The organism is Streptomyces sp. NPDC058326 (genome assembly GCF_042879855.1).
In the GTDB taxonomy this organism is placed as follows: domain Bacteria; phylum Actinomycetota; class Actinomycetes; order Streptomycetales; family Streptomycetaceae; genus Streptomyces.
The window spans coordinates 112,965-170,635 of the sequence record NZ_JBHVZO010000011.1; the positions used below are offsets into that span (position 1 = coordinate 112,965).

General features: G+C 72.0%; 48 protein-coding genes (1 of these 48 only partly in view). 17 read left to right on the top strand and 31 right to left on the bottom strand.

Going from position 1 to position 57,671, the window contains the following annotated elements; genetic code table 11:
- Positions 1–50: 50 nt before the first annotated feature.
- From ACFVYX_RS21225 to ybaK, 4 genes are all read left to right on the top strand, one after another.
- Entirely contained in the window at positions 51–1,655 is a 1,605-nt protein-coding gene (locus ACFVYX_RS21225) for an oxidoreductase (protein ID WP_389682958.1), read from the top strand.
- Positions 1,656–1,832: 177 nt separating this feature from the next.
- On the top strand, positions 1,833–2,885 hold the full coding sequence (locus tag ACFVYX_RS21230; RefSeq protein ID WP_389682959.1) for a hypothetical protein: 1,053 nt from the start codon (positions 1,833–1,835) through the stop codon (positions 2,883–2,885).
- Between the two features lie 10 nt (positions 2,886–2,895).
- Positions 2,896–3,633 (top strand): LON peptidase substrate-binding domain-containing protein, encoded by a 738-nt coding sequence (locus tag ACFVYX_RS21235; RefSeq protein WP_389682960.1) that lies wholly within the window; start codon positions 2,896–2,898, stop codon positions 3,631–3,633.
- Between the two features lie 103 nt (positions 3,634–3,736).
- Positions 3,737–4,234: a Cys-tRNA(Pro) deacylase gene (gene ybaK / locus ACFVYX_RS21240; RefSeq protein ID WP_389682961.1), complete on the top strand. Its 498-nt coding sequence runs from the start codon at positions 3,737–3,739 to the stop codon at positions 4,232–4,234.
- 34 nt (positions 4,235–4,268) lie between these two features.
- On the opposite strand, the gene ACFVYX_RS21245 is transcribed toward ybaK, so the two are convergent.
- From ACFVYX_RS21245 to ACFVYX_RS21260, 4 genes are all read right to left on the bottom strand, one after another.
- Positions 4,269–4,910: a DUF2567 domain-containing protein gene (locus tag ACFVYX_RS21245; RefSeq protein WP_389682962.1), complete on the bottom strand. Its 642-nt coding sequence runs from the start codon at positions 4,908–4,910 to the stop codon at positions 4,269–4,271.
- Between the two features lie 34 nt (positions 4,911–4,944).
- Entirely contained in the window at positions 4,945–5,772 is an 828-nt protein-coding gene (locus ACFVYX_RS21250; RefSeq protein WP_389682963.1) for an ABC transporter permease, read from the bottom strand.
- A gap of 160 nt (positions 5,773–5,932) precedes the next feature.
- Positions 5,933–6,904 carry an ABC transporter ATP-binding protein gene (locus ACFVYX_RS21255; RefSeq protein ID WP_389683083.1) on the bottom strand — a complete coding sequence of 324 codons (972 nt, stop codon included), beginning with the start codon at positions 6,902–6,904 and terminating at the stop codon, positions 5,933–5,935.
- 20 nt (positions 6,905–6,924) lie between these two features.
- Positions 6,925–8,280 carry an NYN domain-containing protein gene (locus tag ACFVYX_RS21260; RefSeq protein WP_389682964.1) on the bottom strand — a complete coding sequence of 452 codons (1,356 nt, stop codon included), beginning with the start codon at positions 8,278–8,280 and terminating at the stop codon, positions 6,925–6,927.
- 215 nt (positions 8,281–8,495) lie between these two features.
- Here ACFVYX_RS21260 and ACFVYX_RS21265 point away from each other — a divergent pair, with 215 nt between their 5' ends.
- Positions 8,496–8,669 (top strand): hypothetical protein, encoded by a 174-nt coding sequence (locus ACFVYX_RS21265; protein WP_389682965.1) that lies wholly within the window; start codon positions 8,496–8,498, stop codon positions 8,667–8,669.
- Between the two features lie 156 nt (positions 8,670–8,825).
- Here ACFVYX_RS21265 and dnaE read toward each other — a convergent pair whose 3' ends face one another.
- Positions 8,826–12,365, bottom strand: a complete 3,540-nt coding sequence (gene dnaE, locus ACFVYX_RS21270; protein WP_389682966.1) for a DNA polymerase III subunit alpha — start codon at positions 12,363–12,365, stop codon at positions 8,826–8,828.
- 177 nt (positions 12,366–12,542) lie between these two features.
- Here dnaE and ACFVYX_RS21275 point away from each other — a divergent pair, with 177 nt between their 5' ends.
- From ACFVYX_RS21275 to ACFVYX_RS21285, 3 genes are all read left to right on the top strand, one after another.
- A complete protein-coding gene (locus ACFVYX_RS21275; protein WP_389682967.1) occupies positions 12,543–13,901 on the top strand; it encodes a DUF2252 domain-containing protein in 1,359 nt (452 codons plus the stop codon).
- A gap of 93 nt (positions 13,902–13,994) precedes the next feature.
- Positions 13,995–14,681: a hypothetical protein gene (locus ACFVYX_RS21280; protein ID WP_389683084.1), complete on the top strand. Its 687-nt coding sequence runs from the start codon at positions 13,995–13,997 to the stop codon at positions 14,679–14,681.
- 78 nt (positions 14,682–14,759) lie between these two features.
- The gene (locus ACFVYX_RS21285) at positions 14,760–15,575 is read left to right on the top strand and encodes a DsbA family protein (protein ID WP_389682968.1); all 816 of its coding nucleotides are present in this window, start codon (positions 14,760–14,762) and stop codon (positions 15,573–15,575) included.
- Positions 15,576–15,621: 46 nt separating this feature from the next.
- Here ACFVYX_RS21285 and ACFVYX_RS21290 read toward each other — a convergent pair whose 3' ends face one another.
- The gene (locus ACFVYX_RS21290; RefSeq protein WP_389682969.1) at positions 15,622–17,094 is read right to left on the bottom strand and encodes a PQQ-binding-like beta-propeller repeat protein; all 1,473 of its coding nucleotides are present in this window, start codon (positions 17,092–17,094) and stop codon (positions 15,622–15,624) included.
- Between the two features lie 244 nt (positions 17,095–17,338).
- Between ACFVYX_RS21290 and ACFVYX_RS21295 the strand changes: the two genes are divergently transcribed.
- Together ACFVYX_RS21295 and ACFVYX_RS21300 are read left to right on the top strand one after the other, a co-directional pair.
- On the top strand, positions 17,339–18,985 hold the full coding sequence (locus tag ACFVYX_RS21295; RefSeq protein WP_389682970.1) for an alkaline phosphatase D family protein: 1,647 nt from the start codon (positions 17,339–17,341) through the stop codon (positions 18,983–18,985).
- Positions 18,986–19,332: 347 nt separating this feature from the next.
- The gene (locus tag ACFVYX_RS21300) at positions 19,333–20,316 is read left to right on the top strand and encodes a zinc metalloprotease (RefSeq protein ID WP_389682971.1); all 984 of its coding nucleotides are present in this window, start codon (positions 19,333–19,335) and stop codon (positions 20,314–20,316) included.
- A gap of 68 nt (positions 20,317–20,384) precedes the next feature.
- Here ACFVYX_RS21300 and ACFVYX_RS21305 read toward each other — a convergent pair whose 3' ends face one another.
- From ACFVYX_RS21305 to ACFVYX_RS21330, 6 genes are all read right to left on the bottom strand, one after another.
- Positions 20,385–20,963, bottom strand: coding sequence for a dienelactone hydrolase family protein (locus tag ACFVYX_RS21305; protein WP_389682972.1), 579 nt, complete (start codon positions 20,961–20,963; stop codon positions 20,385–20,387).
- 29 nt (positions 20,964–20,992) lie between these two features.
- Positions 20,993–22,579, bottom strand: coding sequence for a Na+/H+ antiporter (locus ACFVYX_RS21310; protein ID WP_389682973.1), 1,587 nt, complete (start codon positions 22,577–22,579; stop codon positions 20,993–20,995).
- Positions 22,580–22,679: 100 nt separating this feature from the next.
- The gene (locus ACFVYX_RS21315) at positions 22,680–23,147 is read right to left on the bottom strand and encodes a GNAT family N-acetyltransferase (RefSeq protein ID WP_389682974.1); all 468 of its coding nucleotides are present in this window, start codon (positions 23,145–23,147) and stop codon (positions 22,680–22,682) included.
- A complete protein-coding gene (locus ACFVYX_RS21320) occupies positions 23,144–24,085 on the bottom strand; it encodes an RluA family pseudouridine synthase (RefSeq protein ID WP_389682975.1) in 942 nt (313 codons plus the stop codon). The genes ACFVYX_RS21315 and ACFVYX_RS21320 overlap by 4 nt, the downstream gene beginning before the upstream one ends.
- 40 nt (positions 24,086–24,125) lie before the next feature.
- On the bottom strand, positions 24,126–24,746 hold the full coding sequence (gene lspA / locus ACFVYX_RS21325) for a signal peptidase II (RefSeq protein ID WP_389682976.1): 621 nt from the start codon (positions 24,744–24,746) through the stop codon (positions 24,126–24,128).
- 80 nt (positions 24,747–24,826) lie between these two features.
- Positions 24,827–25,696, bottom strand: a complete 870-nt coding sequence (locus ACFVYX_RS21330) for a TraR/DksA C4-type zinc finger protein (protein ID WP_389682977.1) — start codon at positions 25,694–25,696, stop codon at positions 24,827–24,829.
- A 542-nt stretch (positions 25,697–26,238) separates the two neighbouring features.
- On the opposite strand from ACFVYX_RS21330, the gene ileS reads away from it, so the two are divergent.
- Positions 26,239–29,376 carry an isoleucine--tRNA ligase gene (gene ileS, locus ACFVYX_RS21335; protein WP_389682978.1) on the top strand — a complete coding sequence of 1,046 codons (3,138 nt, stop codon included), beginning with the start codon at positions 26,239–26,241 and terminating at the stop codon, positions 29,374–29,376.
- A gap of 192 nt (positions 29,377–29,568) precedes the next feature.
- Here the strand turns inward: ileS and ACFVYX_RS21340 are convergent, their stop codons facing one another.
- The 16 genes from ACFVYX_RS21340 to rsmH form a co-directional block, all read right to left on the bottom strand.
- Positions 29,569–30,690, bottom strand: a complete 1,122-nt coding sequence (locus ACFVYX_RS21340; RefSeq protein WP_389682979.1) for a DivIVA domain-containing protein — start codon at positions 30,688–30,690, stop codon at positions 29,569–29,571.
- Positions 30,691–30,745: 55 nt separating this feature from the next.
- Positions 30,746–31,036: a YggT family protein gene (locus ACFVYX_RS21345; protein ID WP_017238790.1), complete on the bottom strand. Its 291-nt coding sequence runs from the start codon at positions 31,034–31,036 to the stop codon at positions 30,746–30,748.
- 80 nt (positions 31,037–31,116) lie between these two features.
- Positions 31,117–31,737, bottom strand: a complete 621-nt coding sequence (locus ACFVYX_RS21350; RefSeq protein ID WP_389682980.1) for a cell division protein SepF — start codon at positions 31,735–31,737, stop codon at positions 31,117–31,119.
- A 138-nt stretch (positions 31,738–31,875) separates the two neighbouring features.
- Positions 31,876–32,595, bottom strand: a complete 720-nt coding sequence (locus tag ACFVYX_RS21355; protein WP_389682981.1) for a YggS family pyridoxal phosphate-dependent enzyme — start codon at positions 32,593–32,595, stop codon at positions 31,876–31,878.
- 8 nt (positions 32,596–32,603) lie between these two features.
- Complete coding sequence (pgeF, locus tag ACFVYX_RS21360; RefSeq protein ID WP_389682982.1) at positions 32,604–33,332, bottom strand: peptidoglycan editing factor PgeF; 729 nt, start codon at positions 33,330–33,332, stop codon at positions 32,604–32,606.
- A complete protein-coding gene (gene ftsZ / locus ACFVYX_RS21365; RefSeq protein WP_389682983.1) occupies positions 33,329–34,540 on the bottom strand; it encodes a cell division protein FtsZ in 1,212 nt (403 codons plus the stop codon). The genes pgeF and ftsZ overlap by 4 nt, the downstream gene beginning before the upstream one ends.
- A gap of 278 nt (positions 34,541–34,818) precedes the next feature.
- A complete protein-coding gene (locus tag ACFVYX_RS21370; protein ID WP_389682984.1) occupies positions 34,819–35,622 on the bottom strand; it encodes a cell division protein FtsQ/DivIB in 804 nt (267 codons plus the stop codon).
- A 28-nt stretch (positions 35,623–35,650) separates the two neighbouring features.
- Complete coding sequence (gene murG / locus ACFVYX_RS21375; RefSeq protein ID WP_389682985.1) at positions 35,651–36,745, bottom strand: undecaprenyldiphospho-muramoylpentapeptide beta-N-acetylglucosaminyltransferase; 1,095 nt, start codon at positions 36,743–36,745, stop codon at positions 35,651–35,653.
- Between the two features lie 6 nt (positions 36,746–36,751).
- Complete coding sequence (gene ftsW / locus ACFVYX_RS21380) at positions 36,752–38,092, bottom strand: putative lipid II flippase FtsW (RefSeq protein WP_389682986.1); 1,341 nt, start codon at positions 38,090–38,092, stop codon at positions 36,752–36,754.
- A gap of 51 nt (positions 38,093–38,143) precedes the next feature.
- Positions 38,144–39,583 carry a UDP-N-acetylmuramoyl-L-alanine--D-glutamate ligase gene (gene murD / locus ACFVYX_RS21385; protein ID WP_389682987.1) on the bottom strand — a complete coding sequence of 480 codons (1,440 nt, stop codon included), beginning with the start codon at positions 39,581–39,583 and terminating at the stop codon, positions 38,144–38,146.
- Positions 39,565–40,635, bottom strand: a complete 1,071-nt coding sequence (mraY, locus tag ACFVYX_RS21390) for a phospho-N-acetylmuramoyl-pentapeptide-transferase (protein ID WP_389682988.1) — start codon at positions 40,633–40,635, stop codon at positions 39,565–39,567. Before mraY ends, murD begins: the two co-directional genes overlap by 19 nt.
- On the bottom strand, positions 40,632–42,056 hold the full coding sequence (gene murF / locus ACFVYX_RS21395; protein WP_389682989.1) for a UDP-N-acetylmuramoyl-tripeptide--D-alanyl-D-alanine ligase: 1,425 nt from the start codon (positions 42,054–42,056) through the stop codon (positions 40,632–40,634). The genes mraY and murF overlap by 4 nt, the downstream gene beginning before the upstream one ends.
- 4 nt (positions 42,057–42,060) lie before the next feature.
- On the bottom strand, positions 42,061–43,752 hold the full coding sequence (locus tag ACFVYX_RS21400) for a UDP-N-acetylmuramoyl-L-alanyl-D-glutamate--2,6-diaminopimelate ligase (protein WP_389682990.1): 1,692 nt from the start codon (positions 43,750–43,752) through the stop codon (positions 42,061–42,063).
- A 16-nt stretch (positions 43,753–43,768) separates the two neighbouring features.
- Positions 43,769–45,748, bottom strand: a complete 1,980-nt coding sequence (locus ACFVYX_RS21405; RefSeq protein WP_389682991.1) for a peptidoglycan D,D-transpeptidase FtsI family protein — start codon at positions 45,746–45,748, stop codon at positions 43,769–43,771.
- A gap of 7 nt (positions 45,749–45,755) precedes the next feature.
- Positions 45,756–46,541: a hypothetical protein gene (locus ACFVYX_RS21410; protein WP_389682992.1), complete on the bottom strand. Its 786-nt coding sequence runs from the start codon at positions 46,539–46,541 to the stop codon at positions 45,756–45,758.
- Positions 46,538–47,494 carry a 16S rRNA (cytosine(1402)-N(4))-methyltransferase RsmH gene (rsmH, locus tag ACFVYX_RS21415; RefSeq protein WP_389682993.1) on the bottom strand — a complete coding sequence of 319 codons (957 nt, stop codon included), beginning with the start codon at positions 47,492–47,494 and terminating at the stop codon, positions 46,538–46,540. Before rsmH ends, ACFVYX_RS21410 begins: the two co-directional genes overlap by 4 nt.
- Positions 47,495–47,821: 327 nt before the next feature.
- Here rsmH and ACFVYX_RS21420 point away from each other — a divergent pair, with 327 nt between their 5' ends.
- From ACFVYX_RS21420 to ACFVYX_RS21435, 4 genes are all read left to right on the top strand, one after another.
- On the top strand, positions 47,822–48,394 hold the full coding sequence (locus ACFVYX_RS21420; protein ID WP_389682995.1) for a beta-class carbonic anhydrase: 573 nt from the start codon (positions 47,822–47,824) through the stop codon (positions 48,392–48,394).
- A 144-nt stretch (positions 48,395–48,538) separates the two neighbouring features.
- Positions 48,539–49,555 carry an AAA family ATPase gene (locus tag ACFVYX_RS21425; RefSeq protein ID WP_389682996.1) on the top strand — a complete coding sequence of 339 codons (1,017 nt, stop codon included), beginning with the start codon at positions 48,539–48,541 and terminating at the stop codon, positions 49,553–49,555.
- The gene (locus tag ACFVYX_RS21430; protein ID WP_389682997.1) at positions 49,555–50,910 is read left to right on the top strand and encodes a DUF58 domain-containing protein; all 1,356 of its coding nucleotides are present in this window, start codon (positions 49,555–49,557) and stop codon (positions 50,908–50,910) included. Before ACFVYX_RS21425 ends, ACFVYX_RS21430 begins: the two co-directional genes overlap by 1 nt.
- The gene (locus ACFVYX_RS21435; RefSeq protein WP_389682998.1) at positions 50,907–53,333 is read left to right on the top strand and encodes a DUF3488 and DUF4129 domain-containing transglutaminase family protein; all 2,427 of its coding nucleotides are present in this window, start codon (positions 50,907–50,909) and stop codon (positions 53,331–53,333) included. Before ACFVYX_RS21430 ends, ACFVYX_RS21435 begins: the two co-directional genes overlap by 4 nt.
- Positions 53,334–53,759: 426 nt before the next feature.
- Here the strand turns inward: ACFVYX_RS21435 and ACFVYX_RS21440 are convergent, their stop codons facing one another.
- The 3 genes from ACFVYX_RS21440 to ACFVYX_RS21450 form a co-directional block, all read right to left on the bottom strand.
- Positions 53,760–54,179: a DUF3040 domain-containing protein gene (locus ACFVYX_RS21440; protein WP_389682999.1), complete on the bottom strand. Its 420-nt coding sequence runs from the start codon at positions 54,177–54,179 to the stop codon at positions 53,760–53,762.
- A 271-nt stretch (positions 54,180–54,450) separates the two neighbouring features.
- Positions 54,451–55,239, bottom strand: a complete 789-nt coding sequence (locus ACFVYX_RS21445; RefSeq protein ID WP_389683000.1) for a class I SAM-dependent methyltransferase — start codon at positions 55,237–55,239, stop codon at positions 54,451–54,453.
- Between the two features lie 67 nt (positions 55,240–55,306).
- Positions 55,307–55,879, bottom strand: a complete 573-nt coding sequence (locus ACFVYX_RS21450) for an SAV_6107 family HEPN domain-containing protein (protein ID WP_389683001.1) — start codon at positions 55,877–55,879, stop codon at positions 55,307–55,309.
- Between the two features lie 163 nt (positions 55,880–56,042).
- Between ACFVYX_RS21450 and ACFVYX_RS21455 the strand changes: the two genes are divergently transcribed.
- Both ACFVYX_RS21455 and ACFVYX_RS21460 read left to right on the top strand, forming a co-directional pair.
- On the top strand, positions 56,043–56,969 hold the full coding sequence (locus tag ACFVYX_RS21455; protein ID WP_389683002.1) for an ATP-binding cassette domain-containing protein: 927 nt from the start codon (positions 56,043–56,045) through the stop codon (positions 56,967–56,969).
- Positions 56,941–57,671: the start of a YhgE/Pip family protein gene (locus ACFVYX_RS21460; RefSeq protein ID WP_389683003.1), read on the top strand. Its footprint extends 1,357 nt past the window's final position; the window shows 731 of its 2,088 coding nt (coding positions 1–731); it begins with the start codon at positions 56,941–56,943; the stop codon falls past the right edge of the window. The genes ACFVYX_RS21455 and ACFVYX_RS21460 overlap by 29 nt, the downstream gene beginning before the upstream one ends.

A 57,671-nucleotide genomic window follows, 5' to 3' on the forward strand; every position in this document is an offset into this window, starting at 1 on the left:
ACGGAATCGTGGATTCGGGGGAACGGATCGTGGAAAGCGAGGGGGCGGCAGTGACCGAGCCGCACGAGGACGGGATGCCGGACGGTCTCACGGGCCCGGAGCGGGCCGTGTGGCGGGCGTTCCGCGTCGGCAGGACGTGCGATCTGACGGAGGGGATCGCGGAGCTGGACGACCCTTTCGGGGGGCGGGAGTGGGGGGAGGAGCGGAGCGTCCGCGCCGACGTGGTGGCGCTGCTGCTGCTCGCCGGACCGCCGGCCAGGTCCGGGCGGGTGGCCGCGCTGAAGCTGCGCGGGGTCCGGATCACGGGCGTGCTCAACCTGGCGGGCGGGACGATAGGGCCGTACGTCGAGCTGCACGGCTGCCGGTTCGACGGCGAGGTGGTGCTGCCCGAGGCCCGCTTCGGCACCTTGCGGATGGTCGAGTGCGCGCTGCCGCGCCTGGAGGCCGCCCGGCTGCACACCGAGGGGGACCTGCACCTTCCGCGCTGCCGGGTGAGATGGGGGATCCGCCTCACCGACGCGCAGATCGGCACGGACCTGCTCGTCAACCAGATCCAGGTGTGGCCGGACCGGCGCGGACGGGCCATCGCCGCGGACGGTCTCGTGGTCGCCCAGGACCTCCAGGCCGAGCTGATCGAGACGCACGGGGAGCTGAGCCTGCGCGGGGCGAACATCGGCGTCTCGCTCAGCCTGCGGGGCAGCGTGCTGCGCGGCGCGCAGGGCCGCCGCGCGCTCAACGCACCGCAGCTGACGGTGGAGCGCTCGCTCTATCTGAACGCGGCCTGGGTGTACGAGGACGCGGGTTTCACGGGAAGCACCACGACCACCCCGCCGTACGGGGTGACGCCCGCCCAGGGCGCCCACCGCAAGCCGGTGGAGTTCCACGGCGGCGTGCGGCTCGACGACGGCCGGTTCGGTGACGCGGTGGACCTGCACCACGCCCGGTTCCTGCTGGACGGGGCCCGCCGGGAGGAGGTCTCGCTGCGCCGGATCGTCACCCCGGAGCTGAGGTTCAACGGGGAGCGCCCCGAGGAGGGCCGCGTCGTGCTCAACGGCGCCAAGGTCGTCACACTGATCGACCTGTCGACCAGCTGGCCGGGCCCCGGCGGGCTCGCCATGGGCGGGTTCGCCTACGAGAACCTCGTGCCGTACGGGCACTTCCCGCTCGCCCGGCGCCTGGAGTGGGTGGCGGCGGCGACCCCGGAGTACGCCCCCGAGCCGTACGAACGCCTCGCGACCGTCCTGCGCAACAGCGGGGAGGACGCCGACGCCCGCGAGGTGCTGCTTGCCAAGCAGCGGCGCAGACGGGAGACCCTGCCGGTGGCGGGCAAGCTCTGGGGATACCTCCAGGACCTGACCGTGGCGTACGGCTACCGGCCGGGGCGGGCGGCGCTGTGGATGGCGGTCCTGTGGGCGGCGGGCACGGTGGCCTTCTCCCGCTACCGCCCGATACCGCTGAAGGCGGACGAGGCGCCCGCCTGGAACGGCCCGCTGTACGCCCTGGACCTGCTGATCCCGGTGATCAACCTCGGCCAGGACGGCTACTGGCGGCTCGAAGGCGCCTGGCAGTGGGTGGCGGCGGTGCTGATCCTGCTGGGCTGGATCCTGGCGACGACGGTGGCGGCGGGCGCGACCCGGCTCCTGAGCCGGGGTTAGAGCCTGTCGTCAGCAGGGGCTCGGGGTGTCGTCAGCAGGAGCCATGGCTGTCGTCGGACTCCCGTCGTCGCCCGGAGGCGGGTGTTCGACGAGAGGGCCGGGGCGGCGGAGGTTTGGTGTACGGGCTGTGACGCAGGCTGCCGAGGCCGGAGGAGCCGGGACAGAATAGGGCGCACCATGTCCTTGCTCCGTGCCCTGATCGGCACCGTCCGCTCGGCCCGGCACACCCCGCGGCTCGCCGCCGGGTTCGTCCCGGACGACGACGTGCTGCTCGACGCCCCGGACGAGCGGCTCGCCCCCGCCCTGGTCGCCGCCGCCCTCGACGATCCGGAGCCCGCCGCGAAGCTGCTCGCCACCACCCGGGACGCCGGCGAGTGGGAGGACCGCGACCGGTACGTCACCCGGCTCGCCACCTTCGCGCACCGCAGGGACGACTGGCTGACCCACTGGCTCGCCGCCGCGCCCGGCGACCCCGACGCCGTGCTCGTCACGGCGCAGCTCTCCGTCCGCAGGGCCTGGGAGTCCCCCGCGCGGGCCGAGCGGCTGCGCGAGCTCGGCCCACTGATCACGGCGGTCGCCGAGGCGGCCTCGCACGACCCGGTGCCGTGGCGGCTCGCCCTGGACCACGCACGCGGGGCACACGCCGGGCACACCGTCTTCGAGTCGCTCTGGGAGCAGGCGGTGCGGCGCTCCCCGCACCACTACGGCTCCCATGTCGCGGCCCTCAAGTACCTCTCCGCGCAGTGGTACGGCTCACACCGGGCCGCCTTCGACTTCGCCGAGCAGGCGGCCGACGACGCCGCCGCCGACTCGCTCGTACGTGCGTTGCCGGTCCGCGCCGCCTACGACCGGCTGCGGATGCCCGCGCACCTGGACCCGTCCGTGGTGGAGGCCCGGATCGACCGGGCGGCGCACCGCGCCCTGGCCCTGTCGGCGTCCTTCCCGACGGGCGACCCCTGGCCCGCGGAGGTCCGCAACCTGCTCGCGTACGTGCTGGTCGAGCGCGCGCGGTGGGAGGAGGCGGCGGAGGAGTTCGGCCGGGTCGGGGCCCACGCGACCTCGTTCCCGTGGGGGGCCGCGCGGGGCGCCGGCCGGTCAGCCGTACGGGACGATCCGCTGCGCGGTTTCCTCACCGCGCGGGACCGGGTGCGGGGCGAGGTGGCCCGCCGGACGCCGCTGTGGGGCACCGGAGGCGGACGGGCCGGACGACATGGGCCCGGCGGCCATTAGGCTGACCGCTGTGACCACCGCTCGCCTGCCTCTCTTTCCGCTCAACACGGTGCTGTTCCCGGGCCTCGTGCTGCCGCTGAACGTCTTCGAGGCGCGTTATCGCGCCATGATGCGCGAGCTGCTCACGATCGACGACTCGGAGCCGCGCCGCTTCGCCGTCGTCGCCATCCGCGACGGCCGCGAGGTCGCGCCGACCGCGCCGGGCATGCCGGACCAGACGGCGCTGCCGGAGAAGGGCCCGGCGGCGGGCTTCGGCCCCGACCCCGTCCAGGCCTTCCACCGGGTCGGGTGCATCGCCGACGCGGCGTCGATCCGGGAGCGCGCCGACGGCAGCTTCGAGGTGATGGCCACCGGGACGACCCGGGTGAAGCTGCTGTCGGTCGACGCGAGCGGGCCGTTCCTCGTCGCCGAGGTCGAGGAGATCCCGGAGGAGCAGGGCGAGGAGGCCGGCCCCCTCTCCGAGGGGGTGCTGCGGGCCTTCCGCAGTTATCAGAAGCGGCTCGCGGGGGCGCGGGAGCGTTCGCTGACGACGAGTGAGCTGCCGGACGACCCCTCGGTGGTGTCGTACCTGGTCGCGGCCGCGGCGGTGCTCGACACCCCGTCGAAGCAGCGGCTGCTCCAGGCCCCGGACACGGCGACGCGGCTGCGCGAGGAGCTGACGCTGCTCCGCGCGGAGACGGCGGTGCTCCGGCATCTGCCGTCGCTGCCGGTGGTGGACCTGACGCAGACCCCGACGTACCCGAACTGACCCGGCCCCGGCCGACCCGAGCCGGTCGGTGACCAGCCGACCGGGCCGTTCCGGGCCAGGCCGACCCGGAACCAGCCGACCCGAGCCGAGGAAGAGCGAGCGCGTGGCGAAGAAGCAGAAGAAGAACAGTGGCGGCACGCCGGCGACGGTGGCCCTGACGGCGGCCGGTACCGACTTCACCCTCCACGCGTACGAGCACGACCCGGCCTCCCCCTCGTACGGCGAGGAGGCGGCGGAGGCCCTCGGCGTCTCCCCCGACCGGGTCTTCAAGACGCTGGTGGCGGACGTCGACGGCGAGCTGACGGTCGCCGTGGTCCCCGTGGCGGGCCAGCTCGACCTGAAGGCGCTGGCCTCCGCGGTCGGCGGCAAGCGGGCGGCGATGGCGGACCCGGCGGCGGCGGAGCGCACCACGGGCTACGTCCGCGGCGGCATCTCCCCGCTCGGCCAGCGCAAGCGGCTCCGTACGGTCATCGACGCCTCGGCGTCGGAGCACGTGTCCATCTGCGTCTCGGCGGGCCGGCGCGGCCTCGAGGTGGAGCTCTCGCCCGCGGACCTGGCCGCGCTCACCTCCGCGGTGGTGGCCCCGATCGGCCGCGTCTGACGGTCGTCGGCGCGCGGCCGCCGGACCGGTCCCGTCAGCTCGGGGTGGGACCGTGGCCGTACGCCTTCGGCTGGTCCCACGGCTCCGGTTCCGGGTCGCGGGGGCCGAAGAGGCCCATGAGCGCCAGGTACACGATCATCGCGGCGAGCGGCCAGGCCAGCATCGCCGCGGCCGCCAGGTTCAGTTCGAGCGGTGCCTCGAAGGGGACGCCGGAGCCGACCGCCTTCGCGTGGGCGACCACGTTCCGCGTGGGGCCGAAGTACGTCCCGAGGCCCCAGGCGAGCAGCGAGCCGAGCACACCGCCGAGCGCGAGTCCGAGGACCAGCGGGACACCGCCCTTGCGGCGCAGCAGGAAGACGACGAGCGCGGCGACCGCCCCGAAGGCCAGCGCGAGGAGCACGAACGTCCCGTCCGCGCCGATCGCCGCCTCCCCCTCGGAGTTGCGGAGGTAGACCCCCTTGCCGTCCGAGATGAGCAGGACACGCGGGGCCAGGTTCAGCCACAGCACCCCGAGCAGCGCCCCCGCGACCGCCGAGACGAGGGTCACCAGAACGCCCCGCACGACCTCGGCCGCCGTGATCGGGTCCCCTTCCGGGCCGGGCACCGGCGGGGGCGGCGGCGGCCAGTCGGGGTCGTGCGGCTGCGGCTGGTGAGGCGGAGTCAGAGGTGCGGTCACCCCGCCATCGTGCCAGGTGCTCCCGTGTCCCGCCTCAGCGGACGGCGGCCCGCCGGTACGCCCAGGTGGCGACCGCGAGGGAGACCACGCCGACCACCCCGCAGACGGCGAGGTCGAGGGCGACGGCCGCCCAGTCGGGGTGCGGGTCGAAGGTGCGGGCCAGGGCCTCCACGCCGTACGTCGACGGCAGCAGGTCCCGGGCCCAGCCGATGGGCCCGGGCAGCCGCTCCGGCGGGAGGACGCCGAGGAGCAGCGCCGCCGACATGCCGAGCTGGCCGAGGAGGGTGGCCATTTCCTGGCGGGGCGCGAGGAGCCCGAGAGCGGCGCCGAGCCCGGCGAGCGCCGCCCCGGCGAGCGGGACGACGGCGGCGAGGATCCAGAGGTGCCCCAGCGGCAGCCCGAAGAGCACGGACCCCGCGACGGCCGTGACGGCGGTGCCGGGCACGGTGAAGGAGGCGTACGCCCCGGCCGCGCCGAGCACGACGGCGGCGGGCGGCACGGGCAGGGTGGCGTAGTGGTCGAGGCCGCCGGTCGCCCGCAGCTGCCCGAAGTACTGGGCGAGCAGGTTGAGCGCGACGAAGGCGACGACGAGGACGGTGGAGCCGGCCACGACGGCGCGCGCCTCGGAGCCGCCGTCGACGACCCCACGCATCAGGACCATGATCCCGATGGACTGGAAAGTGGCCACGAAGAGAAGGGGGATGCGGGCGACCCGGGCCCGGGAGAGCTGCGCGCGGTAGACGGCGGCCATGGCCGGCAGCAACCGGGCGCGCGGGGCGAGGGGCGCCGCGGCGCCCTCGTCGTCGCGGGCCCGGACGGGAAGCGCGCCGGTCGGCAGGACCTCGGCGGACACGGTGCTCACTGCGTACAGCTCCTGACGGTCACGTACGGGACGCGGAGGCGTCGGGGTTGCGGGCGGGCACGGGGGCGTCGGGGACGCGCGTGGAGGTCCCGGGAGAACGGGCGGTCGTGCGGCCCTCGGGGACGCGGGCGCGCGAGGAGCGCCCGGGGGTCCGGAAAGGTCACGACTTCACCAGCCCCTCGGTCGCGCCGCCGAGCGCCAGGTACACGTCCTCCAGGCTGGGTGTCGCCAGGGTGAAGTCGTCGAGGGCGGCGAAGGCGGCGCCGCCGGTGACGGTGGCGACGGCCGCGCGGGCCGCGTCGGGGGCGAGCCGGAGGATCCAGCGCCGTCCCGTCTCCTGGGCGAGCCCGCGCAGCGCGGCGACCTCGGGCAGATGGAGGGGCGCCGACTCGCGCCACACCAGCTCCACGCGGACCTCGCCCGCGACGCGTTCCTTGAGTCCGGCGGGGGTGTCACAGGCGATGACCCTGCCGCGCTCCAGCACGGCGACCCGGTCGAGGACGGTCTCGGCCTCGATGACGTTGTGGGTGACGAGCAGCACGGTGGTGCCGTGTTCGGCGCGCCGCCGGTCGACGGCCGCCCAGACGGCGCGGCGGGCGACGGGGTCCATGCCGGTGGTGGGCTCGTCGAGGACGAGGACGGGGCGCCGGCCGACGAGCACGGCGGCGAAGCAGGCGAGCCGCCGCTGTCCGCCGGAGAGCTTCCTGAGGGGCCGGGAGGCCAGTTCCCCGAGGCCGAGCTCCGCCAGGACGGCGTCGCGCTCGGCGCGGGCGTCGTGGGCGGTGAGGCCGCGCAGCCGTCCGGTGGTCTCGGCGGCCAGGGCGACGGTCAGCTCGTCGAGGGCGGTGGACTCCTGGCCGAGGTACGCGAGGAGCCGGGCGGCCCGCTCGGGGTGGCGTACGAGGTCGTGGCCGAGGAGCCGGACGGAGCCGGAGTCGGGGCGCATGAGTCCGGTGAGCTGGCGCACGAGGGTGGACTTGCCGGCTCCGTTGGGGCCGAGCAGGCCGAAGATCTCGCCGCCGCGCACGTCGAGGCTGATCCCGTCGGTGGCCCGCACCTCGGGTGTCGCGGGCGCGCCGCGCCTGCCGCGCGTGGCGGGGTACGTCTTGACCAGATCCCGCACCGCGCACACCGTACTCACGGGGGAAGAGCCTACGGGGTCGCCGGGCCCGCTCCGGGCGCGGGGGCGGGTTCGGCGGCGGCCCGGACGTCGATCTCGCGCCAGAAGCCGGCCCGGATCGCGTACCGGTCGTGCTCGTCGATCTGGTCGTCCTTGTGGGCGAGCAGACCGAAACGTGCGGCGTAGCGGAGGAGTTCGCCGTCGATGCGGTGGGGGATGCGGGGGTAGAGGGTGGACAGCTTCTGGACGTGGCTCTGCTCGGGGAGCCGTTCCATCCACCTGCGGGCGAACACCTGTCCGACCTCGAACGGGTCTCCGCCGACGGTGGTGATGTCCTCCTCGCGGTCCGCCCAGCGCTGCTCGGCGCTGGTGAGGGTGGCGAGGGTGGGGAGGGAGGCGGTCTCGGCCGGTTCGCCGAGCGTGGGGGCGGGGCGTTCGACCCAGCCCCGGTCGGAGGACCAGCGGAGCGCGCTCGCGCCCTGCGGCGCGGGGGCGCCGCCGGCGGCCGCGCCCGGACCGCGGAGCCCGGCCAGGTCCTTGGGGGTGGGGACGACCTTGCCGGAGGCGGGGGCGGCCGCGCCGGCGCCGTGCCCGTCGTCGCGGACGTGTCCGTTGCCGTGGGAGTGGCCGTCCCCCCGGTGCGCGTGACCGTCACCGTGGGCGTGCCCGTTGCCGTCGGCGGTGGAGACCTCCCCGGCGGCCCGGGTGGCCGCCGCCTCGTCGGCGGCGCGTCCGGCGGAGGCGGCGAGGGCCGCCTCGGGCAGCGGCGCGGAGAGGATGGCGGCGATCTCGGGGCGCGGGGCGGGCGGCGGCGCGCAGATGCCGGTCAGGTCCTTGGCGCGGACGGCGCGGGTGATCCAGGCCCGGTCGAGGACCCGGCGTTCGTCGGCCTCGGCGACCAGGTCCTCGGACTGGTTGTAGTCGCCGTCGGCGGCCTGGACGGCCCAGAGGTGGACGGCGACGCCGTGCTCCTTGGCGGACATCAGGCCGGGCAGCAGGTCGCCGTCGCCGGTGACGAGCACGATGTCGGAGCAGGCCCTGTTCCTGGCGAGTTCGGTCAGCTCGGTGTGCATGGCCGCGTCGACGCCCTTCTGGGCCCAGCGTCCGTCGCTCCGGGTCAGGGCGCCGAGCCGGACGGTGACCCGGGGCATCACCCGCAGCCTGCGGTGCTCGGGCTGGGGCACCCGGTCGGGCGCGCCGTCGAACCAGTAGATCCGCAGCAGGGGAAGCGCGGTCTCGGCCTCGGCGCGCTGGCGCAGCTGCTGGATGAGCCCGGCGTGGTCGACGGTGATCCTGGAGCGGGCCGGTTCCCCGGCGAGGAGACTGGCGGCGGCGCCCAGCAGGTAGCCGGCGTCCACCAGGACGACGCAGCGGTCCACGTGTTCCACCCTCTTTCGGGAACCTCGGGATCGGAGTTGCTTCGGATTTCCTTCGAGTCTGCCCGAAGGGCGGGGGCTCGACGGTCGGAACTGGATCATCGGCGTGGCGGATGTCACGGCCGCCGGACCCTTACGCTCCGTAATGATCCAACATGCGATGGTTCATGCGGTATGTGAGTCTGGCAGCGGCCCTGGCCCCTAGGTCCCTTTGAGGAGGCATCCCCATGGCCAAGAACCGCAATCAGAACCGCAGCCAGAAGCAGCAGTCGCCGGCCGAGCGCGGCACCCAGCAGGCGCAGCAGTCGGCGATGGAGTCCGAGGCGTCGCAGCGCGCGTCCCAGGTCCTGCCGAGCGACGTCGCCCGCAAGGGCCGTCAGAAGCGCTTCGGGCACAACTGACGCGACCACGGCAAAGGGGCGCGCCCGTGACAACGGGCGCGCCCCTTGCGCGCGGCCGGCCGCGCGGCCACGCGGGGGTGCAGGTCACACGGGGTGCGGTCACTCCGCCCCGCCCTCACACCGCCGTCGCCACGGATCACGGCGTCCAGGGAGCGTCTAGCCCGCCAGGCAGGACGGGCCGAGCAGCACCTTCAGGTCGCCGAAGAGCGCCGGGTCGGGCTGCACCCGGTGCCGGTCGAGCCGGAGCACGGTCGTCTTCCGGGGGCCCTGGAGCTTGATCCGTACCTCGGTGTTGCCCTTGTGATGGCCGAGGATCTCGCCGAGCCGGGTGACCATCGGCGGGGTCACCTTGACGGTGGGGATGGTGAGGATCACCGGCGCGTTGGTCCCGGCGTTCGACAGGTCGGGGACCATCAGCTCCATGGCGACCAGACGGGGCACGTCCTCGCGCTTGTCGAGCCGTCCCTTGACGAAGACGACCGTGTCCTCGACGAGCTGGGTGGAGACCAGCTGGTACGTGGCCGGGAAGAACATGCACTCGATGGAGCCGGCCAGGTCCTCGACGGTGGCGATCGCCCAGGCGTTGCCCTGCTTGGTCATCTTCCGCTGGAGGCCGGAGATGATGCCGCCGATGGTGACGACCGCGCCGTCGGCGTGCTCACCGCCGGTGAGCTGGGAGATCGCCGCGTCCGTCTTGTCGGACAGGACGTGCTCGATACCGAAGAGCGGGTGGTCGGAGACGTACAGGCCGAGCATCTCGCGCTCCTGGGCGAGCAGGTACGACTTCTCCCACTCGACGTCGGAGAACTCGACGTCGAGACCGAAGCCCGGCTCGTCGGCCGTCTCCTCGCCCATGCCGCCGAAGAGGTCGAACTGTCCCTCGGCCTCCTTGCGCTTGACCGCCACCACGTTGTCGATCATCGGTTCGTGGTGGGCGACCAGGCCCTTGCGGGTGTGGCCCATCTCGTCGAAGGCACCGGCCTTGATCAGCGACTCGATGGTCCGCTTGTTGCAGACGACGGCCTCGACCTTGTCGAGGAAGTCCGGGAAGGAGGAGTACTTCCCCTTGGCCTTGCGCGACTTGATGATCGACTCGACGACGTTGGTGCCGACGTTACGGACGGCGGAGAGGCCGAAGAGGATCACGTCGTCGCCCTGGGCGGCGAAGTTCGACTCGGACTCGTTCACGTTGGGCGGCAGGACCTTGATGCCCATGCGCCGGCACTCGTTCAGGTAGACGGCGGACTTGTCCTTGTCGTCCTTGACCGAGGTGAGCAGTCCCGCCATGTACTCGGCGGGGTGGTTGGCCTTGAGGTAGGCGGTCCAGTAGGAGACCAGGCCGTACGCGGCGGAGTGGGCCTTGTTGAAGGCGTAGCCGGCGAAGGGGACCAGGACGTCCCAGAGGGCCTTGATGGCCTCGTCGCTGTAGCCGTTCTTCTTGGCTCCGGCCTGGAAGATGGTGAAGTTCTTCGCCAGCTCCTCGGGCTTCTTCTTGCCCATCACGCGGCGGAGGATGTCCGCCTCGCCGAGCGAGTAGCCGGCGATGATCTGCGCGGCCTTCTGCACCTGCTCCTGGTACACGATCAGGCCGTAGGTGACCGCGAGCACCTCTTCGAGCGGCTTCTCCAGCTCGGGGTGGATCGGGGTGATCTCCTGCTGCTTGTTCTTGCGCAGCGCGTAGTTGGTGTGGGAGTTCATGCCCATCGGGCCCGGCCGGTACAGGGCGGACACGGCGGAGATGTCTTCGAAGTTGTCGGGCTTCATCAGCCGGAGCAGCGAGCGCATGGGCCCGCCGTCGAACTGGAAGACGCCGAGGGTGTCGCCGCGCTGGAGCAGCTCGAAGGTGGCCGGGTCGTCCAGCGGCAGGGCGAGCAGGTCGAGGTCGATGCCCTTGTTGGCCTTCACCATCTTGACGGCGTCGTCCATGATGGTGAGGTTGCGCAGGCCCAGGAAGTCCATCTTGAGCAGGCCGAGCGACTCGCACTGCGGGTAGTCCCACTGCGTGATGGTGACGCCGTCGGTGTGCCGGACCCAGATCGGCGCGTGGTCGACGATCGGCTCGCTGGACATGATCACGCCGGCCGCGTGGACGCCCATCTGGCGGACCAGGCCCTCGACGCCCCGGGCGGTGTCGATGACCTTCTTGACGTCCGGCTCGTTCTCGTACATCGCGCGGATCTCGCCGGCCTCGCCGTAGCGGGGGTGCGAGGGGTCGGTGATGCCGTTGAGGTCGATGCCCTTGCCGAGGACGTCGGCGGGCATGGCCTTGGTGAGCCGGTCGCCCATGGCGTACGGGTAGCCGAGGACGCGCGCGGAGTCCTTGATCGCGTTCTTCGCCTTGATCTTGCCGTACGTGCCGATCATGGCGACCTTGTCGGAGCCGTACTTCTCCGTCACGTACCGGATCACCTCGACGCGCCGGCGCTCGTCGAAGTCGATGTCGACATCGGGCATCGAGATGCGCTCGGGGTTGAGGAAGCGCTCGAAGATCAGTCCGTGCGGGATCGGGTCGAGGTCGGTGATGCCCATGGCGTACGCGACGATCGAGCCGGCGGCGGAGCCTCGGCCGGGGCCGACCGCGATGCCCTGCTTCTTCGCCCACATGATGAAGTCGGCGACGACGAGGAAGTAGCCGGGGAAGCCCATCGAGATGATGGTGTCCATCTCGTACTCGACCTGCTTCATGCGGTCCTCGGGGATCCCGTTCGGGAACCGGCGGTGCATGCCCCGCATGGTCTCCTCGCGGAACCAGCTGACCTCGGTGTACCCCTCCGGGATGTCGAACTTCGGCATGAGGTTCTTCTCGACGAACATGCCGTCGGTGCTGACCTGCTCGGCGACCAGGAGGGTGTTGCGGCAGCCCTCCTGCCAGGCGTCCGAGGAGTCGATGGCGTACATCTCGTCCGTGGACTTGAGGTAGTAGCCGGTGCCGTCGAAGCGGAAGCGGTCCGGGTCGGAGAGGTTCTTGCCGGTCTGGATGCAGAGCAGGGCGTCGTGCGCGGTCGACTCGTGCGCGTAGGTGTAGTGCGAGTCGTTGGTGACGAGCGGCGGGATGCCGAGCTTCTTGCCGATCTCCAGGAGCCCGTCGCGGACCCGGCGCTCGATCTCGATGCCGTGGTCCATGAGCTCCAGGAAGTACCGCTCCTTGCCGAAGATGTCCTGGTACTCGGAGGCCGACTTGAGGGCCTCGTCGAACTGGCCGAGGCGGAGCCGGGTCTGCAGCTCGCCGGAGGGGCAGCCGGTGGAGGCGATGAGCCCCTCCGACCACTTCGAGATGGTCTCCTTGTCCATCCGGGGCCACTTCTGCAGCCAGCCCTCGGCGTACGCGTCGGAGGAGAGCCGGAAGAGGTTGTGCAGTCCGGTGCTGTTCGCCGCCCAGATCGTCTTGTGGGTGTAACCACCGGAACCGGAGACGTCGTCCCGCTTCTGGTGCGGCTGGCCCCACTGGATCTTCCGCTTGTTGCGCCGGGACTCGGGGGCGACGTACGCCTCGATGCCGATGATCGGCGTCACCCCGGCCTTCTTCGCCGAGTGGAAGAAGTCGTACGCCCCGTGCAGGTTGCCGTGGTCGGACATGGCGATATGGGTCATGCCCATCTCGTTGCACGCGTTGAACATGTCCTTGAGCCGCGCGGCACCGTCCAGCAGGGAGTACTGGGTGTGGACGTGGAGGTGCGTGAAGGGCGGCTTGGTCACGGCGGAAGGTCTCCGTAGCGGTCACAGGGGTGGCTGGGGGGACCGTGGAAGTCTACGTCGGGCGACTGACACCCGAGGGGCACTCACAGCCAGGGTCGCGCGTTGAGAGGCAGGGAACACCTGTCCCAATTGCCCTGAACAGTTCTTCCGGTACGCCCGGTCCCAGGAGGCACCTCGATGTCGGTCCCGCAGCCCACCGCCGCAGAGCGCGGTGAGCACATCCTCACCGTCTTCGACACCGCCTTCGGCGAGCTCCTCGCCGCCGACCCCGCGGCCTTCCGTGTGAAGTTCCGCAAGATGGCCGGATCCGCCTTCGCCTTCTACCGGGGCACGGCCTGCCTCTTCTACTCCGACCTGGAGCGGGAGGCCGCCGGGCGGCCGGGCGGGAGCACAGGGGCCGGCCCCTACCTGGACGAGCGCACCGGCCGGGTCTGGATCCACGGTGATCTGCACGCCGAGAACTTCGGCACCTACATGAACGCCAACGGCCGGCTGATCTTCAACGTCAACGACTTCGACGAGGCCTACGTCGGCCCCTTCACCTGGGACCTCAAGCGGCTCGCCGCCTCCCTGGCGCTCCTCGGGTACGCGAAGGCGCTCGGCGACGGCCAGATCACCGACCTCGTGCGGATCTACGCCGCCGCCTACCGGGAGCGGATCCACGCGCTCGCCATGGGCACCGAGGACCCCTACTCGTCGGAGCTCTCCTCCTTCACCCTGGAGACCGCCGAAGGGGCACTGCTCGGCGCCCTGCGCGAGGCGCGCTCGCTGACGCGCTTCGCGCTGCTCGACTCGATGACCGAGATCCGGGACTTCGAGCGCCGCTTCTCCGCGGGCGGCGGCGCGATCGAGCTGGACGCGGCCACCCGCTACAAGGTCCTGGCGGCCTTCGACGGCTATCTGGAGACCCTGCCGGAGTCCAGCCTCGCCCGCCCCGACTCGTACCGGGTCAAGGACGTGGTCGGGCGGCGCGGGATCGGCATCGGTTCGGCGGGCCTCCCCTCGTACAACATCCTCCTCGAAGGCAACAGCGACGCCCTGGAGAACGACGTCGTGATCTACCTGAAGCAGGCGCAGACCCCGGCGGTCTCCCGCCATGTGACGGACTCGGCGGTACGGGAGTACTTCCAGCACGAGGGCCACCGCACCGTGATCTCGCAGCGGGCGCTCCAGGCGCACGCGGACCCGTGGCTCGGCTGGACCGAGCTCGACGGAGCCGGACAGCTGGTCGCGGAGGTCTCGCCGTACGCGGTGGACCTGGACTGGTCGGACATCGACGACCTGAACGAGATCGCCGCGACCGTGGCCGACCTGGGCCGGGCGACGGCGACCATGCACGCGGCGGCGGACGACTCCAGCGGCCACTCGCTGGTGCCCTTCTCCACGGAGCGGGCCATCGACGCGGCGATCGCCGCCGACGAGGAGGGCTTCGGGGACCTCCTGGTGGACTTCGCGCACGCCTACGGAGCTCGTGCACGGGCCGACCACCAGATCTTCGTGGACCTCTTCCGCAACGGCCGGATACCCGGTCTGTGAGGGGACGCCCCGCGGCCTCCGTGGGGCCGGTGGGGCGTCCCACAGCCTGCCCTTAAGGACCCCTTACGGCCCGGCATGGCACACTCCACGACGATGGACATGGCAGGGACGCAGCTGAGAGCGCTGCGGGCGGCGTTCTTCACGGCACTGGTCGTGACGCTGTCCGTGGCGTCCCACGTGCTGCTCTCGCGCGTGCCGCTGCCGCTCGGCACGGTCGCGCCGGTCGCGGTCGGCGTGTTCGCCGTGGCGTACGCGCTGGCCGGCCGGGAGCGCGGCCTCGGCCCGATCGCGGGCCTCCTCGTCCCCCTCGAACTGGCGGCGGACACGCTCTTCACCAGCGGCCAGGCGGTCTGTTACGGCGCCGCCGGCGGCCCGGTGGCCGGTTCCCTGCGCACGGTGGGCCTCGAGGTGTTCTGCGGCGGCGCCGTGGGCACCCCGCTGCCGGGCGTGGCGGCCCCCGAGAGCGGCACCGCGGCCGCCCTGCTCGACTCCCCCGAACCGGCGCTGCCGTGGCTGCTGCTCCTCGCCCATGTGGGCGTGGGTCTCACGGCGGCGGTCTGGCTGCGCGGCGGGGAGCGGGCGCTCGCCCGGCTGTGCGGCGCGGTGGCGGGCTTCGCCTGCCGGCCGCTGCTGCTCGTGGCGGCCCTCTCCGGTTCGACAGGTCCGGCGCCGCGGCGCGCCGGACGGCCCGTGGGACGGCCCCGGCCTTCCCGTACCCGGCTCCTCACGCACTCCGTGGGGCGGCGGGGACCGCCGTGCCCGGCCTTCGCTCTCGTCTGAGCGGCACGGCCCGCAGGCACGCAGTCCCCTCTTCCTTCTCCCGGCTCCGCCGGACCACACCTCACGGAGATCACGATCATGAGTGCACGCAACTCCCAGGCCAACAAGGCCGCCGCCCGCGAGCGGCTGCGCGTCGAGCGCGAGCGCCAGGCGAAGAAGGAACGGGCGCGCCGGCAGCTCGTCGTCGGTGTCTCGGCCGTGGCCGTGCTGGCCGTCGCCGGCGGCATCGGCTACGCCGTGGTGCAGTCCAACAAGCCCTCCGCGTGGGAGGCGGCGGCGAAGGCCTCGACCGTGAAGGCCCCGAAGAACACCTCGGGCACGAACGGCACGACCGTCGTCATCGGCAAGTCGTCCGCGAAGAAGACCCTGGAGCTGTACGAGGACTCGCGCTGCCCGGTCTGCGCGACCTTCGAGCAGTCGGTGGGCGCCACGGTCGAGAAGGACGTGGAGGCGGGCAAGTACAAGATCAAGTACGTCGGTGCCACCTTCATCGACGACGCCGCCACCGGCGAGGGCTCGAAGAACGCTCTCTCGGCGCTCGGCGCGGCCCTGGACGTGAGCCCCGAGGCCTTCGTGACGTACAAGGCGGCGCTCTACTCGGCGAAGTTCCACCCGGAGGAGAACGACGACAAGTTCGCCAAGGACTCCTACCTCCTGGAGGTGGCGGACTCCGTGCCGGCCCTCAAGGGCAACGCGGCGTTCAGGAAGAACGTCGAGGACGGCACCTTCGACGCCTGGGCGATGAAGATGTCGAAGGCCTTCGACGACAGCGGGGTGACCGGCACGCCGACCCTGAAGATGGACGGCAAGCCGGTGACGGTGGCGGGCAGCGACAGCCCGCCGATGACGCCGGCCGAGTTCACCACGGCGGTCGACGCGGCCCTCAAGGGCTGAGCGGAGCGTCCTCTTTCGCTTCCCTGGTCCGCTCCCCTCCGGCGGATCAGGGAGCGAAGGAGAGCATGCGGGGCTCGTTCCGGGCGTCGTCGCCGTCCAGGTTCGCGGGTGTGAGGACGAGCCGGTCGCCCACGTAGGCGTTCTCTCCGACGACCCCCACTCCGAACTCGACCCTCGCGGTGGACTCGGGGAGCTTCAGCACGTCCCTGATCGTGCCGGCGCCGCCCGGGCCGACCCGGAAGACCCGCCCGGGTTTGCCGCCCGTGCTCACCTCGTAGACGAACCCGGTCCTCCCCGGTCCGACGCGCAGGGGGAAGTAGCCGTACGAGGGCGTGTCCGACTTCACGCCCCAGACCAGCTTCCCGGTACCGAGGTCGTAGGCGCCGACGCGATCGGTGCCGCCCAGGACGACGAGCCCCCCTCCGACGACGGCCTGCCGGCACGCCTGGGCGTCGCCGGACGTGTCCACCGAGTCGCCGCAGTGCTCGAAGCCCTTCCCCCGGGGGTCGATGGTCCTGCGGGCCCGGCCGTCGGGCCCGAGGGCGACGACCCGCCAGTCGTCGGCGTGCGTCTCCCGGCGCGCGGTGGTGATCACGGCCGGGTCGACGGAGAGCACCTGGCCGACCCTCCAGCCCGGCTCCGTCCGGAAGCGCCACCGGACCTTGCCCGTGACCGGGTCGATCTCCCGGACCTGGTGGTACGACGTCTCCGTCAAGGAGATCGCGCAGACAGCGAGCACCAGGAGCCGGGTGCCGCCCGCCACCCTGCCGGGATGGCACTTCCCGGGGTTCTCCATGGGGATGTCGTACAGCTTCCGGCCGTCGGCGACCCGGTACGCGGCGGCCTTCATGCTGTGGACGAACGCGACGGTGCCGCCGCTGATCGCGCTGTCCACCATGATCGTGTCGTCCCCCGCGCCCGTCTCGGTCAGCTCCTTGTGCCAGCCGGCCCTGCCGGTGCGCAGGTCGATCATCCGGAGCTGGTTGCACCGGGCGCCGGTCCACGCCTCGACGTTCTGGAGGATGATGACGACCTTGCCGTCGGGGGTCGCGTTGACCGGGGTCTCGCAGACGGGGGTCGGGAGGGTGATGCTCCACAGCTCGGCGCCGTCGCCGAGCCGGTGGGCGACGACCTTCTTGTAGACGGCCTGGACGACGGTGTCCCCGATGATCCAGAGGTCCTCGGTCGGGATGTGCCGGCGGGGCAGGTCGGTGCGGTCGTCGACGATCCAGGCGCTCGCCTCGCCGGCCTTGCGCTTGCGTGCGATCTCCTCGCCGGTCGGGATCCGGGAGGGCGTCGGCGCGGGGCGGGCGGTCGCCTTCGGCGGTGCCGTCGTGGTGGGCGGGGCCGCGCGCTCCGCCCTGGCGCGGTCCGCTCCGTCGCGCTCGCCGAGGACGTACCCGCCGGTGCCGACGAGCAGCAGCAGGGCGAGGCCCGCGGCGGCCAGCGGCCACCGGCGGCGGCGCGGGCGGGGCGGCGGCGGGCCGTAGCCCCCGGGGGCGTACGGGTTGTCCGGCACGGGCCAGGACGGTGGACGGTGCCTGTACCAGGGCTCGTTCGACTGCGACATCCGGTTCCCCCCTGCGACGGTGCGAGCGGCCCCATCCGAAGGTGTCCTCCGGAAAGCCGTTCTGATCCCGGGTCAGGTTAGCGATCCCCGCGGACACCCGGCCGCGGCGGGGACGCGACCGGTGGGCGACGGGCCGGCGAACTTCCGGATATCGCCTGCCCACCGAACGTACTCGACAGTAATCTGACTGCCCGTGACCAGTCGATTCCTTTCCACTTCCCCCAGCCGGCGCACGGTCGTCAAGGCCGCCGCCGCCACCGCCGCGGTGCCCGCCCTCCTGGGCGCGGCCTCCACGGCCCACGCGGTCTCCGGGGCGACCGCGTTCCTCCACGGCGTCGCCTCCGGCGACCCGCTGCCCGACGGCGTCCTGCTCTGGACGCGCGTGACCCCCACTCCCGACGCCATACCCGGCTCCGGCCTCGGCGCCGACGTCCAGGTCGGCTGGGAGCTCGCCGAGGACCGGGACTTCGCCCGGATCGTCGCCTCCGGTACGGCCACGGCGACCGCCGCCTCCGACCACACGGTGAAGGCGGACGTCCGGGGTCTGCGCCCGGCCACCTCCTACTGGTTCCGCTTCACCGCGGACTCCGCCGTCTCCCCCGCCGCCCGCACCCGGACCGCGCCGGCCGTCGACGCCGCCGTGCCCGGTGTCCGGTTCGGCGTGGTCTCCTGCGCGAACTGGGAGGCCGGCCACTTCTCCGCGTACCGCCACCTCGCCGCCCGCGCCGACCTGGACGCGGTCCTCCATCTCGGCGACTACCTCTACGAGTACGGCAGCGGCACCTACCCGGAGGCGAAGTACACCGTCCGGCGGCACGAGCCGCGCCACGAGATCGTCTCGCTCGCCGACTACCGCGCCCGGCACGGCCACTACAAGACGGACGCGGACCTCCAGGCGCTGCACGCGGCCCACCCGGTGATCGCCATCTGGGACGACCACGAGTTCGCCAACGACGCCTGGACGGGCGGGGCCGAGAACCACACCCCCGGTGCCGAGGGCGAGTGGGCGGCCCGGGTGGCCGCCGCCAAGCAGGCGTACTTCGAGTGGATGCCGGTCCGCGCCTCCACGGAGGGCACCGTCTTCCGCCGTCTCCGCTTCGGAAGGCTGGCCGATCTGCATCTGCTCGATCTGCGCTCCTTCCGCTCGGCCCCGGCGCAGACGGGCAGCGGCGGCGTCGACGATCCGGAGCGGAGCGTCACGGGCCGGGCCCAGCTGGACTGGCTCAAGTCGGGTCTCGCGGGCTCGGACGCGACCTGGCAGCTGGTCGGCACCTCGGTGATGATCTCGCCGGTCGCCTTCGGCGCCCTGCCCGCCCACCTCCTGGAGCCGCTCGCCGAGCTCATGGGTCTGCCGAAGGAGGGGCTCGCGGTCAACGTCGACCAGTGGGACGGGTACACGGACGACCGGAAGGAGCTGCTCGCCCACCTGACGTCGCGGGCCATCCGCAACACGGTCTTCCTGACCGGTGACATCCACATGGCCTGGGCCAACGACGTGCCGGTGAAGGCGGCGACGTATCCGCTCTCGGCCTCGGCGGCGACCGAGTTCGTCGTCACCTCGGTGACCTCGGACAACCTCGACGACCTGCTGCACGTGGCCCCGGGGACGCTCTCGGTGGTGGCCGCGGGGGCCGTCAAGGCCGCCAACCGGCATGTGAAGTGGGTGGACATGGACCACCACGGCTACGGCGTCCTCGACGTGACCGCCGAGCGCTCGCAGATGGACTACTACACCGTCTCCGACAAGACCGATCCGGCCGCGACGACCGCCTGGACGCGCTCCTATCGGACGCTCAGCGGGACGCAGCGGGTCGAGCGGGTGCACCAGCCCGTCCGCTGAGGTTCCCGTGTTGTTCCCCTGACGGACACTCATGGTCGATTTTCAGCCATGATCGCTTCTGTTAACAGGAGATGACGTCGCTACGGCGGGTGGCCGGTTTTGGAGATCGAATCCGGACACACCACCCGCCTCTGTCACCCCGACTGTTACGTCGACGTCTCAAACTCCGGAAGCCGCACAAGTTTTTCTTCCCGATGCCCTGAATTGCTCCATGAATGATTGGGCCTGATCACTTCTCAACGACCCCTGACATGGACGCGTAATCTCCCCGCAGTGGCGAGGAAGTTCCTCACCACCACCCCCCGCGAGGAGTCACCGTGCGTGCTCTTGTCCGTATATCGCCGCGTATGTCACGTCGTATGCTCGGCACCGCCATCATGGCCGGAACCCTGGCCCTGGCCCCCCTGTCCGCCCCGGTGGCCACCGGCGCGCCCACCGCCACCCTGGCCGGCGCCTCGGCCGAGGAATGTGTCGACGGCCACGACGACCACGAGGCCCTCTCCGGTGCCCGTAAGGCACGCGGAGCCGAGAGCCACGCCCACGAGCCCAACGAGGTCACGGCCGCCCAGGCCAAGACCATGGACGAAGACTTCAAGAAGAAGTTCACCGCGGCCCGCGCCGAGGGCCGCGTCGGCGCCACGGCCGACGCCGCCGCCGTGGTGAACATCCCCGTCTACTTCCACGTCATCCACTCCGGGACGACGGGCAAGCTCTCCGCCACCCAGATCAACAACCAGATGGCGGTCCTGAACGCGGCGTACGCCGGCCAGGGCACCGGCAACGTGAACAGCAACTTCCAGTTCACCCTGGCCGCGACCGACTACACGGACAACGCCTCCTGGTACAACCTGGCCTCCGGCTCCACCGCCGAGAAGCAGATGAAGCAGACCCTCCGCAAGGGCGGCGCCGGCGCGCTGAACTTCTACACCGCGAACCTGAGCGGCGGCCTCCTCGGCTGGGCGACCTTCCCGTCCTCGTACCAGTCGAACCCGTCCATGGACGGAGTCGTCGTCCTCGACACGTCGCTCCCGGGCGGCTCGGCGGCCAACTACAACGAGGGCGACACCGCCACCCACGAGGTCGGCCACTGGATGGGCCTCTACCACACCTTCCAGGGCGGCTGCAACGGCAACGGCGACTACGTCACCGACACCCCGGCCGAGAAGAGCCCGGCCTACGAGTGCCCGACCGGCCGTGACTCCTGCGCCTCCAAGTCCGGTGTGGACCCGATCCACAACTTCATGGACTACACGTACGACGCCTGCATGTACCAGTTCACCTCGGGCCAGGTGACCCGCATGAACGAGTACTGGGCCGCCTACCGCGCCTGATCAGACCGCACGACGGCGCGTGGCCCCCGGGGGAACTCCCCCGGGGGCCACGCCCGTTCGACACCGTCCTACAGGTCCTCGATGAAGGCCAGCGCCACCGACCAGGCCTGCTCGGCCGCCTCCTCGTCCCAGTCGGGCAGCTCCGCGTCCGTGAACACGTGTCCCGCGCCCGGGTAGCGGTAGATCTCCACGTCCGCCCCCGCCCTGCGCATCTGGAGGTACCAGGAGGACAGCCAGTCGTACGTCTCGAACGGGTCGGGATCGGCCACGTGCAGCTGTACGGGCAGCTCGTCCACCGACGCGGACTCCGCGAGGTCCGAGGTGCCGTGGAACAGCAGCAGCCCGCGCGCCTTCTCGTCCCCGAGCGCCAGGGTCTGCGCGATCGAGGCCCCGAGGGAGAGGCCCATGTAGACCAGTCCGCGCTCGGAGTAGGGAGCGGCGGCGAGGACCGCCCGCTTCAGCAGCTCGTCCTTGCCGATCTCGTCCCGGAGCTCCACACCCTCCTCGACGGTCCCGACCGTCCGGCCCCCGTAGAGGTCCGGGGTCCAGACCTGATGCCCGGCGGCGCGGAGCCGCTCGGCAGCGGCCTCGACGGAAGGGGTCAGCCCGTAGGCCGAGTGGAAGAGCATGATGTCCATGCGTCCCATCCTGCCACCCGGCCCCCGGCGCACCGGCCTCACCGCATGCTGCGGACGTCCAGCTGCCGCAGCACCCGGTCCACCACCTCCGGGTCCGCGCCCGGCTCGCTGCGCGCGGCGAGCACCTCGTGCCGCGCGGCCGACATCAGCTCCCGCTGGATCCGCTGCACCGCCTTGAACCGCTCCGTCCGCTCGACGAAGGCGGCCTTCCGCTCCTCGTCGACCATGTCCGGGCTGATCCGCGCCCCGATGTCGTACGCCCCGCGCAGGAGCCGCTCCTGGACGTCCTCGGGCAGCTCCTCGGCCTCCTCGATCTCCTTGAGCCTGCGCTTGGCGGCCTTCGCCGCACGGATGGCGAGATCCCGCTCGAGGGCACGCTCCGCGTCCGCGTCGGCCCGCACCCCGAGCCGTCTGACCAGCCAGGGCAGCGTGAGCCCCTGGCAGACGAGGGTGGCGATGATCACGCAGAAGGCGATGAAGACGATCTCGTCGCGGCCGGGGAACGGCGAGCCGTCGTCGGTACGGAGCGGGATGGCCAGCGCGAGCGCCACCGAGGCCACCCCGCGCATGCCCGCCCACCACATGACGATGGTCTCCCGCCAGCTCGTCGGGATCTCCTCGTCGACGTCCCGGCGGGTGTGCAGCCGCTTCGCGAGCCAGGTGGCGGGCAGCAGCCAGAGCAGCCGGACGCCGACGACCACCGCGACCACGACGGCGCCCCGGCCGAGCATCTCCCAGCCGTGCCCCTCGGCGACACCGAAGACGTGCACGAGTTCGAGACCGATCAGGCCGAAGGCGATGCCGGTGACCAGGGTGTCCACGATCTGCCAGAAGGTCTGTCCGGCGAGCCGCCCCATGACGTCGTCGGCGTCGGCCGCGTGCTCGGCGAGGAAGAGCGCGGTGACCAGGACGGCGAGGACGCCGGAGCCGTGCAGCTCCTCGGCGAGCACGTAGCTCACGAAGGGCACGAGGAGGGTGAGGCCGGTCTGGAGGGTGGCGTCCCCCAGGAGCCCGATGAGCTTGTTGGAGAGCCAGCCGAGCGCCAGGCCGAGGACCATGGCGACCACGGCGGAGAGGACGAGCTGGCCCGCGGCCTCGGGCCAGGAGAAGGAACCGCTGACGACGGCGGCGATCGCCACGTGGTAGAGCACGATGGCCGTGACGTCGTTGAAGAGGCCCTCGCCCTCAAGGATCGACACGAGGCGGCGCGGAAGGCCGAGCGAGCCGGCCACGGCGGTCGCCGCCACCGGGTCGGGCGGCGCGACGAGGGCGCCCAGCGCGATCGCGGCGGCCAGCGGAAGGCCGGGCACGAGCGTGTGCGCGACCGCGCCGACGGCGGCCGTGGTGACGAAGACGAGGGCGACCGCGAGCAGGAAGATGGGCCGTCTGTTGGCCGCGAACTGCCGCCAGGAGGTGCGCTGCACGGAGGCGTAGAGGAGCGGCGGCAGCACCAGCGGGAGGATGAGTTCCGGCGGGATGTCGACGTTCGGTACGAAGGGCAGGAAGGCCAGCACGATCCCGATGAGGGTCATCAGGACGGGCGCGGGCAGTCCGAGCCGCTCACCGAGGGGGACGGTGAGCAGGGCGCCGAGCAGCAGCAGCAACAACAGGGCCAATTGATCCACGGCCCCACCCTGCCACGCGCGACCGTTTCCGCCCTTGTCGCCCCAACTGGACACCCATGAGAAGACAACGGCGCCCAGCCACCGACCGTAGAGCCCCCGCTTAAAGGACCTTCCGCATCGCCCGGTGCGGGATGCCCGCGTCGGGGAACTCGGGGCCGTAGACCTCGTAGCCGAGCCGCTCGTAGAAGCCGAGCGCGTGCGTCTGCGCGTGCAGGTCGACGGCGGTCAGACCGCGCTCGCGCGCCGCTTCCTCGACGGCCCGCACGAGCGCCGCGCCGACACCGAGGCCGCGGGCCGCCCTGGCGACCGCCAGCCGGCCGAGCGAGCCCACCGAGGCGTCGCCGCCGGTCTTCCCGAGCGCGTCCGCCCCGAACAGCAGGCGCCCGGTGCCGAGCGGCAGCCCGTCCTCGCGCACGGCGAGCACATGCACCGCGGTCGCGTCGTACGTGTCGTACTCCAGCTCCTGCGGAACGCCCTGCTCCTCGACGAAGACCTCCCGGCGGACCGCGAAGCAGGCCTCCCGGTCCTCGGCGCCGAGGGCCTCACGGACGCCGTACGCGGCGCTCACTGGCTCTCCGACGCGATCCGGTCGAGGGCCTTCCGCAGGTCCTCGGGGTAGGTGCTGGCGAACTCGACCCACGCGCCGTCGCCCGGGTGCTCGAAGCCGAGACGGACGGCGTGCAGCCACTGCCGGGTGAGGCCGAGGCGCTTGGCGAGCGTGGGGTCGGCGCCGTAGGTGAGGTCGCCGACGCAGGGGTGGCGGTGGGCGGACATGTGCACCCGGATCTGGTGGGTGCGGCCCGTCTCCAGCTTGATGTCGAGCAGCGAGGCCGAGCGGTACGCCTCGATGAGGTCGTAGTGCGTGACCGAGGGCTTGCCCTCGGCGGTGACCGCCCACTTGTAGTCGTGGTTCGGGTGCCGGCCGATGGGCGCGTCGATGGTGCCGCTCATCGGGTCGGGGTGCCCCTGCACGAGGGCGTGGTAGCGCTTGTCGACCACGCGCTCCTTGAACTGGCGCTTGAGCGAGGTGTACGCGTACTCCGACTTGGCGACCACCATCAGACCGGAGGTGCCGACGTCGAGGCGGTGCACGATGCCCTGGCGCTCGGCGGCGCCGGAGGTGGAGATGCGGTATCCGGCCGCGGCGAGGCCGCCGATGACGGTGGTGCCGGTCCAGCCGGGGCTGGGGTGCGCGGCCACGCCGACCGGCTTCATGATCACGACGATGTCGTCGTCGTCATGGATGATCTCCATGCCCTCGACGGGCTCGGCGACGATCTGGACGGGCGCCGCGGCACCCGGCATCTCGACCTCGAGCCACGCACCACCGCTGACCCGCTCGGACTTGCCGACGACGGAGCCGTCGACCTGGACCTTCCCTGCGGCGGCCAGCTCGGCCGCCTTCGTACGGGAGAACCCGAACATACGGGCGATGGCGGCGTCGACGCGCTCGCCCTCAAGGCCATCGGGAACGGGCAGCGTGCGGATCTCGGGACTCGTACTCACCCGTCGAGTATGCCTTGTGCCGGACGTGCTCCGTCCGGCGTCAGTCCTTGTGGACGGTTCCGTCCGGGTCCAGACCACGGAACGACAGGATCACGATGAGGATGCCGCCGCAGACGATCGCCGAGTCGGCGAGGTTGAAGACGGCGAAGTGCGCGGGCGCGATGAAGTCGACGACCGCGCCCTCGAAGACGCCGGGAGAGCGGAAGATCCGGTCCGTGAGGTTGCCCAGCGCCCCGCCGAGCAGCAGCCCGAGCGCGATGGCCCAGGGCAGGCTGTAGAGCTTCCGCGCGAGCCGGATGATCACGACGATCACGGCGGTGGCGATACAGGTGAAGATGATCGTGAAGGCCTCGCCCATGCCGAACGCGGCACCCGGGTTCCGGATGGCGTCGAAGCGCAGCACGTCGCCGATCACCCGGATCGGCTCTCGGCCCTCCAGCTTGGCGACCACCAGCATCTTGCTGCCCAGGTCGAGCAGGTAGGCGATGACGGCCACCACGAAGAGCGCGACGATCCTGCGCCTGCCCCTCGGCCGCTCCTCGGGAGCGGCCGACCCGTCGGGCGCGGCCGTACCGTCGGCACCAGCCGACCCGTCGGAGGCGGCCGATTCGTCGGCCCCTGCTGAATCCGGCGTACCGATGATGCGCTCCGCCTCTGCCACGTGAGTGAGTCCCTCGACCTCGATGCCTGACCGTGCACCGAGGGTACGGCACAGGCGTACGAGACCGGCAGCCGAGATCGTCAGCCGCGCCGCTCCTGCCGCTGCTTGTCCTCGACGCAGAGCGTGGCCCGGGGGAAGGCCTGCATGCGCGCCTTGCCGATCGGTTTCCCACACACCTCGCAGAGGCCGTACGTGCCGGCGTCGAGCCGTTCCAGGGCGTGCTCGGTCTGTTCCAGCATCTCCCGCGCGTTGGCGGCGAGAGCCAGCTCGTGCTCCCGGGTGATGTTCTTGGTGCCGGTGTCGGCCTGGTCGTCGCCCGCGCCGTCACCGGAGTCCCGCATGAGGCCGGTGAGCTCCTCCTGGGAGTGCGCGAGCTCGCTGCGCAGTCTCAGCACCTCCGACTGGAGCACGGTGCGGGCCTCGGTGACCTCGGCCGGGGTCCATGGGTCCTCGCCCGGCCGCACCGCGAGCTCGCCGGTACGGGCCGGAGGCACCGCGGTCTCCTCCCCGGCGGTCGTGACGCCACCCGCGGTCTTCTTCGCTGCCACCGTGCCGACTCCTGTCTGCTTCTTCGCGGGCGCCTTCGTGGCGGCCGCCTTCTTCGCCACGGCCTTCTTGGCGGGCGTCTTCCTGACGGCGGCCCCGGGGGCAGCCCTCTCCTCGCCGCCGGGCGGCGCGGCACCCTCCTCCTCGGCGGGCCTCTCCTCGGCCGCCGGTTCCCCGGCTGCCGTCTCCTCGGCGACGGACTTCTTCGCGGCCGTCCTCTTCGCGGTCGTCTTGCTCGCGGCCGTCCTCTTCACGGCCGTCTTCTTCACGGCGGGCGTCTTCTTCGCGACCGTCGGCGGCTCCGTGACCGTCGTCTTCTTCCCGGCCACGTCCTTGGCGCCCTCGGCCGGACCGGCGGAACCGGCGGCCGAGGTCTTCTTCGCGGCGGTCTTCTTCGCCACCATGTCGCGGCCCCTTCACATTTTGTGATCTTGCTCGCGAATCGTGCTGGGACGATAAATCGGCCCAAGGCCCGCGGCAACGGGCCACGCCGCCGTTCCCACCCGCCCCCGCGCCCCTCGGGGCGGGCCTGCCTCCGTTGTGCCCAGCTCCCCGCCGGGTAATCCGTCCCGGCCCTCCCCCACATGGCCCCACCCCAAGTCCGGCCCGCCCCGTATGGCCATTCGGGTCACGGAAAAACCGGTCTGCCACCTCGCGCCCGGCCCCGTACACTGGCCACAGCGAAAGGCTTGGATGGGGACGAGTAGCGTCGTACGCAGCCGTGAGCGACCCGGGGACGGTGAGAGCCCGGGGGCGAGCCCGATGTGAAGCATCACCCCGGAGCCGTCGGAAGAAAGCCGCAGGACCCCTGCGGTGACTAGACCCGGCGTCGCGACCCCAATGAGGGGGCTCAGGGCGTGCGCGCCCCGGGCCAAGGAGGGTGGTACCGCGGGAGCAGCGCTCTCGTCCCTCCGACGGAACGACGACAGTCCGCCGGAGGAACTCGATGACACCGCCGCAGTACCGCCAGGTGCCCGCCCAGGTCGACCTGCCCGCGATGGAGCACGACGTGCTCGATTTCTGGCATGAGAGCAAGGTCTTCGCCAAGACCCTCGAACAGTCCGAGGGACGCCCCGAGTGGGTGTTCTACGAGGGCCCGCCCACCGCCAACGGCATGCCCGGCGCGCACCACATCGAGGCCCGCGTCTTCAAGGACGTGTTCCCCCGCTTCCGGACCATGCGCGGCTACCACGTGGCCCGCAAGGCCGGCTGGGACTGCCACGGCCTGCCGGTCGAGCTCGCCGTCGAGAAGGAGCTCGGCTTCTCCGGCAAGAAGGACATCGAGGCGTACGGCATCGCCGAGTTCAACGACAAGTGCCGCGAGTCGGTGACCCGGCACACCGACGCCTTCGCCGAGCTGACGACCCGCATGGGCTACTGGGTCGACCTCGACGACGCGTACCGGACCATGGACCCCTCGTACATCGAGTCGGTCTGGTGGTCCCTGAAGCAGATCTTCGACAAGGACCTCCTCGTCCAGGACCACCGGGTCGCCCCCTGGTGCCCCCGCTGCGGCACCGGCCTCTCCGACCACGAGCTGGCCCAGGGCTACGAGACGGTCGTCGACCCCTCCGTCTACGTCCGCTTCCCGCTGACCTCCGGCCCGCTGGCCGGGAAGGCGGCGCTCCTCGTCTGGACGACGACCCCGTGGACCCTGGTGTCCAACACGGCGGTCGCCGCCCACCCCGAGGTCACCTATGTCGTGGCCACCGACGGCGACGAGCGGGTCGTCGTCGCGCAGCCGCTGGTCGAGAAGGCGCTCGGCGAGGGCTGGGTCACCACCGGTGAGTCCTTCACGGGCGCCGAGATGGAGCGCTGGACCTACCAGCGCCCCTTCGAGCTGGTGGAATTCCCCGAGCCGGCGCACTACGTGGTGAACGCCGAGTACGTGACGACCGAGGACGGCACGGGTCTGGTCCACCAGTCCCCCGCCTTCGGTGAGGACGACCTCAAGGTCTGCAAGGCGTACGGCCTGCCGGTCGTGAACCCGGTCCGCGCCGACGGCACCTTCGAGGAGGACGTGCCGCTGGTCGGCGGCGTCTTCTTCAAGAAGGCCGACGAGGCGCTCACCGCCGACCTGGAGGCGCGCGGGCTGCTCTTCAAGCACATCGCGTACGAGCACAGCTACCCGCACTGCTGGCGCTGCCACACGGCCCTGCTGTACTACGCGCAGCCGTCCTGGTACATCCGTACGACCGCGGTCAAGGACCGGATGCTCGCCGAGAACGAGCGGACGAACTGGTTCCCGGACTCGGTCAAGCACGGCCGCTTCGGCGACTGGCTGAACAACAACGTCGACTGGGCGCTCTCCCGGAACCGCTACTGGGGCACCCCGCTGCCGATCTGGCGCTGCGAGGACGACCACCTGACGTGCGTGGGCTCGCGCGCCGAGCTGACCGAGCTGACCGGCACGGACCAGTCGGAGCTCGACCCGCACCGCCCGTACATCGACGCGGTGACCTTCCCGTGCCCGAGCTGCTCGAAGACCGCCACGCGCGTGCCGGAGGTCATCGACGCCTGGTACGACTCGGGCTCGATGCCGTTCGCGCAGTACGGCTACCCGTACGAGAACAAGGAACTGTTCGAGTCCCGGTACCCGGCGCAGTTCATCTCCGAGGCCATCGACCAGACCCGCGGCTGGTTCTACACCCTCATGGCCGTCGGCACCCTGGTCTTCGACAAGTCGTCCTACGAGAACGTGGTCTGCCTGGGCCACATCCTCGCCGAGGACGGCCGCAAGATGTCCAAGCACCTGGGCAACATCCTCCAGCCGATCCCGCTGATGGACCAGCACGGCGCCGACGCCGTCCGCTGGTTCATGGCGGCCGGCGGCTCCCCGTGGGCGGCGCGCCGCGTCGGCCACGGCACGATCCAGGAGGTCGTGCGCAAGACCCTCCTGACGTACTGGAACACGGTCGCCTTCCAGGCGCTGTACGCCCGCACGTCCGGCTGGGCCCCGTCGGCCGCGGACCCGGCCCCGGCCGACCGCACGGTCCTCGACAGGTGGCTGCTGTCCGAGCTGAACACGCTGGTCGCCGAGACGACCGAGGCGCTGGAGTCGTACGACACCCAGCGCACCGGCAAGCTGATCTCGGCCTTCGTCGACGACCTCTCCAACTGGTACGTGCGCCGCTCGCGCCGCCGCTTCTGGCAGGGCGACAAGGCGGCCCTCCGCACCCTCCACGACGTGATCGAGACGGTCACGCGCCTGATGGCCCCGCTGACCCCCTTCATCACCGAGCGGGTCTGGCAGGACCTGGTGGTGCCGGTGACACCGGGCGCCCCCGACTCCGTCCACCTGGCCACCTGGCCGGAGGCGGACACCGCCCTGATCGACAAGACGCTCTCGGAGCAGATGCTCCTGGTCCGTCGGCTGGTGGAGCTGGGCCGGGCGACGCGGGCGGAGTCGGGCGTGAAGACCCGCCAGCCGCTCTCCCGTGCACTGGTCGCGGCGGCGGGCTTCACGGCTCTCTCCCCCGAGCTCCAGGCCCAGATCACGGAGGAGCTGAACGTCAGCTCCTTGGCGTCCCTGTCCGAGGTGGGCGGCTCGCTCGTCGACACGACGGCGAAGGCGAACTTCCGCGCCCTGGGCAAGCGCTTCGGCAAGGGCGTCCAGGACGTGGCGAAGGCGGTGGCCGCGGCGGACGCGGCGGCGCTCTCCCTGGCCCTGCGTGCGGGCGAGGCGACCCTGGAGGTGAACGGCGAGACGATCACCGTCACCCCCGAGGAGGTCATCATCACCGAGACGCCCCGTGAGGGCTGGTCGGTCGCCTCGGACGCGGGCGCGACGGTCGCCCTCGACCTGGAGATCACCCCGGAGCTCCGCAGGGCGGGCCTGGCCCGTGACGCGATCCGGCTGATCCAGGAGGCCCGCAAGAACAGCGGCCTGGACGTCGCCGACCGCATCGCCCTGCGCTGGACGTCGGAGTCCCCGGAGACCGTGGAGGCCCTGACGGCCCACGCGGCCCTCATCGCCGACGAGGTCCTGGCCACGGACCACGCCCAGGGCGACGCGGACGACACGTACGGCACGCCGTTCGAGGACGAGGGCCTGTCCCTGACGTTCCGTCTCCGCAAGGCGTAAGCAGCACGCGAAGGGCCCGGCACCATGGTGGTGCCGGGCCCTTCGCGTGCCCGCTCGTCCCGCCGGCCGGACGGGCGCCCATCCGGGGTGGACGCGGGGGCGTACCCACGGCAAAGGGCCGGGCCCCGGTTTCCCGGGGCCCGGCCCTCCAGCCTGCCGACGGCTACGCGCTCATCGCGCGACCACCCGCCGTCAGTTGTCGTCCTCGTCGATCAGGAACCCGCGCATCGGCGCCGGCGCCTGCTGCATCGGCTGCGGTGCCTGCGGACGGACCGGAGCCATCGGCTGGGTCATCGCCGGAGACATCTGCTGCTGACCGCCGTAGGAGGGGCCGCCACCCATGGACGGCGCACCGCCCATCGCGCCGTTGCCGCCGTAGGACGGCGCGCCCGCGCCGGCCGAGGCCATCGACGGGGCCGGCGGCAGCGAGGCCGTCGCCGGGGTCCGCGGCGGGGCCAGCGAGTCGTCGGCCTGGGTCTCCAGCTGACGCAGCTGCGACTCCAGGTACGACTTCAGCCGCGTGCGGTACTCGCGCTCGAAGCCGCGCAGGTCCTCGACCTTGCGCTCAAGCGTGGCACGGGCGGACTCCAGGGAGCCCATGGCGACGCGGTGCTTCTCCTGGGCGTCCCGCTCAAGAGCGTCCGCCTTGGCGCGGGCGTCCCGCTCCAGGCCCTCGGCACGCGAACGCGCCTCGCCGACGATCTTGTTCGCCTCGGAGCGGGCCTCGGCGATCGCCTGGTCGGCGGTCTGCTGGGCCAGCGAGAGGACACGCGCGGCGCTGTCGCCACCGGGACCCTGGGCAGGCTGCTGCTGCATCTGCGGCGGCATCTGCTGCTGCATCTGCTGCTGCTGCATCTGCTGCTGCGGGTGACCCATGGGGCCGCCCTGCATCGGGCCGGGACCCATCGGACCGCCCTGCATCGGGCCGCCCTGCATGGGACCACCCTGCATGGGGCCGGCGGGAAGCTGGGGGGCACCGGACGGCAGCTGCGGCGGGCCCATCTGCGGCGGCTGCTGCTGGACCGGCGGTCCGGATATGGCGGCGGGCACCGGTGCGCCGGGACCGACGGGACGATCCTGCTGCTCCGGGGGCTTGCGCATCCCCTGCTGCTGCTGTTGCTGCTGCTGGTTCTGCGCGGCGGCACGCGTCGCGGCGGCCAGCTTGGCGCGCAGGTCCTCGTTCTCGCGGAGCAGGCGGGTCAGCTCGGCCTCGACCTCGTCGAGGAAGGCATCGACCTCGTCCTCGTCATAGCCTTCTCGGAGGCGGACGGTCGTGAACTGCTTGTTCCGCACGTCCTCGGGGGTCAGCGGCATCTCTTCTTCACCTCTACGTAGTCGTCGGCAGTCGGCAAGACCGTATCGTCCACATTCACCTCGCGAAGCTGCTCACGATGGAGATCAGGATGTAGACAATGATCATCAGAACGAAGAAGGACAGGTCGAGTGCCACGCCCCCGAGACGCAGCGGCGGGATGAGTCGCCGCAGAAGCTTGAGCGGTGGATCGGTGACAGTGTAGGTGGCCTCAAGGACGACCACCATCGCCTTACCGGGTTGCCATGAACGGGCGAACTGGAAGACGTAGTCCATGACAAGTCGGACGATCAGGAGGACGAGGAAGCACATCAGCACGATGTAGACCACCTGTAGTGCGACGCCCATCCCGCGGTTCCCTCTCCCCTGACTTACGTGCTCTTACTTGTCCGGCCGCTTCGCGACCGGTCCGTCCGGTTCTTGTGTTCTCAGCTCTGGTTGAAGAATCCGCCCTCTGCGATCCGGGCCTTGTCCTCCGCCGTGACATCGACGTTAGCAGGCGACAACAGGAACACCTTCTGCGTCACGCGCTCAATGCTGCCATGGAGCCCGAAGACGAGTCCGGCGGCAAAGTCGACAAGTCGCTTCGCGTCCGTGTCGTCCATCTCCGTGAGATTCATGATCACGGGGGTGCCCTCACGGAAGTGTTCCCCGATGGTACGGGCCTCGTTGTAGGTCCTGGGGTGCAGCGTGGTGATGCGGTAGGGCTCCCGCTCGGACACGACCTTGGGCATGATCACCGGTGCGTTCTTCTCCATGCTCGGGCGTTCGGGTGTGATGGATGCCACGGGGGCAATTCGGGCCGGACGTCCGCTTTCGGCGAGTACAGGGACAGAATGGGCGATCGGTTCCCGGGGGGCCGGGGGCTGCACCACTCGTACCGGTTCCTCGCGCTCCACCTGACGCGGGGGGGAGTGGCGCCGGTCGCGCTCGGGCTCCGGCTCCAGCTCGGGTTCGAAGTCGTCGTCGGGGTCGAAGCCCCGGCCGTCGTACCCATCGTCCTCCACGAGGCCGAGGTAGACCGCCATCTTGCGCATCGCGCCGGCCATTCTCTGAGTCCTCCGCTCTGTGGTGGATCGCCCTACTGGCCAATTCGCAGCGTCACCAAGTGCCCGCGATCCACGGGTCGTCCCGCCGTTCTGCGGAATGACCATATTTTCTGCTGTGGTCCGACTTGCTTCGCGACGTTACCCGAGCTTCGGGCGGACGCCGAGTACCGCCGTACCGACGCGTACATGTGTCGCCCCGGCCGCGACGGCCTCCTCGAGGTCCGCACTCATCCCTGCTGACACCATGTTCGCAGCCGGACGGGTCGCGCGCAGGACAGTCGACAAATCCATCAGCCGGTCGAAGGCGGCGCGTTGCCGGCCGGCGTACGGACCGGCGAGCGGGGCGACGGTCATGAGTCCGTCGAGCCGAAGTCCGGGGGCGGCGTCCACCGCGGCCGCCAACTCCTCGATCCCGTCCGGCGCGACACCGCCGCGGTCGCCCCGCTCGCCGGACTCGGCGTCGAGCGCGACCTGGAGGAGACAGCCGAGCTCGCGGCCCTCCTTCTCCGCGGCGGTGGAGAGAGACGAAACGAGCTTCAAGCGGTCGACAGACTGCACCACATCGGCATAACCCACCACGGATCTGACCTTGTTGGTCTGCAACTGGCCCACGAAGTGCCAGGTCAGATCAAGGTCGGCACAGGCGGCCGCCTTGGGGGCGGCGTCCTGGTCCCGGTTCTCGGCGACGTGCCGTACGCCGAGTCCGTGCAGGATTCTCACATCGCTCGCGGGGTAGGTCTTGGTGACCACGATGAGCGTCACCTCCTCCCGCGGGCGCCCGGCCGCGGCGCAGGCGGCGGCGATGCGCGCCTCCACCCGGGCCAGGTTCTCGGCGAGTTCCGACGTACGGTCCGTCATGTCTCTTCTCAGTCCAACCAGACATATCCCGCGAGTCGCCCCGTGGTGCGATCGCGGCGGTACGAGTAGTGGTCACCGGATTCCCGGGTGCAGACCGTGCTGGCCTGCCGGTCCCCGACGCCGAGCCGTTCGAGCTGGGCGTGCACTCCGGCGGTGACCTCGACGGCCGGGGTGCCCCAGCTCGTCTCGGCCCAGGCGGCGGGTTCGGCCGCGGCGACCTCGGCCCGCATGGCCTCCGGGACCTCGTAGCAGCGCCCGCAGACGGCGGGGCCGGTGCGGGCGACGATACGGGCGGGGTCGGCGCCGAGTTCGATCATGGCCGCGACAGCGGCGGGAACGACCCCCGCCACCATGCCGGGGCGTCCGGCGTGGGCGGCGGCCGCGACCCGGGCGACGGGGTCCGCCAGCAGGACCGGGACGCAGTCCGCGGTGAGGACCGCGAGGCCGAGTCCTGACCGGGAGGTGACGAGCGCGTCCACCGACGGGATCCCGTCGGTGCCCCACGGCCCTTCGACCTCGGCGACGTCGGCGCCGTGCACCTGGTTCATCCAGACCACCCGGGCCGGGTCGAGGCCGAGGGCGCTGGCGGCGAGCGCCCGGTTGGTGCGTACGGCCTCGGGGTCGTCCCCCACCGCGCCGCCCAGATTGAGCTCCTCGTACGGAACGGCGCTCACCCCGCCCCACCTGTCGGTGAAGGCGAAGTGCGCGCCGTTCGCGTCGAATCGCTGTCCTATCACTTCAGGAAGTCCGGGACGTCCAGCTCTTCGGCCTGGCTGTCGTACGGACGGGCCGGCGGGACGACCGGCGGGGCAGGCGACAGCGGGGTCTCGTTGACCGCCGGGGCCGGCTCGACCGGAGCCGGGGCCGGCTCCTCGCGGGGGGCGACCGTACCGAGGCCGCCCAGCGGGCGGGAGGTCTCGACGTGGCGGGGGGCCGGAGCCGGCTCCTCGCGCTTGGCCGAGGCCGAGCCGATGATGTTGTCCCGGCGGGCCGGCGGCTGGCCGCCGTCGAATCCGGCCGCGATGACGGTGACCCGGACCTCGTCGCCGAGGGCGTCGTCGATGACGGCGCCGAAGATGATGTTGGCCTCGGGGTGGGCGGCCTCGCTGACCAGCTGCGCGGCCTCGTTGATCTCGAAGAGACCGAGGTCGCTGCCGCCGGAGATGGAGAGCAGCACGCCGCGGGCGCCGTCGATGGAGGCCTCGAGGAGGGGCGAGGAGATCGCCATCTCCGCGGCCGCCACGGCGCGGTCGTCGCCGCGGGCGGATCCGATGCCCATCAGGGCCGAACCGGCCTCGGACATGACCGACTTGACGTCGGCGAAGTCGAGGTTGATCAGACCCGGTGTGGTGATGAGGTCGGTGATGCCCTGGACACCGCTCAGCAGCACCTGGTCGGCCGACTTGAAGGCGTCGAGCACGGAGACCTGGCGGTCCGAGATCGACAGGAGCCGGTCGTTGGGGATGACGATGAGGGTGTCGACCTCTTCGCGGAGTTCGGCGATGCCGTCCTCCGCCTGGTTGGCACGACGGCGTCCTTCGAAGGTGAACGGCCGGGTGACCACACCGATCGTCAGGGCGCCGAGCGAGCGTGCGATGTTGGCGACGACGGGTGCGCCGCCGGTGCCGGTGCCGCCGCCTTCGCCGGCGGTGACGAAGACCATGTCGGCCCCCTTGAGGACCTCCTCGATCTCCTCACGGTGGTCCTCTGCCGCCTTGCGACCGACGGCCGGGTTCGCCCCGGCCCCGAGGCCACGGGTGAGTTCACGGCCGACGTCGAGCTTGACGTCGGCGTCGCTCATCAACAGCGCTTGCGCGTCGGTGTTGATCGCGATGAACTCGACGCCCTTGAGACCGACCTCGATCATTCGGTTGATGGCATTGACACCACCGCCGCCGACACCGATGACCTTGATGACTGCGAGGTAGTTCTGCGGTGCTGCCACGTCGAAGGCCTCTCGCCTCGAGTTACGTGTCGTCGCTGCGCGGTTGGTCGCGCCGCTCCGACGGATGCCGATTGGGACGGTCCGAAACGCCGACCCAAACCCTAACGTTGAAGTTTAGGGTTACCAGTGTCTCTGTTCGCTGGACTCTTCCGAACGAGACACTAAGTCGACAAGCGGCGCACGTTCAACGAACACGCCGAACCTCCCGTTTTTCTTTTCACCCTATGTGATCACCCGTAGCGCTGGCCAACCAGGGTGCTGGCCAGGGGCGATACCCGTCAACTTCCGGACGAGGCGGGCGCCGTGGGGGCACTTACATCGAAGTGCCCCGCTTTGGGAGTGGCCTTCAGGAGCGCGGTGAGCACCCGGGCCTTGACCGGGCCGTGCTCGCCGCTGCCCCAGAAGACGGTGCGTCCCCTGGTCAGCTCCAGAGTGACGGAGTCGTACGAGGTGACGCGCACGACACGAGTGTCCCGGGCGATTTCCGCCGGGAGTTCACCCCGGACGCGGACCGCCTCCCTGAGCAGCCGGGCCGCACCGAAGCGGCGCAGGCTCGGGGAGGAGGCGCTGTCGAGGACGAGCCGCGGGACACCGCGGGGGGCGGTGTCGACGGTGGCGAACCGCACACCGGTCGCGTCCACTTCGATGAACTTTCCGCCCTTTTCGATGAGAAGAACGGGCTTCCGTTCCGTCACTTTCAGCCCGATTCCGTGCGGCCAGGACCGCACGACGGTCACCGTCTCGATGCGCGGCAGCTTCTGCCGGAGCCGACCCTCGATGGCGTCGGTGTCGACGGTGACGAGCGGGGCGCCCATCGGAACGGCGGCGACGGCCTCGATCTCACGCGCCGTCAGGATTCCGGCGCCGGAAGTCTTCACATGTTCCACACGGAACCAGGTGGAGCCGTAGAGCGCCCAGACGCCGCCGGCCACGAGGACGAGGACCCCGAAGGCGATCAGGAGCGCCCGGGTGCCGGGCACCCGGAACCTGCGGTTCCGGGTGCCCGTACGGGACGGACCGTCCGACGACCCCTTCGACGTGCTCGCGCCGCTCTTCTCGGCGGTCGTCGGTCCGGCTGCCACCTGGCGTCTCCTGCCCTCAGCCGCCGCGCTACGCCTGTCGGCGGGCGGCGATCGCCTCGTACACCATGCCGACGAGCAGGTCGTCGGCGTCCCGGCGGCCGAACTCGGCGGCGGCGCGGGACATCTCGTACAACCGGTGCGGATCGGCCAGTACGGGCAGGACGTTGCCCTGCACCCACTGCGGCGTCAGCTCCGCGTCGTCGACGAGGAGTCCACCGCCGGCCTTGACCACCGGCTGCGCGTTGAGCCGCTGTTCACCGTTGCCGATGGGCAGCGGGACGTACGCGGCGGGCAGCCCGACGGCGGACAGCTCGGCGACGGTCATCGCGCCCGCGCGGCAGAGCATCATGTCGGCGGCGGCGTACGCGAGATCCATCCGGTCCACGTACGGTACCGGCACGTAGGGCGGCATTCCGGGCATGTTGTCGACGCGCGGCATTTCGTTCTTGGGGCCGACCGCGTGCAGGATCTGGATGCCGGAGCGCTGGAGCACCGGGGCGATCTGCTGGACGACCTCGTTGAGCCGCCGGGCGCCCTGCGAGCCGCCGGAGACCAGCAGCGTCGGCAGGTTCGGGTCGAGCCCGAAGGCGGCGCGCGCCTCGGGACGCATCCGCGCCCGGTCGAGGGTCGCGATGGTGTGCCGCAGCGGGATGCCGATGTAGCGGGCGTTGCGGAGCTTGCTGTCGGGGGTGGCGACGGCGACCCCGGCCGCGTACCGCGAACCGATCTTGTTGGCCAGGCCTGGCCGGGCGTTGGCCTCGTGGACCACGATCGGCACTCCGAGCCGCTTGGCGGCGAGGTAGCCGGGCAGCGCCACATAGCCGCCGAAGCCCACCACGCAGTCCGCCTTGGTGCGTTCGAGGACCTGCTCGGCGGCCTTGATCGTGCCGCGCAGCCGCCCGGGGACGGTGATCAGCTCGGGGGTGGGCTTGCGGGGCAGCGGTACGGCGGGGATGAGGGCCAGCTCGTAGCCCCGCTCGGGCACGAGCCGGGTCTCCAGACCCTTCTCCGTGCCGAGCGCCGTGATCCCCACACTGGGGTCCTGCCTGCGCAGGGCGTCCGCGAGGGCCAGCGCCGGCTCGATATGACCGGCGGTCCCCCCGCCGGCGAGTACGACATGCACCGAAATTCACCGCTCTCCGGACGGGCGCTTCTTGACGCGCCGTCGCATCGACTTCCATCTCACCCCGGCCCGCTTGCCCCATCCGGGGCGGCGCATGGCCAGGGCCGCTTTCGCGGCGGGTTCCTGTCGCGCGAAGGCGATGAGGAGCCCGACGGCGAACATGGTCGGCAGCAGGGCCGACCCACCGTAGGAGAACAACGGGAGCGGGACCCCGGCGATCGGCAGCAGACCGAGCACCGCACCGACGTTGATCACGGCCTGAGCCGTGATCCAGGTGGTCACACCTCCCGCGGCGAACCTCACGAAGGGGTCCTCCGTGCCTCCGGCCACGCGGATACCCGCATAGCCTAGAGCCGCGAACAGGGCGAGTACCGACAGCGTCCCCGCGAGACCCAGTTCCTCACCGGTGACCGCGAAGATGAAGTCGGTGTGCGCCTCGGGCAGTTGGCCCCATTTCTCGATGCTCGCACCGAGACCGGAACCGAACCATCCACCCGACGCCAGAGCATAGATTCCGTGCGCGGCCTGCAGACAGGGGGCTCCCTCCCCGCCGGGGTCGGTCGCTCCGATGCAGTCGAAGCGCTTCATCCGGTTCGCGCTCGTCTTGATGAGCAGCACACCGATCGCGCCGGCCACCGAGAGCACCCCCACGAAGAGCCGGGTGGGCGCTCCGGCCGTCCACAGCAGGCCGAAGAGGATCGCCGTGAGAATGATCGCGGTGCCCATGTCGCCGCCGAGCATGATGAGCCCGAGGAGCATGAAGGCTCCGGGGACCAGCGGGACCAGCATGTGCTTCCACTGGGTGAGCAGCTTCATGTCGTGCTTGCGGGCGAGCAGGTCGGCTCCCCACAGGATCAGCGCCAGCTTGCCGAACTCGCTGGGCTGGAGCATGAACGGGCCGCCCAGCGAGATCCAGTTCTGGTTGCCGCCGACAGCGTGCCCTATCCCCGGGATCTGCACGAGCACCATGAGGAAGACCGCGCCGACCAGGATCGGGTAGGCGAGCGCCCGGTGCAGCTTCACGGGCATGCGCGAGGCGACCAGGAGCAGGCCGGCCCCGAGCAGCGCGGCGAAGAACTGCTTCCGGAAGAAGTACGAGGGCACGAGCTCGTAGCGGAGTGCCGTGATCATCGAGGCGGAGTAGACCATCACGAGGCCGAGCGCGGTGATGAGCATCCCCGCGCCGATGATCACGTAGTAGGCCGTGAGCGGGCGGTCCCAGGCCTTCAGCGCCCGCTCGTGAAGGCTGCGTACGCCTCCGCCACGGATCCGCCGCGGGGTCGCGGGGGCCCGCCCTCCGCCGCGTACGGCGGACGGCCGGCGTGTCCCTGCGATCTTGCTCGGCATGGTCGCTGCCCCCTCCGGTCGTGCCCGGTCCCGCCGGACCCACTGGGCGGGTCAGGCGTCCCCGGTGGCGGCGAGGGCGCGGACCGCGTCCGCGAAGGCCTCGCCGCGCTTGTTGTAGTTGGTGAACATGTCCATCGAGGCGCAGGCCGGGGCGAGGAGCACCGTGTCCCCCGGGCGGGCGAGACGAGCCGCCTCGCGGACCGCCTCGGACATCGCCCCAGTGTCGGTCCGGTCGAGGTCCACCACCGGTACTTCCGGGGCGTGTCGCGCCAGGGCTTCGCGGATCAGGGCGCGGTCGGCGCCGATCAGGACGGCCCCGCGCAAGCGCTTCGCCGACTTGCTGACGAGCTCGTCGAAGGTGGCGCCCTTGGCGAGTCCGCCGGCGACCCAGACGATCGGGTCGTAGGCGGCCAACGACGCCTCCGCGGCGTGGGTGTTGGTGGCCTTGGAGTCGTCGACGTACGTGACTCCCTGGACCTCCTCGACCAGCTCGATGCGGTGCGGGTCGGGCCGGAAGGCCCTCAGCCCGTCCCGTACGGCCTTCGCGTCGACGCCGAAGGCGCGGGCGAGGGCGGCGGCGGCGAGCGCGTTGGCGATGTTGTGCGGGGCCGGCGGCTGGACGTCGGCGACCTCGGCGAGCTCCTGGGCGTTCTTCTGCCGGTTCTCCACGAAGGCCCGGTCGACGAGGATGCCCTCGACGACACCGAGTTCGGAGGGGCCGGGGGTGCCGAGGGTGAAGCCGATGGCACGGCAGCCCTCCTCGACGTCGGCCTCGCGGACCAGGTCCTCGGTCGTCCTGTCGGCGACGTTGTAGACGCAGGCGACCTGGTTGCCCTCGTAGATCCGGCCCTTGTCGGCGGCGTACGCCTCCATGGAGCCGTGCCAGTCGAGGTGGTCGGGGGCCAGGTTGAGGACGGCGGCCGAGTGGACGCGGACGGACGGCGCCCAGTGCAGCTGGTAGCTGGAGAGCTCGACGGCGAGCACGTCGTACGTCTCGTCGCCGAGGACGGCGTCGAGGAGCGAGACGCCGATGTTGCCGACGGCGGCGGTCCGCAGCCCGGCCGCCTCCAGGATCGAGGCGAGCATCCGTACGGTCGTGGTCTTGCCGTTGGTGCCGGTGACCGCGAGCCAGGGGGCCGCTCCGGGGCCCCTGAGGCGCCAGGCGAGTTCGACGTCGCCCCAGATCTCCACGCCCGCCTCCGCGGCGGCCGTGAAGAGCGGCTTGTCGGGGCGCCAGCCGGGGGTGGTGACGATCAGCTCGGTGCCGGACGGCAGGGTCGCCCCGTCGCCGAGGCGGACCGTGATCCCCTCCGCCTCAAGGGCGGCGGCCTGGGCCCGGGAGCGCTCGTCGTCGCCGTCGTTGACGACGGTGACGCGTGCCCCGAGCCCGTGCAGGACGCGGGCGGCCGGGATGCCGGACACCCCGAGCCCCGCGACGGTGACGTGCTTGCCGTTCCAGTCGAGCTGTTCTGTCACTTCGCCGATGCCCATCCCGCGTAGAAGAGGCCCAGGCCCACGATCACGCACATGCCCTGGATGATCCAGAACCGGACGACGACAAGGACCTCGGACCACCCCTTGAGTTCGAAGTGGTGCTGGAGGGGTGCCATCCGGAAGACGCGCTTGCCGGTCATCTTGAAGGAGCCGACCTGGATGACCACGGACATCGTGATCAGGACGAACAGGCCGCCGAGCAGCGCGAGGAGAAGCTCCGTACGGGAGCAGATGGCGAGACCGGCGAGGGCGCCGCCGAGGGCGAGCGAGCCGGTGTCACCCATGAAGATCTTGGCGGGTGAGGTGTTCCACCACAGGAAGCCGAAGCAGGAGCCCATCAGCGCGGAGGCGACGACCGCGAGGTCGAGCGGGTCACGGACCTCGAAGCAGGCGTTGGGGTTGGTGAGGGTCATGGCGTTCGCACAGGACTCCTGGAACTGCCAGAGCCCGATGAACGTGTACGCGCCGAAGACCATCACCGAAGCGCCGGTGGCCAGGCCGTCCAGACCGTCCGTCAGGTTCACGCCGTTGGACATGGCCAGGATCATGAAGAGCGCCCAGACCACGAAGAGCACCGGACCGATGGTCCAGCCGAAGTCCGTGATGAAGGAGAGCTTCATGGAGGCCGGGGCGAGACCGCGCGCGTCGGAGAACTGGAGCGCGAGCACCGCGAAGGCGATGCCCACGATCAGCTGGCCGGCCATCTTCGCCTTGGCCCGCAGGCCGAGCGACCGCTGCTTGACGATCTTGATGTAGTCGTCGAGGAAGCCGACCAGGCCCATGCCGGCCATCAGGAAGAGGACCAGCACCCCGGAGTACGAGAGGGGCTCGCCGGTGATGACCTTGGCCAGGGCGTACGCGATGAGCGTGGCCAGGATGAAGGAGATGCCGCCCATGGTGGGCGTGCCCTTCTTCCCGGCGTGGCCGCGCGGGCCGTCGTCGCGGATGAACTGCCCGTATCCCTTGCGGGCGAGCAGCTTGATCAGCAGCGGCGTACCGATCAGGGTCAGGAAGAGCCCGATGGCCCCCGCGAAGAGGATCTGCCTCATCGGCCGGTGACCTCGCCCTCGGTGTCGAGGAGAGCCAGGGCGACCTGTTCGAGACCGACCGACCTGGAAGCCTTCACAAGGACGACGTCCCCCGGGCGCAGCTCACTGCGCAACAGGTCGACAGCCGCCTGCGCGTCGGACACGTGCACCGACTCCTCACCCCACGAACCCTCGTTATATGCGCCCAGTTGCAGCCAGGACGCTTCCCTGTCCCCGACCGCGACGAGCTTGCTGACGTTGAGCCGGACGGCGAGCCGTCCGACCGCGTCGTGCTCGACGAGCGATGCGTCACCGAGCTCGGCCATCTTGCCGAGCACCGCCCACGTACGAGCCCCTCGGGCCTGTGCGGCCCTGCCCATGGCCGCGAGCGCGCGCAGGGCGGCTCGCATGGACTCGGGGTTCGCGTTGTAGGCGTCGTTGACGATCGTCACGCCGTCCGGACGCTCGGTGACCTCCATGCGCCAGCGCGACAGGGTGCCGGCCTCGGAGAGCGCGGTGGCGATCTCCTCGACAGGCATGCCCAGCTCGTGCGCGACGGCGGCCGCTGCGAGCGCGTTCGACACGTGGTGCTCACCGTACAGGCGCAAGGTCACGTCGCTGCACCCGGTGGGTGTGTGAAGCCGGAAAGAGGGCCGTCCGGACTCGGTGAGGTGGACGTTCTCGGCCCGTACGGCCGCTTCGTCCGCTTCGCCGAACAGGGTCACGCGGGCCTTGGTGCGGCTCGCCATCGCGCGGACGAGCGGATCGTCGGCGTTGAGGACCGCGACTCCGCCCTCCTCGGCCGGGGGCAGCGCCTCGACGAGCTCGCCCTTGGCCACGGCGATCTGCTCCCGGCCGCCGAACTCGCCGATGTGGGCGGTGCCCACGTTGAGGACGAGGCCGATGCGCGGCGGGGTGAGGCCGGTGAGGTAGCGGATGTGCCCGATGCCGCGGGCGCCCATCTCCAGGACCAGGTGCCGGGTCTCGTCGCTCGCGCGGAGCGCGGTCAGCGGCAGGCCGATCTCGTTGTTGAGCGAGCCGGGCGTCCACACCGTGGGTGCGTGCCGGTCGAGGACCTGGGCGATCAGGTCCTTGGTGGAGGTCTTGCCCGCCGAGCCGGTGAGGGCGACGACATCGGTGCCGAGCCGTTCGACGACCGCCCGGGCGAGGGCCCCGAGCGCGGTCTGGACGTCGTCGACGACGAGGGCGGGGACGCCGACGGGGCGGGCGGCGAGCACCGCCACCGCGCCCGCGGCGACGGCGCGTTCCGCGTAGTCGTGGCCGTCGACGTGCTCACCGGCGAAGGCCGCGAAGAGACTGCCGGCCCGCACCTCGCGGGAGTCGATGACGACGGGCCCGGTGATCCGGGCGGCCGGATCCGGTATGTCGTGCGCCTGCCCGCCGACGATTTCGGCGATCTCGGCGAGGGAGAGGGCGATCACTGCTTCATCCCTGACTGTTCTGGTGGCTGGCTTCGGCTCGGCTGCCCGAAGGGGCGGCCGGGGCGTTTCGTTCGAGGATCGCCGCGCGCAGGACCTCGCGGTCGTCGAAGGGGCGGACGACTCCGGCGATCTCCTGGCCCTGCTCGTGGCCCTTGCCGGCGACCAGGACGGTGTCCCCGGGCCGGGCGCGGGCGACGGCGGCCGCGATGGCCGCCGCCCGGTCGGGTTCGACCAGGACGGCGCCCCGCTCCCCCGCCGGTACGTCCGCGGCGCCCGCGAGCATGGCGGTGAGGATCACGAGCGGGTCCTCGGAGCGGGGGTTGTCGGAGGTCAGGACGGCGGTGTCGGCGAGTCTGGCCGTGGCGGCGCCCATCGGGCCGCGCTTGGTGGTGTCCCGGTCGCCGCCGCAGCCGATGACCACGTGCAGCCGGCCCTCGGTGACCTCGCGCAGGGAGCGCAGGACGGATTCGACGGCGTCCGTCTTGTGCGCGTAGTCGACGACGGCGAGGTACGGCTGGCCGGCGTCGACCCGCTCCAGGCGGCCCGGTACGCCGGGGACGGCGGCGACGCCCTCGGCGGCACTCTTGGGGTCGATGCCCGCGGCGGCGAGGGTGGCGATGGCGGCGAGGGTGTTGGCGACGTTGAACGGGCCGGGCAGCGGGGCGGTGGCGGGGATCCGCTCGCCCCCGGGGCCGACGGCGGTGAACGTCGAGTCGTGGGAGCCGAGGACGAGGTCCTCGGCGCGCCAGTCGGCGTCGGCGCGGCCCTCGGCGGAGAAGGTGACGACCGGGACGGTGGCCTCCGTCACGAGCCTGCGGCCGTACGCGTCGTCGAGGTTGACCACGCCCAGACGGCTGCGCTCGGGCGTGAAGAGACCTGCCTTCGCCCGGTAGTAGTCGTCCATGTCGGAGTGGAACTCCATGTGCTCCGGGCTGAGGTTGTTGAAGACGGCGACGTCGAAGACGCAGCCGTCGACCCGGCCGAGCACGAGGGCGTGGCTGGAGACCTCCATGGCGACCGCGTCGACGCCGCGCTCGCGCATGACGGCGAACAGCGCCTGGAGGTCGGTGGCCTCGGGGGTGGTCCGCTCCGACTTGATGCGCTCGTCGCCGATCCGCATCTCCACGGTGCCGACGAGTCCGGTGCTGTGTCCGGAGCCGCGCAGTCCGCCCTCGACGAGGTAGGCGGTGGTGGTCTTGCCGGAGGTGCCGGTGATGCCGATCTGGAGGAGGCCGTCCCCGGGCCGTCCGTAGATCTCGGCGGCGAGTTCGCCCATCCGGCCGCGCGGGTTCTCCACGACCAGGACCGGCAGTCCGGTCGCGGCGGCGCGCTCGGCGCCCGCCGGGTCGGTGAGGATCGCGGCGGCCCCGAGTCCGGCGGCCTGGGCGACGAAGTCGGCGCCGTGGGCGCGGGCGCCGGGCAGGGCCGCGTACACGTCGCCGGGACGCACGGCCCGCGAGTCATGGGTGATGCCCGAGATCTCGGCGGTCCGGGGGGCGTCGACCCCGAGCTGCGCGGCCAGGTCGCCCAGGGGTGTCGGGCGGCCCTGCTCCGGGCGGGGCGGGGAGGTTCGGTACTGATCAGCGTGTGGCACGGCGGTGAGCGTACCGGGCTCACCCTGTGAGGGGCCAAAATGGCCCGGGGCCTCGCCGGAGTTCGATTTCCGGTTCGCGGAATCGGGGGTGATCGTTGTCACTGGTGCTCCCGGAGTGTCACGGGGTGGGGGCGAAGACCGGCAGTCGGGCCGGGTCGCTGCCCGTGGGGGCGATGTGCAGGGTCTTCAGGGCGAACTCCATGACCTTCTTGTAGATGGGTCCGCAGATCTGGCCGCCGAAGTAGCTGCCCTTGGTGGGGTTCTGGATGGCGCAGTAGACGGTGATCCGCGGCTCGTCGGCGGGGGCGAAACCGGCGAAGGAGGCCGTGTAGCCCTTGTAGCGGCCGAGTTCGGGGTCGACCCGGTTGGCGGTGCCGGTCTTGCCCGCGACGCGGTAGCCGGGGATCGCGGCCCTGGTGCCGGTGCCCTCCCCCCTGTCGTCGACGACGGACTCCAGCATCTGCGCGAGGGTCTTGGCGGTCTTCTCGCTGATGACCCGGGACTCCTCGGGCGCGGGGGCGGGGGCGAAGCGCCCGTCGGGGCCCTTGGTGCCGCGGACGAGGGTCGGCTCGACGCGTACGCCGCCGTTGGCGATGGTCGAGTACACGGAGGCGGCCTGCATGGCGTTGACGGAGAGGCCCTGGCCGAAGGGGATCGTGTACTGCTGCGAGGTGGACCAGTCCTGGGGCTTGGCGAGGATGCCGGCGGTCTCGCCCGGGTAGCCGAGGCCGGTGGGGCTGCCGATGCCGAACTTGCGCAGATAGGTGTGGAGGACCCGGTTGGACTCGGCCTGGGTGGCGCCGAGCCGGCCGGTGGCGAGGATGGTGCCGATGTTGCTGGACTTGGCGAGGACGCCGTTGAGGGTCAGGTACCAGGTCTTGTGGTCGATGTCGTCCTTGAAGAGCCGGTCGCCGCGGTGGAGCCGGTTGGGGACGGTGACATGGGTGTCGGGCGTCGCCTTGCCCTCCTCCAGGACGGCGGCCATGGACATGACCTTGCTGGTGGAGCCGGGCTCGTAGGCGTCCTGGAGGGACGCGTTGCCCATGGAGGCGGCGTTGGCGGCGGAGAGGTCGTTGGGGTCGAAGCCGGGGGCGTTGGCCATGGCGAGGACCTCGCCGGTCCTGGTGTCCTGCACGATCACATAGCCCCGGTCGGCCCTGGACTTCGCCACCTGTTCGGTGATGGCCTGCTGGGCGGCCCACTGGATGTCCCGGTCGATGGTCAGCTCGATGTCGGAGCCCGGAACGGCGGGGGTGCCCTGGGAGCCCGCGGTCGGCACCTGTCGGCCGCCCGACTGGGTGAAGCGGATCTTGCCGTCCTTGCCGGCGAGTTCCGGGTCGAGCATGGACTCCACGCCGCCGGCGCCGCGGCCCTCGGCGTTGACGTATCCCAGTATCCCGGCGGCGAGTTCGCCGTTCGGGTAGACGCGCTTGGTGCTGGGCTCGCTGAGGATGCCGCCGAGAAGGTTGACGCCGTTGCCGCCGGCGGCCTGGGCCTTCTGCCCGTAGACCTTCCGGAGGTCCTTGATCTGGTTCCAGACCTGCGGGGTCTGCTTGCGGGCGAGCAGGGTGTAGCGCGACTTGGGGGTACGGAGCTTCTTGGCGAGCTCCGCGGGCTCCTTGCCGAGGAGCGGTGCGAGGAGGGCGGCGGCCTGCTCCGGCGCGTCGGGGACCTTCGACTCCTCGCGGGTGAAGAGCTTGGGGTCGGCCGTGATGTCGTACGCGTCGACGCTGGCCGCGAGCGCGATGCCGTTGCGGTCGGTGATCTCGCCCCGCTCGGCGGAGAGCGTGTACTCCTGGAAGCGGTACTTGTCGGCCTTCGCTGCGTACGCGTCGGCGTCGACGGCCTGGACCTGCAGCAGCCGCACCACGAAGACCAGCATGACGAGGGTCAGACCGAGGGAGACCAGACGCAGCCGGGGCCGCGGACTGCCGAGCCGGATGGTGCGGGGCCGCCGGGCCGGGGGCCGGGGGGCGGTCCGCTTCGCGGCCGGGCGCGGGGAGGGACGGGACGGGCGGCCTCCGGCGGAGGCGGGCCGGGGGCGCGCGGGCCGCGCGGGGCCGGGGACTCGGCGGCGCGGGGGCTCCTTGGGGGGCACTGCTCGGTCACCTGCCGGAGGGTTGTGTCGGTTCGGCTGCGGGCTCTGTCCGTGCCTGGCCGGTGCCGGAGAGGCCCGGACCGGTGGAGGCTGTGCTGGTGGGGTCGGTGCCGGTGTTCATGGCCGGAGCTGTGCTGGTGGGGTCGGTGCCGGTGTTCATGGCCGGAGCTGTGCTGGTGGGGTCGATGCCGGTGCTCACGGCCGGAGCTGTGCTCGTGCCGGCGGTGGGAGCGCCGACGGTGCTCGCGGTGGCGGCACCGGCGGGGTGCGCGGTGTCGCCGGACGTACGGGCGTCGGCGTCCGTCGACGTGCTGGTGCCCGCGGCCGCGGTACCCCCCGGGGTGCCGGTGTTCGTCGGGGGCGCCGGGGAGTCCGTGGTGGCGGGCGGCGGCGGCTCCGCGCTGGGCGTCGGGCTCGGCTTCGGCGCCACCGCGACCGAGGGCACGCCGAGCACCTTGCCGTCGGGCCCCAGGAAGGCGGGGCTGCCGCCCGGGACCATGCCGAGCTCGCGGGCCCGCCGTTCGAGGGCGTCGGGGGCCGCGTAGTCGTCGACGTCCCGCTGGAGCGCCTGCTCCTCGTCGGTGAGCTCGGTCGTCCTGTCCTTGAGCTCGTTGAGCTGGAAGGAGCCCTGGTTGAGGGCCGAGTTCAGCAGGAGCAGGCTGATGAGGCCACCGCCGAGCAGCACCACGACAAGCAGGACGAAGGGGGTGCGGGCGGCCGAGCTCGGCCCCGACGGCATGAGCCGTCCGAGCCGCGCGGCCCGCCCTTTGAGCGGCCCCTTCGCCGTGCTCACAGCACGTCTTCCCGGATCCGTTCGGCGCCCCTGAGCCGGGCCGGGGCGGCGCGCCGGTTCTCGGCGACCTCCTCCTCGGTGGGCAGCTCGGCGCCACGGGTGAGCAGCTTCAGGCGGGGCTGGTACTTCTCCGGGACGACCGGCAGGCCGGGCGGGGCGGTGGTCGCGGCCCCGGCCGCGAAGACCTGCTTGACCAGCCGGTCCTCCAGGGAGTGGTACGAGAGGACGGCGATGCGGCCGCCGACGCCGAGGGCCTTCACGGCCGCCGGGATCGCCCGCTCCAGGACGGTCAGCTCGCCGTTGACCTCGATGCGCAGGGCCTGGAAGGTGCGCTTGGCCGGGTTGCCGCCGGTCCGCTTGGCGGCCTGCGGCAGGGAGTCGCGGATGAGCTCGACGAGCCGGGCGCTGTTGCTGAACGGCTCCTTCTCGCGCTCGCGCACGATCGCGGAGACGATCCGCTTGGCCTGCTTCTCCTCGCCGTACGCGCGGAGGATGCGGACCAGTTCGCCCGGCGGGTAGGTGTTGAGGACCTCGGCCGCGCTGATGCCGGTCGTCTGGTCCATGCGCATGTCGAGCGGGGCGTCCTGGGCGTAGGCGAAGCCGCGGTCGGCCTCGTCCAGCTGCATGGAGGAGACGCCCAGGTCGAAGAGGATGCCGTCGACCGTGGGGAGGCCGAGCCGGTCGAGGACCTCGGGCAGCTCGTCGTAGACGGCGTGGACGAGGGTGGCGCGCTCCCCGTACGGGGCGAGCCGTTCGCCGGACAGCCGCAGGGCCTCCTTGTCCCGGTCGAGGGCGACGAGCCGCGCCTCGGGGAACCGCTTCAGGAGTGCCTCGCTGTGGCCGCCGAGGCCCAGGGTGCAGTCGACGACGACCGCGCCGGGGCGCTCCAGGGCAGGGGCCAACATGTCCAGGCACCGCTGGAGCATGACCGGGACGTGTCGGTCGTTGCTCAATGCGCCCTCTCAGATCCGGCGCGGAGGTACGGGGCGAGCGGGAGGAGGCCGAGCCGTAGGTACCGCCGCACACACGGGGGAGAAACCGCGGAAAATCGCTCGTTGTCTCCGTGAACTTCGCGTCACTTTAGTCCACGGGACCCGCCGGTCAATCAACCGGCTGGCGCGTCGCACGGCACCGGGACGCGGGCCGGACATTCCGGACGGCGCACCTCTTCGGGGCCTTGCCGCCGAGGCCTGTGGGTTAGCTCACAACAAGGCTCTATGGCGTTCTTTGTCCCCTCTCACAGCGGGCCTGGGAGGCCTGTGACCATTAACGTCGGATTCATGTCGACCTCCGCGCACACATCCGCCGACGTCATGCACGCCAGCAGCACGGTCACCGACCGTCTCGTCGAGGCGAACGCACGCTACGCCGCCGATTTCACCGACCCCGGAATGGACGCGCGCCCCGTGCTTCGCGTCGCCGTCGTCGCCTGCATGGACGCCCGTCTCGACCTCCACGCGGCCCTCGGCCTCGAACTCGGCGACTGCCACACCATCCGCAACGCGGGCGGCGTGGTCACCGACGACGTGATCCGCTCGCTCACCATCAGCCAGCGGGCCCTCGGCACCCGCAGCGTGGTGCTGATCCACCACACCGGCTGCGGCCTGGAGTCCCTCACCGAGGAGTTCCGGCACGAGCTGGAGATGGAGGTCGGCCAGCGGCCGGCCTGGGCGGTCGAGTCCTTCCGCGACGTCGACCAGGACGTCCGGCAGTCGATGCAGCGGGTGCGGACCTCCCCCTTCCTGCTGCACGCCGACGACATCCGCGGCTTCGTGTTCGACGTGACGACGGGCCTGCTGCGCGAGATCGACCCGTCGGACGGGCCGACGACCGATCCCGCCCACCCGGCGTAAACACCCAAACCCCGGCATTTCCCTCGCACTTGTCCATCGGCGAGTGACACGACCCGGCCGTGCGAACAAGAATGCTCGGGTGACACCCCCCGACGTTCCCACCGGGGGCAGGTGTCCCTGTTCCGGAAGGCCGAGGAGGGCCGGGTGACGACCTATGACGATCGAGCGAGCCTCGCTGATCTGACCACCACTGTGGAGCGTGTCCGCAGGTCGGTGGAGAGTGTGATCGAGGGCAAGCCCGAGGTCGTACGGCTTTCGCTGACCGTGCTGCTCGCCGAGGGGCACCTCCTCATCGAGGATGTCCCCGGCGTCGGCAAGACCATGCTGGCCAAGACGCTGGCCCGGTCCATCGACTGCTCGGTGCGCCGCATCCAGTTCACGCCCGACCTGCTGCCCTCGGACGTCACCGGCGTGTCGATCTTCGACCAGCAGCGGCGTGACTTCGAGTTCAAGCCGGGCGCGATCTTCGCGCAGATCGTGATCGGCGACGAGATCAACCGCGCCTCGCCGAAGACGCAGTCCGCGCTCCTGGAGTCCATGGAGGAACGCCAGGTCACCGTCGACGGCCAGACCTACGAGCTGCCCAGCCCGTTCATGGTCGTCGCCACGCAGAACCCGGTCGAGATGGAGGGCACCTACCCGCTGCCCGAGGCCCAGCGCGACCGCTTCATGGCCCGGGTCTCCATCGGCTACCCGAGCCCCGAGGCCGAGCTCCAGATGCTCGACGTGCACGGCTCGGTCTCCCCGCTCGACGACCTCCAGCCGGTCGCGCACGCCCACGACATCCTGAAGCTGATCGAGGCGGTGCGCGCGGTCCACGTCGCCGACGCCGTACGCCGGTACGCGGTCGACATCGTCTCCGCCACCCGCACCCACGCCGACCTGCGGCTCGGCGCCTCCCCGCGGGCCACGCTCCACCTGCTGCGGGCCGCCAAGGCCTCCGCCGCGCTCAGCGGCCGCGAGTACGTGCTCCCCGACGACCTCCAGGCCCTCGCCGCGCCCGTCCTCGCCCACCGGCTGCTGCCGACGGCGCAGGCCCAGCTGAACCGCCGTACCGCCGAGCAGGTCGTCCAGGACATCCTGCAGCGCACCCCCGTCCCGGCCGCGGCCCCGCCCGCCGGACCGCTCTACGGCCAGCAGCCCGGCGCCCGGCGGCTGTGATGGGAGGCGCTGCCGTGCCGGACGGACAGCGGGACGACGAGGACGACCGGGGCGGTCTGCGGGCCGCCTTCGGTGGTCTCACCACCCGTGGCCGCTCCTTCCTCGCCGCCGGGGTGGCCGCCGCCGTCTGCGCGTACGTCCTCGGCCAGGCCGACCTGCTGCGCGTCGGGCTCCTGCTCGCCACGCTGCCGGTGATCTGCGTCCTCGTGCTGCACCGCACCCGCTACCGGGTCGCGGCCTCCCGCCGGCTCACCCCCCAGCGGGTGGCCGCCGGCACCGAGGCGCGGGTCCAGCTGCGGATGGAGAACGTCTCCAAGCTGCCGACCGGGCTGCTCATGCTCCAGGACCACGTGCCGTACATGCTGGGGCCCCGCCCCCGCTTCGTCCTCGACCGGGTCGAGGCGGGCGGACGGCGCGAGGTGTCCTACCGGGTCCGCTCCGACCTGCGGGGCCGCTTCCCGCTCGGTCCGCTCCAGCTGCGGCTCAACGACCCCTTCGGGATGTGCGAGCTGACCCGCTCGTTCAGCGCCTACGACACCCTCACCGTCATCCCGAGGACCGAGGTCCTGCCGCCGGTGAAGCTCGTCGGCGAGGCCTCCGGGTACGGCGACGGACGGCAGCGCTCACTGGCCCTCGCCGGAGATGACGACATCATCCCGCGCGCCTACCGCCACGGCGACGACCTGCGCCGGGTGCACTGGCGCTCCACCGCCCGCTACGGCGAGCTGATGGTCCGTCGCGAGGAGCAGCCGCAGCGGGCCCGCTGCACCGTCCTCCTCGACACCCGCCGGGTCGCCTACCAGGGCTCCGGCCCGGACTCCGCCTTCGAATGGGCGGTCTCGGGCGCCGCCTCCTCCCTGGTGCACATGCTGGAGCGCGGCTACGCCGTCCGGCTCGTGACCGACACCGGGAGCACGGTGCCCGGCGAGGGCGCCGAGGGCTTCGCCGGCTCGGCACAGGACTCGGCCGAGTCCGCCGGCCTGATGATGGACACCCTCGCCGTCGTCGACCACTCCGAGGGCGGCGGACTCTCCCGCGCCTCCGACGTGCTCCGCGGCGGTGACGAAGGACTGCTCATCGCCTTCCTCGGCAACCTCGACGAGGAGCAGGCGGCGCTCACCGCCCGGATGCGCGGCCGCGCGGGCGCGGCCGTCGCCTTCGTCCTGGACTCCGGCTCCTGGCTGACCGGCGGTTCGGTCGCCGGCGCCGTCGACGACCGGGTACGACAGCTGCGCGAGGCGGGCTGGACGGCGCTGGCCGTACCGCCCGGGGCGCACCTCGCCGACCTGTGGCAGCAGGCGGCCGGAGTCCGCGCGGAGTCCGGCGCCGCCGACACCTACGGAGGATGGTCATGAGCGGGCGCGCACGGCTGACCCTGGCCGCCTGGGGCGCCACCCTGATGGGGGCCGGAGCACTGCTCCCCCTCGTGAAGCCGGCGACCTGGATCTTCACGGCGGCGTTCGTCCTCGCCCTGGTGAGCGGGGTGGGCGCGCTGGCCAGACGGGCGCCCCTCGCCCGGCCGCTGACCCTGCTCGCGCAGGTCGCCGTCGCGCTGGTCGCCCTGACCGTGATCTTCGCCCGCGAGCAGGCGATCCTCTGGTTCCTCCCCGGCCCGCAGGCCTTCGCGCACGCCGCCGACCTGTTCGGGGCGGGCGCCGAGGACGTCGGCCGGTACGCGATCCCCGCGCCGGACACCGAGGGCATCCGGCTCATGCTGGTCGGCGGCGTCGTCGCGATCGGCCTGATCGTGGACACCCTCGCGGTCAGCTTCCGCAAGGCGGCCCCGGCCGGTCTTCCGCTGCTCGCCCTGTACTCGGTGGCGGCCGGGCTCTCCGGCGGCGGCGCGGGCTGGCTCTGGTTCCTCCTCGCGGCCTCCGGCTATCTGCTGCTGCTCCTCGCGGAGGGCCGCGACCGGCTCTCCCAGTGGGGGCGGGTCTTCGGCGGCGCCCAACGCTCCGGCCGGCCCGGCACACCCGTCGGAAGCGGCGGCCCCACCTTCGCCCCGGCCCGCACGGGACGCCGGATCGGCGCCGTGGCCATGGGCGTCGCCCTGGTCGTTCCGCTCGCGCTGCCCGGCTTCACCGGCGGGCTGCTCGGCGGCGGCGCCGACGAGGGCACCGGGGGCACCGGCAAGGGCGGCACCATCTCGGCCGTGAACCCGCTGGTCTCCCTCCAGGACAATCTCCGCCAGCAGGAGGACCGGGAGGTCCTGCGCTACCGGACCAACGCCCGCGACACCTCCGGTCTGTACCTGCGGCTCGTCGCGCTCGACCAGTTCGACGGCACCTCGTGGAAGTCCTCGGTCCGCCCCATCGAGGACGTGCCCAGGCAGCTGCCCTGGCCGCAGGGGCTCTCGCAGGACGTCCAGATCGACGAGGTGACCAGCAACTTCGTCGCCTCCGACGGCTACGAGCAGAAGTGGCTGCCCATGCCGTACCCGGCCGGCCGCGTCGACATCGACGGCCGCTGGCGGTACGAGCCCGCCGGCCGGATGCTCGTCGGCGACGACAAGCAGACCACCCGCGGCGCCCGCTACCAGGTCAGCAGCCTGGACGTACGGCCCACCTCGGACCAGCTGGCCGCGTCCGGGCCCGCCCCGGAGAAGCTGCGCCGCGAGTACACCAAGGTCCCCGCCTCGCTCCCGGACGACGTCAGGGCGACCGCGCTGCGGATCACCCAGGGCGCGCGCAGCGACTACGAGCAGGCGGTGAAGCTCCAGAACTGGTTCGCCCGGGACGGCGGCTTCCGCTACGACGTCGAGGTGGAGTCCGGCACCGGGGTCCAGGCGATCTCCCGGTTCCTGAAGGACAAGCAGGGCTTCTGCGTCCACTTCTCCTTCTCCATGGCGGCGATGGCCCGCTCGCTCGGCATCCCCGCCCGCGTCGCCGTGGGCTTCATGCCGGGCACGACGCAGACCGACGGATCGGTCTCGGTCGGCATCCGGGACGCCCACGCCTGGCCCGAGCTGTACTTCGAGGGTGCGGGGTGGACACGGTTCGAACCGACCCCCTCGCGGGGCTCCACCCCCGCGTACACCCGGGACAACACGCCCTCCGGTACGGCCACCGGTCCCGCACAGCCCCAGCAGAGCGCCTCGGCACAGCCGTCCGCCGCGCCGAGCGCCTCGGAGAGCTGCACCCCGCAGATGCGGAGGCTCGGTGACTGCGGCCCGGACGCCGCGGTGGCCGGTGCGGAGACGGGCGGCTCGGGTCCCGACCCCCTGACGGTGGTCCTCCTGACCCTCGGCGCCCTGGTCGTGCTCGCCCTTCCCTTCCTGCCTCTCCTCTGGCGGACCCGGGTACGGGCCCGGCGGCTCGGCTCGGACGGGGCCCGCGGCCCCCGGGAGACGGCGGCGCGGACGCTCACGGTCTGGCGGGAGATCAACGACACCGCCTGGGACTACGGGGTCGAGCCCGACGAGTCGCTGTCACCGAGGAAGGCGGCGGCCCGGATCGTCCGGCTGGGCGAGCTGCGGGGCGAGGCGGCGGACGCGGTGCACCGGGTGGCGCGGGCGGTGGAGGAGGTGCTGTACGCGCCTCACCCGCGGCCGGCCGCGGGCCTCGCGGACGAGGCCGCCCGGGTCAGGACGGGGTTCCACGCCTCGGCCGACCGCCGCACCCGGCTCAGGGCGACCCTGGCCCCACGCTCGGCGGCCCGCCTCCGCTGGGCGGCGTCGGCGCGCTGGTCGGAGACATCGACGAACTGGTCGCTCCGCCGCCGCGCCCTCCTGACCCGAGCAACGACCCGCCTCCGCCGCACGACACCGAACACGGGCTGACGGGGGCCCCAGCCTGCGGGCCCACCTACCGGCTCCGGCCCCGTCGCCCACCCCCGTGTGGGCAATCGTCCCGCCGGGGCGGGACGGGTGGGCACACGGGACGGCGCCCTTCGGCGGGCGCCTCCGCCCTTGTGCCTGGACCCGCCACTGACTTGTGCGGCGCACAAAGGGTGCGGGTTCAGGCGCGGAAGCCTAGGCCCGGCAAAGGGCGCCGTCCGTTGTGCCCACCCGTTCCGCCCCAGCGGAACAGATGCCCACAACGCGGGGCGGCGGGGGCCAGCATGGGTGGGGGCCCGCCCCAGCGGAACTGCCCACAACGCGGGGCGGCAGGCGGCGGCGCGCGCACGACCGAGCCCCGCAGGGTGCGCGGAGGCGCGTTCTGCGGGGCTCGGTCACGTAGGGCGCGGGGCTACCGCTCGGCCGCCGTCAGTGGCCGCCGCCCTGCTGCTCGTCGCGGCGGCGCTGCCACCGCTCTTCGATCCGGTTCATCATGGAGCGTCGCTGCTGCCGGGTCTGACGGCCACCTGCCGCCGTCCCACCCCCGGCCGCCTGCTGCTCACCCGGTTTCGGCGCCTTGCGCCATCCGGTGACGGCCAGGACCGCGCAGCCCAGCATGACGAGGAATCCCACCACGCTGATCCAGATCAGGCCGTCCTCTTGGAAGACCATTCCGGTCATGAGGAGCGCGATACCCACCAGGAAGCCGGCGACTGCCTGGTAGACCCGTCGCCGGGTGTACGTACGCAGTCCGCTTCCCTCGAGCGCTGTCGCGAACTTGGGATCTTCGGCGTACAGCGCTCGCTCCATCTGCTCGAGCATTCGCTGCTCGTGCTCCGAGAGCGGCACGGAGTCCTCCTAGTCGTCGGTCGCGGGGGCGACCGGTTGGCGGCCCTTTCAGGATAGGCAGGGAATCGCCCCCGTGAAACCCGCCCTCAATGCCGAATAGCCAATCCGGGCCGCCATGCGGATCGGTTGCTGAGGCGTTGATTCCCCAGCCCCTCGTCCGTCATGCCGGATGCTGTCCCCCGATCATACGGGGCGGAGCCCGTTACCGGGCCGGCTGTGGCGTACTCCATGGAGTGCCGCCATCCGCACCGCTGAACGGGTGCCGTCCCGCTCAGGCCCGCTTCTCGCCCAGCACGTGCAGCTGCGTGGCGATCGCGTGGAAGGAGGGCAGCTCGGCGGCGGCCGCTTCCAGCTTGAGCAGGGCCTCCGCCGCGCCGGGCTCCGTGTCGACGAGGACGCCGGGGACGAGGTCGGCGAAGACCCGGACGCCGTGCACGGCGCCGACCGCGAGTCCGGCGCCTTCGGCGAGCTCGGCGAGCTGTTCGGCGGTGAAGCGCCGGGGTACGGGGTCGCCCGTGCCCCAGCGGCCCGCCGGGTCGGTGAGCGCGTGCCGGGCCTCGGTGAAGTGCCCGGCGAGGGCGCGGGCGAGGACGGCCCCGCCGAGTCCGGCGGCGAGCAGGCTGAGGCTGCCGGCGGGCCGGAGCGCGGCGACCGCGTTCCGTACGCCCTCGGCGGGGTCGTCGACGTACTCCAGGACGCCGTGGCAGAGCACCGCGTCATAGCTCTCGCGCCCGACCACGTCGAAGAGGCCGCTGATGTCGCCCTGGACGCCGGTCACCAGGTCGGCGACGTCGGCCTCGGCGGCCCGGCGCTCCAGCGCGAAGAGCGCGTTGGGGCTGGGGTCCACGACGGTGACGCGATGGCCGAGGCGGGCGACCGGCACCGCGAAGTTGCCGGAGCCGCCGCCCGTGTCGAGGACGTCGAGGCTGTCCTTGCCGGTGGCCTCGACCCGGCGGTCGAGGGCCTCTTTGAGGACGTCCCAGACGACGGCGGTACGCAGGGAGGCGCGCGACGGGCGCGACGACGCCTCTCGGCCGAAGGCGGGGGAAGGGTCCGGCACGGCTGTTGACTCCTCGGTGACGGGTACGGACGCTCCCCACCCTATGGCCTAGGTCCCGCCTTTCGGATCATCCTCCGGCCTCACCCGTCCCCGGCCCGCGGGGCGGGACCGGCCGGAGGGCGAGCAGCCGCTCGACCAGACGCAGGAAGGCGGCGGCGTCCCTGATCAGGTCGTCGGCCTCGCGCCGGGTCGCCGCGCTCGTGATGCCCGCTTCGGCGCGGGCCCGGCGCTCGGCGCCGGAGGCGAAGAGGGCGCTCCACTCGGTGAGCTCGGGGGCCAGCTCGGCGAGGAGCTCCCAGGCGCTCCGTATCCGCTGCCGGCGGCGGGGCCCGGTCGCCGGCCTGGCGCGGGCGGCGAGGACGGCGGCGGCGGCCCGGAGAGCGGCGAGGTGGGCCACGGCGTACCGCTCGTGGGGGCGGTCGAGGGCCGTGGCCTCGGCCAGGCCGGTGCGGGCCTTGGCCAGGAGGTCGAGGGCGGCGGGCGGGACGGCGGCGGGGCGCGGGACGGGGTGGGTGCCGGAGGCGGGTCCGGATCGGGCCGGGAAGGGTCCGGTCTGGGCGGGCACGGGTCCGGACCGCGCGGGGGCGGTACGGCCTCCGGCGTGGCGGCGGGGCGCGGCTGCTGCGGAAGGGCTTGCCATGACGAGTCCTCCTGTCGTCGCGTGACGGCACTGTGGCCGTATGCGTCCATCGTGCCCGCCCCCACTGACAACGCGGCTGACCTGGCCTTTTGCCTGAAATCCAGGACACGGGTAGTTTTTGCACTGACTAGTCAGTTCAAAAACGGGAACAGGGGGTGGGTCCGTGGAGGCGCAAGAGGACGGGCGGCCGGACGGCGCCGCCGTCGTCGCGGACGGCTTCGGACTGAAGGGACCGCGCGGCTGGGCCTTCCGGGGGGTCTCCTTCCGGGCCGCGCCCGGTTCGCTGGTGGCGATCGAGGGGCCTTCGGGCTCGGGCCGGACGTGTCTGCTGCTCGCGCTCACCGGCCGGATGAAGGCCAAGGAGGGCACCGCCGAGGTGGGCGGCCTGCCCCTGCCCCGGAAGATGGCCGCGGTCCGCCGGATCACCGCCCTCGGACAGGTGCCCGGCGTCAGCGAGCTGGACCCCGCCTTCACGGTCGCCGAGCACCTGGGCGAGCGGGCCCTGCTCCAACGCCGTTACGACGGTTCCTTCCGGGCCCTCCTGCGGCGCCCGGCCGAACGGGCGGCGGCGACCCGGGCCCGGATCGAGGAGGCCGTGACGGCCGCGGGGCTCGACCTCTCCGCCCTGCCGAAGGGCGAGCGGACCTCCGTACGGGATCTGGAGCGGCTCGAGGCGCTGCGGCTCACGATCGCCCTGGCCCTGATCGGCCGCCCCCGGCTGCTCGCCGTCGACGACACGGACCTGAAGCTCTCGGACGCCGACCGGACCGAGGCCTGGTCGCTGCTGCGGACGCTGGCCGCTTCCGGGACGACCGTACTCGCCGTCTGCAGCGAGGCCCCCGAGGACGCCCTGCGGATCACCACGCTCCCGGACGCGGCGGAGCCGGAGGCCCCCAGCGGGAAGACCGAACCGGAGGCCGCCGGACCGGAGGCCGCCGAAGCCGAGGCCGCCGAACCGGAGGCCGGGGAGTCCGAACCGGACGCCGAGCCCGTCAGAAGCACCGAGAACACCGAGAACGCCGAGAACACCGCCGACCACACGACCGAGGAGGGGGCGGCCGATGCGCTCGCCGAAACTGGCCGCGCTTGAGCTGAAGCGCTTCGGCAGGGGGAAGCTGCCGCGCGCCGCGCTCGTCGCGATCCTGCTGCTGCCCCTGCTGTACGGCGCCCTGTACCTGTACTCGTTCTGGGACCCGTACAGCAGGCTCGACAAGATCCCCGTGGCCCTCGTCAACGAGGACCGGGGGGCCACCGCCGACGGCAAGCGGATCAACGCCGGCGACGACATCACCGAGGGGCTCCTGGAGAGCAACACCTTCGCGTGGCACCGGGTGAGCGACGCCGAGGCGCGCGAGGGCGTCGAGGAAGGCAGGTACTACCTGTCCCTGACCATGCCCGGCGACTTCAGCTCGCGGATCGCCTCCAGTTCCGGGGACTCCCCCGAGACCGGCGCCCTGCGGGTGCGGACGAACGACGCCAACAACTACATCGTGGGCCAGATCTCCCGGACGGTCTTCTCCGAGGTGCGCACCGCGGCCTCCACCACGTCCTCGCGGTCGTTCCTCGACAAGATCTTCATCTCCTTCTCCGACATCCACGACGCCACGGCGAAGGCCGCCAAGGGCGCCGACGACCTCAAGCAGGGCGTGGACAGGGCGAAGAAGGGCTCCAAGGACCTGGCGGACGGTCTCACGACCGCCAAGACGGGCAGCGGCGACCTGGCCGCGGGTCTGAAGAAGCTCGACAAGGGCGCCAGGGACCTGGAGAGCGGCTCCCGCAAGGTCGCGAACGG

Coding starts and splice junctions, on each gene's coding strand:
- ACFVYX_RS21230 (WP_389682959.1), top strand. CDS start 1,833: ATGTCCTTGCTCCGTGCCCTGATCGGCACCGTCCGCTCGGCCCGGCAC.
- ACFVYX_RS21265 (WP_389682965.1), top strand. CDS start 8,496: ATGGCCAAGAACCGCAATCAGAACCGCAGCCAGAAGCAGCAGTCGCCG.
- ACFVYX_RS21275 (WP_389682967.1), top strand. CDS start 12,543: ATGTCGGTCCCGCAGCCCACCGCCGCAGAGCGCGGTGAGCACATCCTC.
- ACFVYX_RS21280 (WP_389683084.1), top strand. CDS start 13,995: ATGGACATGGCAGGGACGCAGCTGAGAGCGCTGCGGGCGGCGTTCTTC.
- ACFVYX_RS21285 (WP_389682968.1), top strand. CDS start 14,760: ATGAGTGCACGCAACTCCCAGGCCAACAAGGCCGCCGCCCGCGAGCGG.
- ACFVYX_RS21300 (WP_389682971.1), top strand. CDS start 19,333: ATGTCACGTCGTATGCTCGGCACCGCCATCATGGCCGGAACCCTGGCC.
- ACFVYX_RS21305 (WP_389682972.1), bottom strand. CDS start 20,963: ATGGGACGCATGGACATCATGCTCTTCCACTCGGCCTACGGGCTGACC.
- ACFVYX_RS21330 (WP_389682977.1), bottom strand. CDS start 25,696: ATGGTGGCGAAGAAGACCGCCGCGAAGAAGACCTCGGCCGCCGGTTCC.
- ileS (WP_389682978.1), top strand. CDS start 26,239: ATGACACCGCCGCAGTACCGCCAGGTGCCCGCCCAGGTCGACCTGCCC.
- ACFVYX_RS21340 (WP_389682979.1), bottom strand. CDS start 30,690: ATGCCGCTGACCCCCGAGGACGTGCGGAACAAGCAGTTCACGACCGTC.
- ACFVYX_RS21345 (WP_017238790.1), bottom strand. CDS start 31,036: ATGGGCGTCGCACTACAGGTGGTCTACATCGTGCTGATGTGCTTCCTC.
- ACFVYX_RS21350 (WP_389682980.1), bottom strand. CDS start 31,737: ATGGCCGGCGCGATGCGCAAGATGGCGGTCTACCTCGGCCTCGTGGAG.
- ACFVYX_RS21355 (WP_389682981.1), bottom strand. CDS start 32,595: ATGACGGACCGTACGTCGGAACTCGCCGAGAACCTGGCCCGGGTGGAG.
- ftsW (WP_389682986.1), bottom strand. CDS start 38,092: ATGCCGAGCAAGATCGCAGGGACACGCCGGCCGTCCGCCGTACGCGGC.
- murD (WP_389682987.1), bottom strand. CDS start 39,583: ATGGGCATCGGCGAAGTGACAGAACAGCTCGACTGGAACGGCAAGCAC.
- mraY (WP_389682988.1), bottom strand. CDS start 40,635: ATGAGGCAGATCCTCTTCGCGGGGGCCATCGGGCTCTTCCTGACCCTG.
- ACFVYX_RS21420 (WP_389682995.1), top strand. CDS start 47,822: ATGTCGACCTCCGCGCACACATCCGCCGACGTCATGCACGCCAGCAGC.
- ACFVYX_RS21430 (WP_389682997.1), top strand. CDS start 49,555: ATGGGAGGCGCTGCCGTGCCGGACGGACAGCGGGACGACGAGGACGAC.
- ACFVYX_RS21435 (WP_389682998.1), top strand. CDS start 50,907: ATGAGCGGGCGCGCACGGCTGACCCTGGCCGCCTGGGGCGCCACCCTG.
- ACFVYX_RS21450 (WP_389683001.1), bottom strand. CDS start 55,879: ATGGCAAGCCCTTCCGCAGCAGCCGCGCCCCGCCGCCACGCCGGAGGC.